At 41.2% G+C, this 57671-nt stretch carries 48 protein-coding genes and 1 pseudogene (2 of these 49 cut by a window edge); 26 read left to right on the top strand and 23 right to left on the bottom strand.

Annotated elements, in window-relative coordinates:
• Nucleotides 1-484, top strand: partial view of a hypothetical protein gene (locus tag U3A58_RS00470; RefSeq protein WP_323821408.1) — the 3' end only. It extends 761 nt beyond the left edge of the window; only the last 484 of its 1245 coding nucleotides appear in the window; its start codon lies off the left edge, out of view; the stop codon is at nucleotides 482-484.
• An 11-nt stretch (nucleotides 485-495) separates the two neighbouring features.
• Nucleotides 496-984, top strand: coding sequence for a HEAT repeat domain-containing protein (locus tag U3A58_RS00465; RefSeq protein ID WP_323821407.1), 489 nt, complete (start codon nucleotides 496-498; stop codon nucleotides 982-984).
• A 45-nt stretch (nucleotides 985-1029) separates the two neighbouring features.
• Here the strand turns inward: U3A58_RS00465 and U3A58_RS00460 are convergent, their stop codons facing one another.
• The gene (locus U3A58_RS00460; RefSeq protein ID WP_323821406.1) at nucleotides 1030-2433 is read right to left on the bottom strand and encodes a DUF4403 family protein; all 1404 of its coding nucleotides are present in this window, start codon (nucleotides 2431-2433) and stop codon (nucleotides 1030-1032) included.
• Nucleotides 2434-2504: 71 nt separating this feature from the next.
• Here U3A58_RS00460 and ytxJ point away from each other — a divergent pair, with 71 nt between their 5' ends.
• Nucleotides 2505-2840 carry a bacillithiol system redox-active protein YtxJ gene (ytxJ, locus tag U3A58_RS00455; RefSeq protein ID WP_323821405.1) on the top strand — a complete coding sequence of 112 codons (336 nt, stop codon included), beginning with the start codon at nucleotides 2505-2507 and terminating at the stop codon, nucleotides 2838-2840.
• Nucleotides 2841-2966: 126 nt separating this feature from the next.
• On the top strand, nucleotides 2967-5822 hold the full coding sequence (locus tag U3A58_RS00450; RefSeq protein ID WP_323821404.1) for a TonB-dependent receptor: 2856 nt from the start codon (nucleotides 2967-2969) through the stop codon (nucleotides 5820-5822).
• Nucleotides 5823-5989: 167 nt separating this feature from the next.
• On the opposite strand, the gene U3A58_RS00445 is transcribed toward U3A58_RS00450, so the two are convergent.
• On the bottom strand, nucleotides 5990-6556 hold the full coding sequence (locus tag U3A58_RS00445; RefSeq protein ID WP_323821403.1) for a fasciclin domain-containing protein: 567 nt from the start codon (nucleotides 6554-6556) through the stop codon (nucleotides 5990-5992).
• Between the two features lie 210 nt (nucleotides 6557-6766).
• Between U3A58_RS00445 and pheS the strand changes: the two genes are divergently transcribed.
• The gene (gene pheS, locus U3A58_RS00440; protein ID WP_323821402.1) at nucleotides 6767-7795 is read left to right on the top strand and encodes a phenylalanine--tRNA ligase subunit alpha; all 1029 of its coding nucleotides are present in this window, start codon (nucleotides 6767-6769) and stop codon (nucleotides 7793-7795) included.
• An 87-nt stretch (nucleotides 7796-7882) separates the two neighbouring features.
• Here pheS and U3A58_RS00435 read toward each other — a convergent pair whose 3' ends face one another.
• The 3 genes from U3A58_RS00435 to U3A58_RS00425 all read right to left on the bottom strand — a co-directional run bounded on the left by U3A58_RS00435 (nucleotide 7883) and on the right by U3A58_RS00425 (nucleotide 11130).
• A complete protein-coding gene (locus U3A58_RS00435) occupies nucleotides 7883-9235 on the bottom strand; it encodes an FAD-dependent oxidoreductase (protein WP_323821401.1) in 1353 nt (450 codons plus the stop codon).
• Nucleotides 9236-9260: 25 nt separating this feature from the next.
• Nucleotides 9261-10538: a kynureninase gene (gene kynU / locus U3A58_RS00430; protein ID WP_323821400.1), complete on the bottom strand. Its 1278-nt coding sequence runs from the start codon at nucleotides 10536-10538 to the stop codon at nucleotides 9261-9263.
• A 79-nt stretch (nucleotides 10539-10617) separates the two neighbouring features.
• The gene (locus U3A58_RS00425) at nucleotides 10618-11130 is read right to left on the bottom strand and encodes a 3-hydroxyanthranilate 3,4-dioxygenase (protein ID WP_323821399.1); all 513 of its coding nucleotides are present in this window, start codon (nucleotides 11128-11130) and stop codon (nucleotides 10618-10620) included.
• Between the two features lie 119 nt (nucleotides 11131-11249).
• Here U3A58_RS00425 and U3A58_RS00420 point away from each other — a divergent pair, with 119 nt between their 5' ends.
• Both U3A58_RS00420 and U3A58_RS00415 read left to right on the top strand, forming a co-directional pair.
• Nucleotides 11250-12239, top strand: coding sequence for a dipeptidase (locus U3A58_RS00420; RefSeq protein ID WP_323821398.1), 990 nt, complete (start codon nucleotides 11250-11252; stop codon nucleotides 12237-12239).
• Nucleotides 12239-12859 (top strand): thiamine pyrophosphokinase, encoded by a 621-nt coding sequence (locus U3A58_RS00415; protein WP_323821397.1) that lies wholly within the window; start codon nucleotides 12239-12241, stop codon nucleotides 12857-12859. The genes U3A58_RS00420 and U3A58_RS00415 overlap by 1 nt, the downstream gene beginning before the upstream one ends.
• A 20-nt stretch (nucleotides 12860-12879) precedes the next feature.
• Here the strand turns inward: U3A58_RS00415 and prmC are convergent, their stop codons facing one another.
• Nucleotides 12880-13713, bottom strand: a complete 834-nt coding sequence (gene prmC, locus U3A58_RS00410; RefSeq protein ID WP_323821396.1) for a peptide chain release factor N(5)-glutamine methyltransferase — start codon at nucleotides 13711-13713, stop codon at nucleotides 12880-12882.
• A 156-nt stretch (nucleotides 13714-13869) separates the two neighbouring features.
• On the opposite strand from prmC, the gene U3A58_RS00405 reads away from it, so the two are divergent.
• Both U3A58_RS00405 and guaB read left to right on the top strand, forming a co-directional pair.
• On the top strand, nucleotides 13870-15057 hold the full coding sequence (locus U3A58_RS00405) for an RsmB/NOP family class I SAM-dependent RNA methyltransferase (protein WP_323821395.1): 1188 nt from the start codon (nucleotides 13870-13872) through the stop codon (nucleotides 15055-15057).
• 301 nt (nucleotides 15058-15358) lie between these two features.
• Complete coding sequence (gene guaB / locus U3A58_RS00400; protein WP_323821394.1) at nucleotides 15359-16837, top strand: IMP dehydrogenase; 1479 nt, start codon at nucleotides 15359-15361, stop codon at nucleotides 16835-16837.
• A 148-nt stretch (nucleotides 16838-16985) separates the two neighbouring features.
• Here guaB and U3A58_RS00395 read toward each other — a convergent pair whose 3' ends face one another.
• The 3 genes from U3A58_RS00395 to U3A58_RS00385 form a co-directional block, all read right to left on the bottom strand.
• Entirely contained in the window at nucleotides 16986-17414 is a 429-nt protein-coding gene (locus U3A58_RS00395; RefSeq protein ID WP_323821393.1) for an RES family NAD+ phosphorylase, read from the bottom strand.
• A 33-nt stretch (nucleotides 17415-17447) separates the two neighbouring features.
• Nucleotides 17448-17915: an antitoxin Xre/MbcA/ParS toxin-binding domain-containing protein gene (locus U3A58_RS00390; RefSeq protein WP_323821392.1), complete on the bottom strand. Its 468-nt coding sequence runs from the start codon at nucleotides 17913-17915 to the stop codon at nucleotides 17448-17450.
• An 87-nt stretch (nucleotides 17916-18002) separates the two neighbouring features.
• Nucleotides 18003-18479 carry a GNAT family N-acetyltransferase gene (locus U3A58_RS00385; RefSeq protein WP_323821391.1) on the bottom strand — a complete coding sequence of 159 codons (477 nt, stop codon included), beginning with the start codon at nucleotides 18477-18479 and terminating at the stop codon, nucleotides 18003-18005.
• Nucleotides 18480-18554: 75 nt separating this feature from the next.
• Between U3A58_RS00385 and U3A58_RS00380 the strand changes: the two genes are divergently transcribed.
• Nucleotides 18555-19325: a type III pantothenate kinase gene (locus U3A58_RS00380; protein WP_323821390.1), complete on the top strand. Its 771-nt coding sequence runs from the start codon at nucleotides 18555-18557 to the stop codon at nucleotides 19323-19325.
• Here the strand turns inward: U3A58_RS00380 and U3A58_RS00375 are convergent.
• Nucleotides 19319-19990: a peptidoglycan DD-metalloendopeptidase family protein gene (locus U3A58_RS00375; RefSeq protein WP_323821389.1), complete on the bottom strand. Its 672-nt coding sequence runs from the start codon at nucleotides 19988-19990 to the stop codon at nucleotides 19319-19321. The two genes, U3A58_RS00380 and U3A58_RS00375, sit on opposite strands and share 7 nt — an antisense overlap.
• Nucleotides 19991-20058: 68 nt before the next feature.
• Between U3A58_RS00375 and U3A58_RS00370 the strand changes: the two genes are divergently transcribed.
• Nucleotides 20059-21009, top strand: coding sequence for a pyridoxal-phosphate dependent enzyme (locus tag U3A58_RS00370; RefSeq protein WP_323821388.1), 951 nt, complete (start codon nucleotides 20059-20061; stop codon nucleotides 21007-21009).
• 6 nt (nucleotides 21010-21015) lie between these two features.
• Here the strand turns inward: U3A58_RS00370 and U3A58_RS00365 are convergent, their stop codons facing one another.
• Nucleotides 21016-23976: a glycoside hydrolase family 3 N-terminal domain-containing protein gene (locus tag U3A58_RS00365; protein ID WP_323821387.1), complete on the bottom strand. Its 2961-nt coding sequence runs from the start codon at nucleotides 23974-23976 to the stop codon at nucleotides 21016-21018.
• A gap of 364 nt (nucleotides 23977-24340) precedes the next feature.
• Here U3A58_RS00365 and U3A58_RS00360 point away from each other — a divergent pair, with 364 nt between their 5' ends.
• Genes U3A58_RS00360 through U3A58_RS00345 form a run of 4 tightly spaced genes read left to right on the top strand, consistent with a single transcriptional unit; the run spans nucleotide 24341 to nucleotide 28328 of the window.
• Nucleotides 24341-24754: a hypothetical protein gene (locus U3A58_RS00360; protein ID WP_323821386.1), complete on the top strand. Its 414-nt coding sequence runs from the start codon at nucleotides 24341-24343 to the stop codon at nucleotides 24752-24754.
• Nucleotides 24747-26594, top strand: a complete 1848-nt coding sequence (mutL, locus tag U3A58_RS00355; protein WP_323821385.1) for a DNA mismatch repair endonuclease MutL — start codon at nucleotides 24747-24749, stop codon at nucleotides 26592-26594. Before U3A58_RS00360 ends, mutL begins: the two co-directional genes overlap by 8 nt.
• A gap of 1 nt (nucleotide 26595) precedes the next feature.
• On the top strand, nucleotides 26596-27387 hold the full coding sequence (locus U3A58_RS00350) for a rhomboid family intramembrane serine protease (protein ID WP_323821384.1): 792 nt from the start codon (nucleotides 26596-26598) through the stop codon (nucleotides 27385-27387).
• A gap of 2 nt (nucleotides 27388-27389) precedes the next feature.
• Entirely contained in the window at nucleotides 27390-28328 is a 939-nt protein-coding gene (locus U3A58_RS00345) for a rhomboid family intramembrane serine protease (RefSeq protein WP_323821383.1), read from the top strand.
• A 118-nt stretch (nucleotides 28329-28446) separates the two neighbouring features.
• Here the strand turns inward: U3A58_RS00345 and U3A58_RS00340 are convergent, their stop codons facing one another.
• Nucleotides 28447-28923 carry an outer membrane beta-barrel protein gene (locus U3A58_RS00340; RefSeq protein ID WP_323821382.1) on the bottom strand — a complete coding sequence of 159 codons (477 nt, stop codon included), beginning with the start codon at nucleotides 28921-28923 and terminating at the stop codon, nucleotides 28447-28449.
• Nucleotides 28924-28982: 59 nt separating this feature from the next.
• The gene (gene rlmN, locus U3A58_RS00335) at nucleotides 28983-30050 is read right to left on the bottom strand and encodes a dual-specificity RNA methyltransferase RlmN (protein WP_323821381.1); all 1068 of its coding nucleotides are present in this window, start codon (nucleotides 30048-30050) and stop codon (nucleotides 28983-28985) included.
• Nucleotides 30051-30186: 136 nt separating this feature from the next.
• Between rlmN and U3A58_RS00330 the strand changes: the two genes are divergently transcribed.
• From U3A58_RS00330 to U3A58_RS00315, 4 genes and pseudogenes are all read left to right on the top strand, one after another.
• Nucleotides 30187-30417, top strand: coding sequence for a hypothetical protein (locus tag U3A58_RS00330; protein ID WP_323821380.1), 231 nt, complete (start codon nucleotides 30187-30189; stop codon nucleotides 30415-30417).
• A 63-nt stretch (nucleotides 30418-30480) separates the two neighbouring features.
• Nucleotides 30481-31398, top strand: a pseudogene (locus tag U3A58_RS00325) (DUF4221 family protein).
• A 471-nt stretch (nucleotides 31399-31869) separates the two neighbouring features.
• Nucleotides 31870-32904 carry a Fic family protein gene (locus U3A58_RS00320; RefSeq protein ID WP_323821379.1) on the top strand — a complete coding sequence of 345 codons (1035 nt, stop codon included), beginning with the start codon at nucleotides 31870-31872 and terminating at the stop codon, nucleotides 32902-32904.
• A 76-nt stretch (nucleotides 32905-32980) separates the two neighbouring features.
• Nucleotides 32981-34888, top strand: a complete 1908-nt coding sequence (locus tag U3A58_RS00315) for an ABC-F family ATP-binding cassette domain-containing protein (RefSeq protein ID WP_323821378.1) — start codon at nucleotides 32981-32983, stop codon at nucleotides 34886-34888.
• Between the two features lie 269 nt (nucleotides 34889-35157).
• Here the strand turns inward: U3A58_RS00315 and U3A58_RS00310 are convergent, their stop codons facing one another.
• Nucleotides 35158-37398 carry a TonB-dependent receptor family protein gene (locus U3A58_RS00310; protein ID WP_323821377.1) on the bottom strand — a complete coding sequence of 747 codons (2241 nt, stop codon included), beginning with the start codon at nucleotides 37396-37398 and terminating at the stop codon, nucleotides 35158-35160.
• Between the two features lie 250 nt (nucleotides 37399-37648).
• On the opposite strand from U3A58_RS00310, the gene U3A58_RS00305 reads away from it, so the two are divergent.
• The 6 genes from U3A58_RS00305 (at nucleotide 37649) to U3A58_RS00280 (ending at nucleotide 45301) form a co-directional block, all read left to right on the top strand.
• Nucleotides 37649-39697 (top strand): alpha-L-fucosidase, encoded by a 2049-nt coding sequence (locus U3A58_RS00305; protein ID WP_323821376.1) that lies wholly within the window; start codon nucleotides 37649-37651, stop codon nucleotides 39695-39697.
• Between the two features lie 117 nt (nucleotides 39698-39814).
• Entirely contained in the window at nucleotides 39815-40387 is a 573-nt protein-coding gene (locus tag U3A58_RS00300) for a gluconate 2-dehydrogenase subunit 3 family protein (protein WP_323821375.1), read from the top strand.
• On the top strand, nucleotides 40380-42095 hold the full coding sequence (locus U3A58_RS00295; RefSeq protein WP_323821374.1) for a GMC family oxidoreductase: 1716 nt from the start codon (nucleotides 40380-40382) through the stop codon (nucleotides 42093-42095). The genes U3A58_RS00300 and U3A58_RS00295 overlap by 8 nt, the downstream gene beginning before the upstream one ends.
• A 318-nt stretch (nucleotides 42096-42413) precedes the next feature.
• Nucleotides 42414-43550: an N-acetyl-alpha-D-glucosaminyl L-malate synthase BshA gene (gene bshA / locus U3A58_RS00290; protein WP_323821373.1), complete on the top strand. Its 1137-nt coding sequence runs from the start codon at nucleotides 42414-42416 to the stop codon at nucleotides 43548-43550.
• Nucleotides 43551-43667: 117 nt separating this feature from the next.
• Nucleotides 43668-44294: a sterol desaturase family protein gene (locus U3A58_RS00285; RefSeq protein ID WP_323821372.1), complete on the top strand. Its 627-nt coding sequence runs from the start codon at nucleotides 43668-43670 to the stop codon at nucleotides 44292-44294.
• A 176-nt stretch (nucleotides 44295-44470) separates the two neighbouring features.
• Nucleotides 44471-45301, top strand: a complete 831-nt coding sequence (locus tag U3A58_RS00280) for a Rossmann-fold NAD(P)-binding domain-containing protein (protein ID WP_323821371.1) — start codon at nucleotides 44471-44473, stop codon at nucleotides 45299-45301.
• Here the strand turns inward: U3A58_RS00280 and U3A58_RS00275 are convergent.
• The gene (locus U3A58_RS00275; RefSeq protein ID WP_323821370.1) at nucleotides 45298-45636 is read right to left on the bottom strand and encodes a tRNA-binding protein; all 339 of its coding nucleotides are present in this window, start codon (nucleotides 45634-45636) and stop codon (nucleotides 45298-45300) included. The two genes, U3A58_RS00280 and U3A58_RS00275, sit on opposite strands and share 4 nt — an antisense overlap.
• A gap of 75 nt (nucleotides 45637-45711) precedes the next feature.
• On the opposite strand from U3A58_RS00275, the gene U3A58_RS00270 reads away from it, so the two are divergent.
• Entirely contained in the window at nucleotides 45712-46065 is a 354-nt protein-coding gene (locus tag U3A58_RS00270; RefSeq protein WP_323821369.1) for a hypothetical protein, read from the top strand.
• On the opposite strand, the gene U3A58_RS00265 is transcribed toward U3A58_RS00270, so the two are convergent.
• From U3A58_RS00265 to U3A58_RS00230, 8 genes are all read right to left on the bottom strand, one after another.
• On the bottom strand, nucleotides 46066-46800 hold the full coding sequence (locus U3A58_RS00265) for a 1-(5-phosphoribosyl)-5-[(5-phosphoribosylamino)methylideneamino]imidazole-4-carboxamide isomerase (RefSeq protein ID WP_323821368.1): 735 nt from the start codon (nucleotides 46798-46800) through the stop codon (nucleotides 46066-46068).
• 139 nt (nucleotides 46801-46939) lie between these two features.
• Entirely contained in the window at nucleotides 46940-47977 is a 1038-nt protein-coding gene (locus U3A58_RS00260; protein WP_323821367.1) for a WD40/YVTN/BNR-like repeat-containing protein, read from the bottom strand.
• Nucleotides 47978-47993: 16 nt separating this feature from the next.
• Entirely contained in the window at nucleotides 47994-48905 is a 912-nt protein-coding gene (locus U3A58_RS00255; RefSeq protein ID WP_323821366.1) for a hydroxypyruvate isomerase family protein, read from the bottom strand.
• Between the two features lie 2 nt (nucleotides 48906-48907).
• On the bottom strand, nucleotides 48908-50218 hold the full coding sequence (locus U3A58_RS00250) for a Gfo/Idh/MocA family protein (RefSeq protein ID WP_323821365.1): 1311 nt from the start codon (nucleotides 50216-50218) through the stop codon (nucleotides 48908-48910).
• An 18-nt stretch (nucleotides 50219-50236) separates the two neighbouring features.
• Nucleotides 50237-51196: a formylglycine-generating enzyme family protein gene (locus U3A58_RS00245; protein WP_416377268.1), complete on the bottom strand. Its 960-nt coding sequence runs from the start codon at nucleotides 51194-51196 to the stop codon at nucleotides 50237-50239.
• Between the two features lie 50 nt (nucleotides 51197-51246).
• Nucleotides 51247-54597, bottom strand: coding sequence for a VCBS repeat-containing protein (locus U3A58_RS00240; RefSeq protein WP_323821364.1), 3351 nt, complete (start codon nucleotides 54595-54597; stop codon nucleotides 51247-51249).
• A 65-nt stretch (nucleotides 54598-54662) separates the two neighbouring features.
• Complete coding sequence (locus tag U3A58_RS00235; protein WP_323821363.1) at nucleotides 54663-56522, bottom strand: RagB/SusD family nutrient uptake outer membrane protein; 1860 nt, start codon at nucleotides 56520-56522, stop codon at nucleotides 54663-54665.
• 13 nt (nucleotides 56523-56535) lie between these two features.
• Nucleotides 56536-57671, bottom strand: partial view of a SusC/RagA family TonB-linked outer membrane protein gene (locus U3A58_RS00230; protein WP_323821362.1) — the final stretch only. The gene runs 2017 nt beyond the window's last position; the window shows 1136 of its 3153 coding nt (coding positions 2018-3153); the start codon falls outside the window, past its right edge; it ends in the stop codon at nucleotides 56536-56538.

The raw sequence follows: 57671 nt of genomic DNA, 5'->3' as shown, positions 1-57671 counted from the left end.
CTTGGAAACTCCTACTTCCTTCTCCATCAATGAGCAGTTTGCGGCCATGCAGGAAGTATATGCTGTGGCTGGAGTGAGAGTTGACTGTGCATCTACCGAAAATCTTAATCTAGCAACTCTCAAAGATGTGGATGTAGGGGGATGTACTATGGGGTCTGTCTCATCTGAGCAAGTAAGTCTTTTTGACAACAGGAATTTTGTAGGAACAAATGATGTGGTGGTTTACTACGTCAGAAGTACAGTGCCGGGATACAATGGCTGTGCTGCGCACCCATCAGGAAGACCTGGTTGCGTGGTCGTCCGCTCAGCAAGTCGTTGGACTTTGGGACATGAATTTGGACACGTACTGGGCATTCATCATGTGAATGACAATAATCGTCTGATGACAGGCAACGGGACATTTAATATCACCAATCCCCCGCCAAACCTCACATCTGGTGAATCTACAACAATGCGAAATTCTAGTCTAACTACCCCACTTTAAACTGAAAAAACATGGCAAAGTCAAAAAGTAATACAGCCGCACAGGATTTTGATGCGCAAGAACTCCTTGCTTTTCTCAGACAAGATGAGTTGGACTATCCCGCTGGTGCAAAGAAATTTGGTAAAGGAGCTCTTCCTTTTCTCTCCGAACTGGTACAAGGTTCTGATGAGAACCTATCCATAAAAGCTGCCTATCTAGTCGGATACATCGATGATGAGGCAGGGAATGATATTCTGCAAATGGCTGCAGAAACGGGAAGCGCCCCAGTAAGAATTGCTGCTGCTTATGGTGCACAAAAGCGGAGTGCGAAAGCTGCTGAATCCATACTTTCTAGATCTTTAGATGATAATGACCCTTCTGTGGTAAAGTTTGCATTGAGATCAGCCTCGGCGATGAAACTGGAAAAAACATTTAAATCTAAAATTGATAAAATTTCCAAATCATTTCACCAAGATGAAATCAAATTGGATGCCTTGAATATTATGAAAAAAATGAAATAAATCTCAAAAAAGGCACTCTTCAAAGCCGTCATTTTGACGGCTTTTTTATTTCCATTTTACATCAACTTCACCACTAGCTTTCATTTGAATCACTAATTCTTTGGCCAAAGGATAAAATCCTGAAGGTTCGATTGAAAGGTTTGCGACTTTCAAATCCATAATCGGCGTACTTAATCCCAGACGATTTGTGATATTACTCAAGCTTTCATTCAGCATCTCTCCAATTGGAAAAACAGCTTTGCTCTCAATGCTGCGGATAATTTTACGCTTTTTTAGACCAACACCTGTCTGCGCTCCGAAGCTTCCACTCTCCATTTTGAAATTAACATCCTCAAAAATTATGCTTTGGGAGGGAGTAGTGTACGCTGGCTTACCAACCACGAAAAGTGTACCGTTCAACGTTTTGCCGTTCGTCTGCTCCGCAATAAAATCCATGTTTATTGCCAATAAATCTCCAAAAGCTTGAGTCTTAATATTGGATGGAATCATGGTGGTTTTTTTATCTACCCGAAATTCTTTTCCCTCCAAATTCTGTTTTAATAGCTCGTCTAGCGTAGCATAACTTATCGTCAAGGGAATAAGTATTTCTAATTCATTTGTAGGATTTTCATTCTGAATAAGCCCTGGAAGGGGGAATGCTCGTGAAGGTGCAGCATATACAGGATGAGAATTTACTTTTCCATCCATTCCCAGCCATAGATTATAATTCTGATCCGTATCGAAAAATTCTTTGAGTTTTACGTGCTGAGGCTGTATAGAAAAAGCGGTATTTCCACCTATCCATGCAATAGAAATAGGCTTGCCAACCTGTGCCCAAGCAAGGTTAACCAAAGTTTTTAAACTAGCTATTTCTTTTCCTCCTGTTAGATTTTCATTTCCCCATTTTCTTAATTCCTTGCTCAGTAAACCACTCAGATCCACTTTCATTCCCAATACCTCTACAGCTAAATTTCCTCCTAACGCTACCAGTTCGAAACTCTTAGCTCCAATACCCCAATTAGAATTGATCACTGGATCTATCACAAAAACAGGCGAAAAGTTTTCGTTTAAGGGTAATCTGGATTGAAATAAACTTCCTAATCCTTTAGATTTTAAGCCGACTTCCCCCATAACATTAATAGGAACAGTCAGCTGAATTCGTTGGCTATCCAGCGCAGTCCAAGAAATTTTGCCATTTCTCTTCAATTGCAGATCACCCGTTATTCCGCTTCCCATATCCAATCCTTTTTCCTGAAGTAAAACTGCAGGAACCTGACTATCCAGAAGTTTGCTTAACGTTTCTTTGGGGATTTTTAGAGGCATATTGACCCTAGCAGTCGCACTGGGCGGAGGAGTGGATGGCTCCGGATTGATACTAGGATTTATACTTTTGCAGGAAAATGAAATAAGGACTACTAATACGATAGCAATCGGAAAGTTTATAAATCGCCTATTGAACTGTAATTTCATAAATGAAGTTTGGTTTTCATTGGGTGATGTTCCTTCTACAACTATTGCCCCAAAAAAATTAAATCAAGAAAATGAATTGGAATAAACTCACAGAAGTTGGACAAATACATGAAATCAAAGTACTGAGCGCCAATAAGCCTGTATTGATTTTCAAGCATAGTACGCGTTGCTCAATAAGCAGCATGTCATTGAATCGGCTCCTAAGAAAATGGAATGAAACTGACTTTGAGAAAATAACTCCCTATTTTTTGGATCTTATTGCTTATCGCGAATTATCCGAATTTGTGGCAAAGGAATTTCAGGTACCACATGAATCACCCCAAGTTTTGTTAATAAAAAGTGGAGACGTGATTTATGATAATAGTCACTTTGGGATTTCCTATTCAGACCTAATGGGAAAAATTTAGTTATTCTGATTTTTAAATGGTTTTTATACCATTTATCCACTTCAAAACCCATTCTTATTTTTCCTCAGATACTGAGTAAACCTTGGGCATTACTATGCAGTCAAAGAAGTAGCAATTTGCATAATTATGAAAAAACACTACTCAGTTATTGTTCTGATTTTTAGCTTTTTAATAGGTCTCTCAGCGTATGGACAACGACCTACAGAGCAGGGCAGTCCCGAAAGAAAACTCACTGGGACTGTCATGGACGGAAGCACCAAAACTCCAATGGCTGGGGCAAATGTGCTAATCAAAACCGTGACCGACTCACTTTTGGTAGGCACAGTGACCGATGCGAAAGGACAATTTGAAATCGCGAGACCAAGGATTCCGTCGGTAAAAATTGAAATCAAGTTTATAGGTTATCACACGATCTCAAAAGTCCATTCAGGAAGAGAGCCTGTTGATCTGGGAATATTAACACTTGTAGAAGATGCTCAAGTACTTGGAGAGGTAGTGGTAGAAGGTCAAAACCAGTTAGGTGAAATGAGGGGAGATACTACCTCATTCAATGCCAATGCATTTAAAACCAAAGAAAATGGCATGGCTGAAGACCTTGTAAGGAAACTACCGGGAATAACAATTCAAAATGGCGAAGTTCAGGCACAGGGCGAAGCAGTACAAAAAATCTTGGTAGATGGCCGTGAATTTTTCGGTTCTGACCCAAATATCGCTTTGAGAAATCTTCCTGCTGACGCAATCGATAGAGTAGAAGTTTTGGATCAGCGGTCTGATCAAAGTCGATTGACGGGTTTTGATGATGGCACTTACACCAAGACGATCAATATCATATTGAGAGCCGACAGTAAAAATGGTCAGTTTGGTAGAGCTTACGCAGGCTATGGCACAGACGATAAATACAATGCCGGAGGTAGTTTAAACCTTTTCAACGGGGATAGACGAGTTTCTATTCTTGGTCTTTTCAACAATATTAACCAGCAAAACTTCTCCAGCGATGATCTGGCGGGTGTCAATGCAAATTCTTCCGGTGGTGGTGGTGGTAGAGGTCGGGGCGGCTTTGGTAGAGGAAATAGTAATTTCTATGGAGGAAATGATATTGGTACTATTACTACCAATGCAATGGGGTTAAACTACAGCGACAAATGGGGTTCTAAGGTCAATTTTACAGGAAGTTATTTTTTCAATAACACACAGAATACCCGAAGACAGATAACCAATCGTCAAACTGTAATTAATGAAAATACTACACAGAATTATCAGGAAAATCTGATCAATGCTGTGGAAAATTTCAATCATAGGGCAAATGCACGAATCGAAGCGGATCTCAACGAAAATAATTCATTGATTATTACGCCAAATATTTCCTTTCAGAGCAGTAATACATTCAGTGATAGAGATGCCTTGACTTTGGCAAATGATACAGATTCACTTTCTGCACTTCGCTCCATCACCAATGCTAAGAACAATTCTTATAACATTGGAAACAACTTGACATACCGATATAAGTTTGACAAGACAGGGAGGACATTTTCTACAGATATAAGTACTTCTTGGAATAACAGAGACCAAGATTCCGAGCTGTTGGGAGCAAGTATAGACTATAATAGAAATCAATTAGACACGACGTTGCAAGATACCTACCTTCTCTCCAACGGATTCAACTATAGAGTAAATGCAACTTTAACAGAACCTCTAAGCGAAAAATCAATTGCTACTATTGGATACCAGGTCAGCAATAATAAAACTGATTCAGATCAAAAGACCAGAGTGCTCAACGATGAAAATATTACCGTTTTGGATACTGCCTTGAGTAATGAGTTCAATAACAAATTTATTACGCAGAGAATTAGAACAGGCTATGCCTACAATAGTGAAGGCTGGAATTTGAATTTCAACCTTGATTATCAATATGCTAAAATGGACAATGAAGCTTTCTTCCCAACTGAAGGCGTATTTGTTCGTGATTTCAATAATATCCTACCAAGTGCTAGTGTCAGCTTTAGAAATAGAGAAACGGGCATGAACTTCCGGCTAAGGTATAGAACAGGCACAGACGAACCTTCGGTTAATCAGTTGCAAAACGTGGTAAATAATCAAAATCCGCTTAGTCTAAGCGTGGGTAACCCTACCTTGGCTCAGAGTTTTCAGAATAGCATTTTTGCCAACATCGGTAAATTTAATATGGAGAAAAACCGTAGCTTCTTCATGTTTGTTAATCTCTCTACCACCAGTAATTATATAGGGAGCAGTACATTCATTGCTTCCCAGGATACGCTAATCAATAATGAAATTTTACTCCGTCCCGGCGGACAAATTTCACAACCAGTTAACTTGGATGGGAATTTTAATAGCCGGGTTTTCTTCACTTATGGCGCACCAATCAAAGGGATCAAAACCAATATCAACTTAAATACAAGACTTGGATTTAACAGAACTCCCGGGATAATCAACGGTGAGAAAAACATCAATGACAATATAGATCTAGGCCAGGGAATAACCTTTACGTCTAACATCAGTAAGGATTTTGATTTCACCATTAGTACTACTGGGACATATACGATTGTTAACTCTAGTTTACAAGAGAGCTTAGAAAACAATTATTACATCCAAGAATCAAATCTTCGCTTGTATTATTCCCCTAATGGTGGGAAACTATTTGTGGGAAATACGATCAATAATAGCTTGTATCGTGGACTTTCGGAAGGGTTTGATCAGTCAGTATGGCTATGGAATATCGAAGCAGGGTACAGGTTTGCAAAAAACAATAAGGCCGAGATGAAAGTAGTTATTTTCGATTTGCTCAATCAGAATAACAGCATCACACGTACCATCTCAGATGTGTCCGTGTCAGATGTATATACCAATGTCTTAACACGCTATGGCTTACTAACCTTCACTTATATTTTAGGCAATTTCAAACAGCCAGAGCAAACTGAGCAACCGTGGAGAGGCGGACCGCCAAGAGGTGGAAGGACTTGGTAAATTAGACGTAAGAGTTTTGAACTACTATTTACGAGATTCAACAAGTATAATCCGACTGAAATATCTCAGTCGGTTTTTTTATATTCAGACAACTGTTTGATCTTCCACAAAAACAAAAAAGCCGGCTCCAAACGGAACCGGCTTAGCAATTGGGCAACAAGCAACGATTACATTTTAGGAAGAACCACAGTATCTACTGAGTGGATCACACCATTTGATTGCCATACATCCGCAATTGTTACTTTTGATTCTCCACCATTTTCGTCAGTGATATAAAGGTCTTTACCTTTCATCCAAGCGGTCAACTTTCCACCCTGCACTGTAGTAAGAACAGCTTTACCGTCTCCTTTCTTTATTGCGGCAGCGATTTCTTTTGATCCCATTTTACCAGCTATAACGTGGTAAGTAAGAACAGCCTGAAGTGTAGTTTTGTTTTCTGGCTTCAAAAGTGTCTCTACCGTACCAGAAGGAAGCTTGTCGAAAGCCATATTATCTGGTGCAAAAACTGTAAATGGGCCTTTACCCTGTAGTGTCTCCACCAAGTCTGCTGCTTTTACAGCCGCTACTAATGTGGTATGATCTGCAGAATTCACTGCATTTTCCACAATGTTTTTAGAAGGATACATTTCTGCGCCACCTACCATTTTTGTTTTTTCCATTTGAGCAAAAGCTAGGTTTGCAGAAAGAAAAATAAAGGCTGCGAAAGCCACTTTGAAGAAATTTTGAATTTTCATGATCTTGTTAGTTTGATGATTTTTTTGGTTTCTTTATTTGGGATGAGATACGAGCACTTCTGTTTGGGTGGATTTAGTACCCTTCATAAAAGATTTCTATTCTTGGTCATTAAGCCAGCTTTTCACTGAGTACTTTATTGTAATCGCTTGATTTTTTTATCCAAAAAACCTCAAAACCATTAGCTTTGTGGCTTGATTAACCAGTAAGTAATGTACCAGGAGAAAATCGAAGCTATTAAAGCCGCTATTTCAGCCGCCGATGCAACTAATCCAGAGGAGCTGGAAAACTACAGAATGGAGTATATCTCCAAAAAATCTGTGGTGGGTGAGCTCTTTGCAGGAATGGGAAAAATCCCCAATGAGGAGAAGAAATCCTACGGACAGCTGGTAAACGGAGTAAAGCAGCTTGCTGAGGAGAAGTTTCAGGAACTGATCGAAAAAGTAAATCAAGCGAATAAGAAGTCTAAATCGGCCGGTATAGATCTGACACTTCCACCATCTAATCAAAGGCTAGGTGGAATTCATCCCTTGACTGCTACCCGTCAGCGTATTATAGAGATTTTCGAACGTATCGGATTCAACCTTTCTGAAGGTCCCGAGATAGAGGACGACTGGCATAACTTCACTGCACTGAATTTTCCAGAAAATCACCCAGCCCGTGAGATGCAGGACACATTTTTTATTGAGAAGAATCCTGATATTGCTCTGAGAACGCATACTTCTTCTGTACAGGTACGTGTGATGGAAAATCAGAAACCTCCGATTCGTACACTATCTCCGGGGAGAGTTTATAGGAATGAAGCGATCTCAGCGCGGGCGCATTGTATTTTCCACCAAGTAGAAGGACTTTATGTGGACGAAAATGTAGGCTTTGCTGATTTGAAAAACACACTTTATCACTTTGCCAAAGAGATGTTTGGCAAGGAAACCAAAGTCCGGTTTAGACCATCTTATTTTCCCTTTACCGAGCCAAGCGCAGAGATTGATATCACTTGTTTGATTTGTGGTGGCAAAGGTTGTAATGTCTGCAAAGGCAGTGGTTGGGTAGAAATAGGAGGATCAGGAATGGTTGACCCAAATGTGTTGGAAAACAGTGGGATTGATTCTAAAAAATATACCGGGTTTGCCTTCGGAATGGGAATAGAGAGAATAGCCATGCTAAAATACCAGATCAAAGATCTTCGTCTATTCACTGAGAATGATGTGAGATTCTTGAGGCAGTTTAGGCCACTTTTATAAAAACCAAAGGGGTTGATTTCTCAACGCCTTTTTTATGAGAGTTTTTTACCGCAGAGGTCACAGAGTTTTTCGCGGTTAAAAATAGCTTTAGACCGCTTTTGCTGTTTCCATTTTATAGATGATATCCTCGTAGTTGAGTTTATTCCAGTTCTCCGTGATCAGCGGATCTGCCATCACGCGATCCATTATTGCTTCCTGCAATTTTCCTTGGGTATAAGCTTCCGAATACCTCATATCCGTAAAAGTCACCATGGAATACAATGGAATCCAATCGTTCGGATAGAGTTCATAGAGCTTGCTTTCTATTCTCTTACGAAGGACAAATTTAGGGTCGGACACAGAATCTCTCATTTCTTCAAAATTCTCCATCGCCAATTGACAGATGGCATCGGTATCTACTTTGCGTTTTTTCTGGAATTTCTCAAAAACCAAATCCCAAGAATTAGTCCCGAACTTATCAATTAAGCCATTTAAAATAGAGCAATCTTCAAAACCACAGTTCATACCTTGCCCATAGAAGGGGACCATTGCATGGCTGGCATCACCCAAAAGCAAACTTGTGCCTTGCACCCATGGAAAACACTCCACATTGATCAACGCTGAAGTTGGGTTTGCGAAAAACTCTGTTTTGAGATTAGGCATCAAGTGATACGCATCATCAAAATAATTAGAGAATAAGATCTCTAAATCATTTTCGTCATTGATTTTGTCGAAGCATATTTTGGAACCGCTGTGAGGCAAAAACAAGGTACAGGTGAATGTTTTGTCAGGGTTTGGAAGTGCAATCAGCATAAACTTGCCTCTAGGCCAAATATGCAGTGCATTCGGATCCATGGCAAATTCGCCATCAGCGGTAGCAGGAATAGTCAGCTCCTTGTATTCATGCGTGATGTATTCTTGTTTGTAATTGAATCGGATTTGCTTTTGCATCGCAAGTCTAAGCGAAGAATACGCCCCATCCGACCCAACTAATACAGGGGCTAAAACTTTTTTTTCACCCTGAGGTGTCTTGAAATTAATTTCCTGATTGCGAAAATCTACATCAGTGCATTTGTGCTCAAAGTTGAAATGTACGCCCAATCGCTCCCCTTCTTCTACAAGCAGCTGATTGAATTTTCCTCTTGAGAGTGAGTATATCGCCTGATTTTCTTTTCCGTAGGAAATAAAAGTAGTACCGCCATGTTCATCATGGATTTTGCGGCCGTACATTGGAATCGCCAAAGGCATTACTTTTTCCTTCAATCCTACCTCTTCCAAGCTTTTCCATCCGCGATGACTAAGTGCCATATTGATGGATCTTTTGCCTTCATCAAAAGTAGATTTGCGCTTGTCAGGTCTCTTATCATAGACTTCCACTTCCAGCCCCTGCTGCTTAAGATATATAGCCATCAAAGAACCGATCAATCCGGCTCCTAATACGGTAACTTGATTTTTTTCCATTTGGATTTTTTTGTCCCCGCTTCCTTTAAGCGAATTTCTTCAGAGATTGTTCCAAAATCTGTGCAAATCGGAACAGGTCTAGGAAGCTGTTATAGAGCGGTGTAGGAGCCAGACGGATCACATTTGGATTGCGCCAGTCGCCTACGACTCCTTGTTTATACCATTCATCGAAGACTGCCTTGCCACCTCGATGAATGTGCAAAGATAACTGACAACCCCTTTCCGCTGGATTTTTAGGAGTAATAATTTCCAAAACACCCGATTTTCCACTGATTTCCTCAATTAAATAGGCTAAATAGGCTGTCAGAAGTTCTGACTTCTTTCTTAGATTCGCCATGCCTGCTTCCTGAAAAATATCCAAAGAAGCCTGATGAACTGCCAGACCAATTATATCAGAATTGGAAAGCTGCCAGCCATCCGCACCGTGCATAGGCACAAATCCCTTTTCCATTTTGAAGCGCTGCTCCTGATCATGACCCCACCAGCCTGCAAAACGGTTCATGTCCGGCCGCTCAGCAAACCGCTCGTGAACAAATACTCCAGACACATTTCCAGGACCTGAATTCATGTATTTATAGCTGCACCAAGTCGCAAAATCCACATCCCAATCATGCAAATTCAGGGGAACATTGCCTGCTGCATGTGCCAAATCAAAGCCAGCATATGCACCCACCTCATGGGCTGCAGCGGTTATGGCTTTCATATCGAAAACCTGACCAGTATAATATTGCAAACCAGCCATATTAACCATGACCAGTGAATTTCCTTGCATTCTTATTTCTGCCAAAATATCCTCCGTACGAAGTGCGTGCTCACCTTTTCTCGGCTTAAGTTCTACGATGGCATCTTCTGGGGCTAATCCATGAACCTTTACTTGCGTTTCCAGCATGTATTGGTCAGAGGGAAAAGCCCCGGCTTCCACGATTATTTTATATCTGTCATTGGTAGGTCGATAAAATGATACCATCAGCAGATGGAGATTCACCGATAAATTATTCATGGCCACCACTTCATGCTCATGAGCTCCTACGATCTCCGCTAATGCCGACTTCGATTTTTGCTTAGCAAAAAACCACGCATCCTCACCATGAAAATGCCCATCCACCCCCATTTCAGCCCAATTCGACAATTCTTTTGCTATGTAATTTTTTGCGGTTTTAGGCTGTAATCCCAGAGAATTTCCACACAGATAAATTACGTTTTCCCCATGAACTTTTGGGAAAAGAAAACGATCCCGAAAGTCGGAAAGAGGATCATTCTCATCCATCTCCCGTGCGAATTGGGCTGAATATTGGTACGTCATTCTTTTAGTATAATTGAATTAATCGTTGTGGATCAGCGCCTTAAAAGGAGGCAGCGTAATGCTTCATCTTCTTACAATTCTATTTTCCCATCACTGTTCCGCAATTGCTACAAGTAGTATGTTCAGGATTATTCCAAAATCTCTCCTGAACTGGTGGCAATTGCTTGACAATGTCTGTAACCTCGAAATATTCCTCGTAGAGTTTTTCTCCGCAATTTTCACAATGCCAGATAAATCCATCTAGCTCCCCTTCTCTTCTGTAGCGCTCGATCACCAGCCCGATCGTATTGGCAGGGCGGCGAGGGGAATGAGGAACATTTGATGGAAGAAGGAATATCTCTCCTTCTCTGATAGGAATATCCTTTGGCTTGCCGTCTTCTATCACCTTTAGGATGATATCACCTTCCAATTGATAGAAAAACTCTTCTCCTTCATTAGAGTGATAATCTTTTCGGGAATTAGGACCGCCGACCACCATCACAATGAAGTCATCATTTCCTTTATAAACCTGCTGGTTTCCAATTGGTGGCTTGAGCAGATGTCTATTTTCATCTATCCATTTTTTGAAGTTGAAAGGTTGTCCTAAGGCCATATCTTTATTTATCCAGTGAAATTGAAAATCTATTTTAGTATTACTTAACCGTAATCCTGCCTAAAAGTATTAAAAAACGTATGCTTTTTTGGTTTACTTTGTCCTAACCCCAAAAAACGATGACATTCCCTATTTCTGATCTGCATTGTGATTTGTTGTCCTATCTTGCTAAGATCCCCGGTGCAGATCCCTATTCGAAAGGTGACATTGCCTGTGCTGTTCCGTGGATGATAGCAGGGGGGGTGCGTATGCAAATTTTGGCTATTTATACAGATGTAAAGTCGGAAAGCATGGATTTGGCTGCGAGGCAAGCAGTGATTTTTGAGGAGCTACATCAAAAAAACAGGAATGACTTAGCATTAATTGATTCAGATTTTTTACAAAACTGGGGAAAGCAAAATTGCATAGGGATAAAAGCTTCAGTAGAAAATGCGGCTGGATTTGGGAATGAAACTACGAGTTGGGAAGAGATCTACAGCCAGTTTGATTTTATCTTGGAAAAAGTAAAATCGCTCGCTTACATCAGCTTGACACATCATACTGAGAATCGATTTGGTGGAGGAAATTATACCAAGGGAATTGGGCTGAAGGATGATGGCAAAAAACTTCTGGATTATATCGCCGGCAAGCAAATTCCAATTGACTTATCACATACTTCAGATTTGCTCGCAGAAGGGATCCTAAACCATATTGATAGCAATAATCTGGATATAGCGGTGCTTGCAAGTCATTCCAACTTCAGAGCAATCTGGAATCACCCTCGAAATCTTACGGATGAGTTTGCCAAAGAAATCATCCAACGAGGGGGGCTTATTGGTGTAAATTTCCTTAGAGAATTCCTAGATCCAGAAGTACCGGAGCGCCTATTTGAGCATTTCCTTCATGGTTTTCAGCTTGGGGGAGAAAAGGCCATCTGCTTCGGTGCAGATTATTTTTACACCAAAGATTTTGGAGATTCATCCCGCATCCCTTTCTATTTTCCTCTAGCCGAAAATGCGGGAAAATATCCCTCATTGATCGAAAGTTTGGAAGACAAGTTAACTCCGTCGGATCTGGAGGGCTTAGCCTATAGAAATTCACTTGAATTTTACCGTAAACTACAGGGTTGATGTCATCGCATCATTTTGTCATAGAACAACAAGAGCCAGCTGTCTTTCTTTTAGATGCAGACAAGATTCGTTTTGATCAGGTTTCTCCACTTCTAGAATGGGTTCCTACCGTACTTGTCAGTGAAAGAGCACTGGATCAGGTATTGAGTTGGGGAATAAAAATTGATGTGATTTTAGCTTCAGAGGCTTTTCAAGCAGAAAATCAACAAGTACTGGAAGAGCAATATCCCGTTACATTTGTTACAGTTTTCCAAGAAGCCGATTTGCATACTGGACTGGAATATCTTTTATCTACTGACCACAAAGCGGTGCACCTAGTAGGAATTTCACATCTGAAAGCACTTGATCTTCAAGATAAACTTGAGCTGATGAATCTTACCATCTTGGATGGCGATTGGAAATACTACCCAGTGAAATCCGGCAAATTCAAAAAATGGTTTGCAGAAAGCAATATCCACATTCATGGCAAAGAAGGGATGCCTGTGCAAATTCAAAATATAAATGGAGAATTGATCTTGCCCATTACCTATGCTACGATGCTGGAAGTGCCAGAGGGAATTACAGAGATCAAAGCGCCTGGGACTTTTTGGATTGGGGAAATGGTGACTCAGCTAGACTAATTCCGACTAGATACTTAAATCTAGTGTCGAGCTACTGTGATTCTATCCTTCCCATTAATGTCCTTTAAAAGCTGAACGTCCAAATAACCCATGGCCTGCATCAAAGCAGCCACCTCTTTCCCGTACTTTTCATTGATCTCAAAGTACAGCTTCCCTCCTGTCTTTAGCAGTTGCTTTCCTTTTTGAGCGATCGCGCGGTAAAAAATCAGGGGATCATCATTACTCACAAACAAGGCTAACTCCGGCTCAAAATCCAGTACATTTCTATGCATTTCAATTTTCTCTTGCTCAGGAATGTAGGGAGGATTACATACCAAAATATCCAGTTCTCCAACTTCAGGAGTCTGAATTAGTATATCACATTTAGTGAAAGTTACTTTAGCTCCCAGCACATCAGCATTTTGACGAGCGATCACTAATGCATCCTCCGAAATATCCATTGCAAATATCTCAGGACTATTCATCTCCAAAGCCAAAGAAATCGGAATACAACCTGTTCCAGTGCCAATGTCTAGAATCTTCAACCCTGCTTTTGGATTTTGTTTAATGATCAAGTGCACCAATTCCTCTGTTTCATTTCTAGGAATCAACGTGGCAGGGCTTACCAAAAATTCTCTCCCATAAAATGGACCCTTCCCCAGAATATATTGTATAGGCTCCCCAGTTTTCAATCGCTCTAGGTCTTCAAAAAGCTTTGGAGGAAAGGAGCTTTCGTCAGCTTTATTCAAGTTCTCAGTTCTCTTCCATCCCAAATGATGCTCAAAAAGCCAGCTAACTAACGATTCAGATTCTTGCATATCATAATCGGAAAGTTTTACGGCCCAAGAAGACAAAAGCTCTTGAAAGGTTGGCATGGGTTGATCGATTTTAGAATGTAAAGGTATAGAAAGCAAAATTTCTATTATGGGATACACGGCTCATAATCGAAAAAGGCATTTTTTAGACCCTTTTAAAAACTCACTCTGAGAGACTCAGAAAGAAAAACTACCTTTGTGGAGAATTTATTTCCCATGAAGCTACACAACAATACCATCCGCGGAGTTCATACCGCACTTACAGCAATTTTTGAAGAAGGCCAATATGCTGATAAAGTAATCGAGCGGACATTAAAGTCAAACCCAAAATGGGGTGCGCGTGATCGATCTTTTATTGCAGAGACTACTTATGAGATGGTTCGTTGGTGGCGACTGATCAATTATTTGAGCCCAAGCAAGGAGCCGTATGATCTTTTTGGAACCTACTGGCTGATGCAGGGGAATACCCTTCCACCATGGGAAGAGTTCGCAAAAATCAACCCCGAAAAAATCCAAGAAAAGTATGAAAAGCTGGATGACCCCGCCAAGTTGGAGTCAGTACCGGATTGGCTTTTTGACCTTGGTAAAAAGGAGCTGGGAGATAAATGGGAAGCAGAGCTCCACAGTTTGAATCAGGAGGCACAAGTAGTCTTACGTGTCAATACGCTCAAAATCACTCGCGAGCAACTGAAAAACAGATTGGCAGAAGATAACATTCACACACATATAATAAAAGGGTATCCTGATGCGCTGATCTTGGATGAACGTACGAATGTGTTTCGAAATGCTGCTTTTAAAGAAGGGATGTTTGAAGTGCAAGATGCTTCCTCGCAATTAGTCGCTGCAGCCCTCGCGGTAGAGCCGGGAATGCGAGTGATTGACGCTTGCGCAGGTGCTGGAGGTAAGTCACTTCATCTCGCAGCTCTGATGCAAAACAAAGGCAAGGTCCTTTCTTTGGATGTGGAAGAATGGAAACTACAGCAAACCAAGCTTAGAGCCCGTCGAGATGGGGTTTCTATTATAGAGCGTAAGGTGATCGAAGGATCCAAGACAATTAAGCGAATGAAAGAAACGGCTGACAGATTACTCTTAGACGTTCCTTGTTCAGGTTTGGGAGTTCTTCGCAGAAATCCTGATACCAAGTGGAAGCTCAGTGAGGAATCCATCGCTAAAGTACGGCAGACCCAGCAGGAAATTCTTCAAAGCTATTCATCAATGGTGAAGCCGGGTGGGCAAATGGTCTATGCTACTTGCAGTATTTTGCCATCCGAAAACCAGGATCAAATCGCCAAATTCCTGGCAAGTGAGGCTGGAAGGGAGTTCGAATTAATCGAAGATCAGAAAGTTTTGGCACAGGAAAGTGGCTTCGACGGGTTCTATATTGCCAGGCTACAGAAGAAGTAGATGTATTTCTTCTCAAACACGGCATTATTGAATTGATTTAATCTACCGAATTCAATTTCAGGATTTCTTCATTATTCATGTGTTTATAATTGAGTTTTATTGGTCACATGGAATCACGCAAAGTTGATAATCATCCCAGTGTGTGTCGCCTGCGTCATGCTCGATTTCATCAAATTACAATTTTGGTTTTGGTAGGAAATGTAGCTCTATTCCAAATTTATTTTGGAAGGGATTGGTTTGGCATTGAATTTTGTGTGTAACTTTGACGGGCAAATAGGGTTACCTCACACCAATATTTGCCATGAATAGAAATTCCGATAAGTTTCTCTACGAAGCACTCACCTACGACGACGTGCTTCTAGTCCCAGGTTATTCAGAAGTCCTTCCACGCGACACGAATACCTCTACACAACTCACCAAGAAAATCAGGCTAAACATTCCATTGGTTTCCGCTGCTATGGACACGGTCACTGAGGCTGAATTGGCTATAGCAATTGCTCTTGAAGGGGGACTTGGATTTGTTCACAAAAACATGTCCATTGATCAGCAAGCTGCACAAGTACGCAAAGTAAAGCGCTCGCAGGCAGGAATGATCCTTGATCCTATCACACTTCACATAGATGCAAAAGTTCGTGATGCTGAGCAAATCATGCGCGAATTTAACATTGGCGGAATCCCTGTAGTTGACGAAAACAAAGTCTTGAAAGGCATTATCACCAACCGTGACCTTCGCTTTATCAAGGATCAGAATCGTCCTATCCGTGAGATTATGACAATTGACAACCTGATTACAGCAAAATCGGGAGTTTCGCTGGAGCAGGCAGAGGAAATTCTACAGGAATATAAAATCGAAAAGCTTCCCATAGTAGATGATGAGTACAGACTAAGTGGACTGATTACCTATAAGGATATTCTCAAAAGAAAAGATAAGCCAAATGCGTGCAAGGATGAATACGGACGACTTCGGGTTGGAGCAGCAGTAGGTGTGACAGCAGATATTGTAGAGCGAGTAGAGGCATTGAAAAATGCAGGTGTGGACGTAGTTTCTATAGATACTGCTCATGGACATTCCAAGGGAGTAATCGAAGCCTGTAGAAAAATCAAAGCTGCTTTCCCAGATTTGGAGGTAATCGTAGGAAATATTGCTACTCCAGAAGCAGCTATAGCACTTGCTGATGCAGGAGCAGATGCAGTCAAAGTCGGAGTAGGACCAGGATCGATCTGCACTACTAGAATCATTGCCGGCGTAGGTGTCCCTCAATTGTCTGCTGTATTTGAATGCTCGGAAGCATTGAAGGGTCGTGGTGTACCTGTTATCGCAGATGGCGGGATACGCTACTCTGGTGATTTGGTGAAAGCTATCGCTGCTGGCGGAAGTTCTATTATGATCGGATCATTACTTGCGGGAACTGAAGAAGCACCGGGTGAAATGATTATTTTCCAAGGAAGAAAATTCAAATCCTATAGAGGTATGGGTTCACTGGAAGCAATGGAATCTGGTTCCAAAGACCGTTACTTCCAAGACGCAGAAGACAATATCAAAAAATTGGTTCCAGAAGGAATCGTAGGCCGGGTTCCTTTCAAAGGCTTGGTTTCCGAAGTTCTATATCAGCTTGTCGGTGGGCTACAAGCAGGAATGGGCTACTGTGGTACGCAGACTATCCAGGATCTTCAGAACAACGGCAAATTCGTAAAAATCACTGCTGCCGGTGTGAAAGAATCTCATCCACACGATGTAAGTGTAACCAGAGAAGCTCCAAACTATAGCCTCAAATCATAAATTAACTTGGATTTTATTAACCTACTGAGTAATACCCAAAAAGACCGGAAACTCCGGTCTTTTTGGGTAAATATGTTTTTCTACAAAAGAATTAAAAACAAGATCGGCTTTGGTAAAATATAGAGATGAGGCTACTTCGGTCTTCCTCCTAAGAGTTTACCTCGAAACTCACATCCCATTCTTCCACTAGTTTAACATAATTTTGAAATTCAGAGTGAAGCGGATTGATCAACAGATTATGTTCACTTGGATAGCTTTTAAGAGGAATTCGACAGGAAGGAATCTTTAAAACCGGAGAAATCATTCCTTTAGCCCAAGCCGTACCAAACTCCTGCGTCGATCGGGGGTGAGGTCTATTTTTCCAGTCAGAAGGCAAAAGCGTAGCGTCTAACTCTGGTATTGGTTCATTAATCTCAAGTACAACCAACATCCACTTGCTTTGTGTTACTACACTTCCTTTGATACTCAGAAGCTCCAGAAAATTTAGGGAGGCAACGCTACATCCGTAGATTATCGGAGTTCCATATTGATTCCATCTGCCAGCTCCCAGACCAAAGCCTAGTGAACTCCTACCCACAAGATTTTCAATTAGTCGAAAATACCTCACCATCTACAGAATAGATCCCCAAGTCATCGCTTCCATCGCTTCATCCACACGATCTATTCCATAGGGATTCTTCATCAATACAGATGGCTTTTGATCACCCAGGGATGTATTCTCAGTGTGAAGCCACTGTGAAAGCAACTCCTCCGTACCGAATATCCTGATGCCCTTTGCGATCACCTGATCCATCTCCAAAATATTTTTCGTAAGTACCTTGGTAAGCTTCCTGTCTTCCTTGCGCCACCGGGACAATGTACTAGGATCTACTTCTAGCATCTCTGACACATCCTGCTGGGTAAAGTCTAAAAAATCAAAAAGCTCACCTGTATCATGAAACGACACAGCCACCTCATAGGTCTCCATCGGCTCGCTAACCATTGAAAAAGTCTCGTGGAAAAAATAATAAGAATCATTGCCTGTGTGAATGGACTCAGTTCCCGCCTCACCAAATGATATTTTCCAAGTGTGTGTCATAGTTATTCATTTAACGCTCACTAATTTACAAAAAAATATTGCAAATACAATATTATATAATTGTATTTGCAATATTTTTATTTATGCTTAATCAAGCAGCTGTTTTATCTCATAATCTTGTAAGTGTGCGTTTAGCCAGCCTGCTTCTAGTGTAGCTCCATATTTTCTATAGAAATTGATCGCTGGCTCATTCCAATCGAGAACCTGCCACATCATTCCAGTGCAATTTTCCTCTAGGCCTTTCTTCATGATACGATCAAAAAGCAATTTTCCTGCACCATTTCCTCGTTCAGATTGAGTGACTACCAAATCTTCCAAGTAAATACGTCTGCCTTTCCACGTACTGTAGCGATAATAGTAAATAGCAATGCCGACAATTTCAGAAGTCTCATCCTTAACACAGACAAACATTCCGAATACAGGATTATTTCCAAATCCATCGGCTTCCATCATTGCAAGCGTATTTGTCACTTGCTCAGGAGCTTTCTCATAAAGAGCCAACTCATTTATCAATTCCAATACTTGAGGTAGGTCCTCAACTTGGCCTTCTCTTAATGTGTACATTTCAAATTTTATTAGGAGGTTATAATTTGGATTTTCATTTTAGGAAAGACTAAATTTAATCAAATCCGAGAAACAATGTTTTTAGCAATAGATGCGGGAAATTCTAATGTAGTTTTTGCGCTGTACGATGAAGTGAATGAAAGCTGGAAGAATCACTTTCGAGTCGAAACACAATCTTCCAAATTCGCCGGTCAACTTCACAAAAAAGTCCCCATGTATTTTTTGGAGCATGGTATCAGCCCCAGAGATATAAGGCAAATAGGTTTTAGCTCTGTAGTTCCTGAGGTAAATGATCAGATTCTGCAATTTTGCGAAAATTACATGGGGACAGAGCCTTATCTTATTTCCCCAGCTAGTTTTCAAAAACTTCCTGTAAAAAGTCTCCAACCAAATGAAATTGGAACCGACCTGATGTGTAACGTGATGGCAAGCTATGTGAAGTATGACAAAGCCCTGATCGTAGTTGATTTTGGTACCGCACTTACATTTACCGTCGTGGATTCCGATGGTGAAATCATAGGTGTAAATATCGTCCCGGGCCTCAAAACTGCTATCAAATCGCTATTTACCAACACATCCAAACTCCCTGATGTAGAACTCAAACTCCCAAAATCAGCTATTGGAAAAGACACTATCCATGCAATACAAGCTGGAGTACTTTACGGGTACTCAAGTTTGGTCAAAGGAATAATAGAAACGATCTCACTGGAAACAAAAATTGAATTTACTGTGATTGCTACAGGTGGTTTAGCAGAGATTTTGACACCTCTTGAAAAAGTCTTCGATGAAATCGATAGAAATCTGACACTTGAAGGTTTGAGATTAATTACACTAGCCAATCAATAAATGACCTCGCTACGCAAAAGCGAGTTTGGATCTGGACAGTTAGCCTTATATACACCAACTTCCCGCTTAGAACAGACGCCCGGAAAGTCACCTACATTCCCCATTAAATCCCACATCAACTGAAAATGTAAGTGGGGTGGCCAATCACCATTTTCAGGAAATGGCCCTACATGAGCAAGTAAATCACCGGCTTTTACTTCTTGACCTACTTCAAGGTTCTCTAGATCGGATAGAAAAAGATGACCGTAAAGCGAATAGAGCGTAGTTCCTAAGAGTTTATGTTCCAAAATAATAGTCGCACCATAATTCCCAAATCCTGCATTGTCCTGAAAGCTATGAATTCGCCCGAGGAAAGGGGAATAGACTTGCACCCCTGCCCCCGTCCAGATATCTATTCCTAGATGAATATTTCGAAAATCGGCCTCTGCGGTCGCAAATACAGCACTTCTACGGTAAATTGCCCTGTGTTCCAAATAACCACCGATGCCATATTTACTTCCTGAGTTTCGTAACTGCTGAGTCACATATGCATCAAATGAAGCAGTATTCCCCAAATCCAAGGCGTCCAGGTCTGAATTCTCCGCGCTGAAATCCAGCTTGACCGTATTTTCAAAATTCAGGTTCTCGCCCATGACAGGGAAAAAATCAATTTCATTCCAATTCATGCGGGGAAGATAGAAATATCATCTATTATTCTTAAGCTCCCAAACCCAAATTTAGCTAATTTCAGCCCATGAAAATTGACTTCCCTGCCCTAGTTGACATCCAAGCTGCACACGAACGTATCCAGCCTTTTATTCACCGAACTCCTATTATGACCTCATCAGCAATTAATGAAAATGCAGGGTGTGAAATATTTTTTAAGTGCGAAAACTTCCAAAAAGTGGGAGCATTTAAAGCACGGGGAGCGGCAAATGCTGTAATGAAACTTAGCGATACCCAACAAGCGAAAGGAGTAGCAACGCACAGTAGCGGAAATCATGCGGCAGCATTGGCTAGAGCGGCTACTCTGGCAGGAATCCCTTCCTACATCGTCATGCCCTCCAATGCTCCTGAAATCAAAAAGAAGGCCGTGAAAGGTTATGGCGGGATTATTATAGAATGTGAACCAACCCTAAAAGCCAGAGAAACTGCCCTGGAAGAAACCGTGAAAAAAACGGGAGCTACGTTTATCCCTCCATATGACAATATGGATGTAATAGAGGGACAAGCTACGTGTGCATTGGAGCTGATCGAGGATCAAGAAGATTTAGAGGTCATTCTGGCTCCTGTGGGTGGAGGTGGTTTACTTGGCGGGACTTCTTTGGCGGCACATTACTTAAACCCTAGTATTGTGGTCATCGGTACAGAACCACAAGGTGCTGATGATGCTTTTCAATCCTTCCATGCAAACAAATTAATTCCCCAAACTACTCCAAATACCATAGCTGATGGATTACGCACCTCACTGGGCGAATGGAATTTTAAATTGATCCAAACCTACGTATCTGACATCCTGTTAGCTTCAGATTCACAAATCATAGAAGCCATGCGCTTGATTTACGAGCGGATGAAAATAGTAATAGAACCCTCATGTGCTGTTCCTTTGGCTGCTTTACTGGCAAATCAAGATAAATTTAGAGGCAAAAAAGTCGGGATTATTCTTTCCGGTGGTAATGTGGATTTGGGGAAATTGCCTTTTTAGTAAAAGCTACTTCTTTCCCATAGCCTGATAGATAATATCATGGATATCTGTACGAATCCCTTCTCTTAGCAGCTTCGTATTAGTCGCGTCTGGATATACCCTATTGGAAAGGAACACATAAATCAAATTATTATCCGGGTCAGCCCATACACACGTGCCCGTGAACCCAGTGTGTCCAAAAGTAGATTTAGGAGCCAAATCTCCTGCAGATCCTCCACTCCCTACGTCAGTATTTGGCTTATCCCAGCCCCAGCCACGGCGGCTTTGACGAGATTGGTTTTTGGTGAATTTCATCACAGTCTCTGGCCGAATCAAATTTACACCACCATAGCTGCCTTCATTCAGCATCATTTGCATCATCACAGCTAGGTCATTTGCCTTGCCAAAAAGTCCCGCATGACCCGCTACTCCACCAAACATGGCTGCTCCGGGATCATGAACGTATCCCTGAACTAATCTTTTTCGAAATGTTATGTCATTTTCAGTTGGAGCTATGTTGTCAAGGGGCATTTTAAAAGCAGGATTGAACGTCATTGTATTCAGCCCTAGTGGATCATAGAAGTTTTGATCTAAAAATGTTTCCAATGGTTGATTCACTATTCTTTCTACCACTGCCTGCATCAAGTACATAGTGAGATCAGAGTACACGTATTTATGTTTACTGGCTCCTCGTGGAATAGGGGTAATCTTTGACTCTACTGTCCAATGCCAGATACTATCTCGGAGTGCGTCCATTCCAAACATGTCATTGGAAACTGCTCTGGAAAACCCTGGAGAAGCTGCAGGCTTATAATAATCTCCCCGCCATTGACCTGCTTCTACTGTCCGAGCATAATAGGGAATAAAGGCAATCAGACCTGCTTCATGGGCCATCACCTCACTAAGTACCATTTTCCCTTTATTTGTCCCTTTGAGTTCTGGTAGATAATCTTGCAGGGAATTTTTCATGTCCAACTCACCCCGGCTTTCCAGAAACATCACCGCTTGAGTAGTAGCCAAAACTTTGGTAATTGAGGCTAAATCATACACGGTTTCAGAATTCACCGCTGGGCTGGACTTATATTCTAGCTTACCATAAGATCTTTCAAAAACCACTTTTCCATCTTTCACTACCAGCACATTGGCACCTGGTGTAGCCTGTATCCTGATCGCCTTTTCGGCCACAGCATCAATTTTATCCAAGATCTTTCCGTCCAGACCAACGCTCTCTGGTGTACCATAAGATAGGCGATTAATAGGAGCCAGATAGCCACCTACACCTTGTGAGAATTGCTCATTTACGGTCACAGGCAGAATGCCATTTGCCGCTCTAGCACCAAATAGAATCTGAGGGGCAAGTTCCTGAGTTACTTTAGTATTCTCGTAGGCAAACACCACATTTCCTAGTCCCAGTAGTTGCTCGGAGGCGTATGCATTGCCGAAAAGCACCGTCACCACTTTCTGTCGTTTTGCTAAATCTTTGATCAACTGCATATCTGCAGGAGCCACGCCAAACTTTCGTCTTGGACTATTCGTCACGCCCATCAGCCCCACCACGACCACATCGTAGTCTTCCAGCTTTTTGAGGGTATTGTTATGGGTAGTTTCATTTGCAGCCTTGTCAATGCTAAAATGATCAAATTTGGTGTATTTGCTCAGATACTTCTGAAATTCCTTCCCCTCATCACCAATGCTTAAACTCGCGAAGTTTTTCAAATCTAGGTTCTTGAAAGGAAGTAAGTCATCCTTATTAGTCGCTACCGTAAATGCGTCTGCGTAAAGGCTCTCGATGATCGCATTGGTCTCAGGTGTATCTAGTCGCTCTACCAATCCGAATGTATTAATGGGCTTATAGGTATTCAATCCAGCCCAGTACTTCGCCATTAATATTTTTTTTACTCTTCGATCTATTTCTTGCTCCGAAATTATCCCATCAGCCACAGCCGCTTTGATGAGCCTTTTGGCTTTTGATACATCCTGAGAATACAACAACACATCATTTCCTGCCAATAAAGCCTTCAAATCCACTTCCCCCGGAGCATTTGCAATGGCAACGCCCTTCATATTGAGCGCGTCCGTAAAGATCAACCCCTGAAAATTCATCCGGTTTTGCAGCAAATCCGTTACGACTTTTTTGGAAAGGCTGGTAGCCATATTTCCAGCATCGTCTAGACTGGGCACATTTAAATGCGCTACCATCACAGACATTAAGTTTTCCTTGAAAAGCTCCTGATAAGGATATAAATCCACATCCCAAATCCGCTGCTCAGGATTCTTGATGACTGGCAAAGAATAGTGGCTATCTGCCTCAGTGTCGCCATGACCAGGAAAATGCTTGGCGTTAGCGATCACTCCATTCTCCTGAAGTCCTTTCATATACGAAACAGCACGCCTGGTCACCACATCTCTATCTCCCCCAAAGGCTCTATAGCCAATCACCGGGTTTTCAGGATTGGAATTCACATCTACCACAGGTGCGAAATTGATATGCATGCCTAGCTCCTTAAACTGTCGCGCAATTTCTTTCCCCATAGCATACACCAAATCTGGGTTTTGTACCGCTCCCAAAGTCATTGCCTTAGGAAAATCCGGAACAGAATCTAAGCGCATACTTATGCCCCATTCAGCATCCATGGCGATAAAAAGTGGCGTTTTGGATTGAGCTTGGTAGTAATTCGTCAAGCGAGCCTGTCGATCAGGTCCTCCCTGAAAAAAAATCAGACCTCCAAGATTCTCTGTATTTATAAGATTGCTGATTTCATCTACATGAGATTGATTTTTATTCGAGTAAGCGGCCACCATAAAAAGCTGCCCCAAACGCTCATCAAAAGTCATACTGTTAAAGACTGAATCCACCCAATTGATCTGCACCATCGGGTCAGCGGTAGACAGAGGATCCGCTACCATTAATGATTCATCAAGTTTCCCGGAGGAAAAAGTAAGCGCTATAATACCAACTGCGAAAACTCTCCAAAGCTTACTGCTCATATGTGAGTAAATTTTTAATCCTTAACTTTCTAAATAAATTTGTATCCGACCGATGCGATCCTCTTTAGCTTTTGCAAACCTACCAAGTTCCGGGGATACTCCTAAGTACGGAATTTGGAACTTATAAATTGAAGTTACTCAAAGATAAGGTAACATATTGCCCTAAATCAGGTTAAAAAGGTCATAAATTTGATATCAGGTCAATCTGCCGGAACTTATTCTCCCAGTATGCTTTTACTTAACGTGAAAGTTATATTTTAAATTACAACGTCATGAAATCGAGCATGTCTAAAGCGACACACAGAGAGATGATTATTCCCCATGCGAGATTCTATGTGCCCATTAAAAATAAAATTATAAACACATGAAATTCCCATCCGTCTTTCGTACAGCCGCCCCAATGAGATTTGATATCAAGCCTAGATATTACGATCCTGTGCGGGAGGAGATCGAACAAAGAACCTCCCAAATCAAAAAGGAATTGGAAGCTCAGGGACTTTTGGACAAAAGTGATGGGACTTCACGTGACATTGGCTCATATGGCGCTGGTATTCGGGGTTCTTTTGCTCAGCATAAGGGGATAAAAGAGCGAGGTGGTGTTAACATGTTTGCCTCCACAGCCATGATCCGAACACTCATTTTTCTATTACTCCTTGGGTCAATCTTCGGCTATGTGTATATGGGGCCAGTGATATTTGAATACATGGCGTATATGATTGCACTTGGAGCTGCGATCTATTTTTTCTTCAGGCTAAAACCCAAGAAGAAATATGAGTGATGTCATCCAACTCCTTCCCGATGCGATAGCTAATCAAATCGCAGCAGGAGAAGTAGTTCAAAGACCAGCATCCGCACTTAAGGAACTACTTGAAAATGCGGTGGACGCTGGCGCTACCCAAGTACAGGTGGTGGTAAAAGAATCCGGAAAGCAACTTATCCAAGTAATAGACAACGGAAAAGGCATGTCCGCTACTGATGCCCGCATGAGTTTTGAGCGGCATGCCACATCCAAAATCAGAAGTTCAGCAGATCTTTTTTCCATCAGAACATTCGGATTTCGTGGGGAAGCTCTGGCTTCCATTGCTGCGGTGGCTCAGGTAGAACTGAAAACCCGGCAAGCCGAAGCTGAACTCGGAACGCTGATACAAATCGAAGGCTCCGATGTGAAAAAACAGGAACCATTCGCAGGGAATGTGGGAACATCGGTTTCCATGAAAAATCTGTTTTACAATGTTCCTGCCCGAAGAAATTTTTTAAAGTCAAATCCTGTAGAAATGCGCCACATCGTGGATGAATTTCAGCGGGTAGCACTTTCGTATTCTGAAATTGGGTTTTCTCTATTTCAGCAAGATCTGGAAGTTTACAGCCTTACGCCAGGAAAGCTCAGCCAAAGAATTGTGGGCATTTTTGGTAAAAACTACCAAGCGCAACTCGTACCCTGTGAGGAGCTGACGCCGCATGTGAATGTGAAAGGCTATATTGGTAAGCCTGAAAACGCCAAGAAAACCCGCGGCGAACAGTTTTTTTTCGTAAACAATCGCTTCATCAGAAGCAGCTATCTTAATCACGCAGTAAGCTCAGCTTTCGAAGGGTTGCTTCAGCCGGATCAGCATCCATTCTATGTGCTTTTTTTGGAAATCGACCCTACTCATATTGATATCAATGTCCATCCTACAAAAACCGAAATCAAGTTTGACGATGAACGCACGATCTATGCGGTCCTTCGATCTGCAGTTAAACAGGCTTTGGGAGCGCATCACGTAGTTCCTTCTCTTGACTTCAGCTTGGATGTGAATTTCAACGAAAAGTGGGATAAGGACCCAGAGAAAAAAGCTCAGGTGGATCGAGAATACAGCTACAAATCATTCAATACCCCAGAATTCAAGCAAGCAAGTACTTCTGGCTGGGAAAAATTATTTGAAGGAAACCAACCATCAACCAGAGATATCAATCGGTTCACTCAAACCGATGAAACAGAAGTTTTAACTTTTGAAAGTAGAGCAAAGCCAGACGAAAACACTGAGTTTATCCCTGGACCAGCTGAGACCGAAGCCACGGGAGCTACTTTTCAAGTAGAGCTAAGCTATGTAGTCGCTCAGCTGTCCACTGGATTTCTGATCATCGATCAGCAGACAGCTCATGAGCGGATATTATATGAACGCTATTTGCGCCAGCTGAAACTCGCTCAAGGCACTTCTCAGCAATGCCTTTTCCCTCCTACCGTCAATCTCGGTCCTTCTGATTATGCCTTGGTGATGGATATTATGCCAGAACTTCACAGTTTGGGCTTTATGGTTTCTGAGTTTGGCAAAGACACAGTGCTTATTCAAGGAGTCCCGGCAGATATCCCCGTTAAAAATGAAAAGGAGCTTTTCGAAGGGCTTCTTGAGCAATACAAACATTTCAAAAGTGAGCTTTCGCTCGATACTAGAGAAAATCTAGCGCGATCTTTGGCGCGAAAATCGTCTTTGAAAAAAGGACAAAAACTGAATTCACAAGAAATGGAAACTTTGGTTGGGCAGCTCTTTGCCTGTCAAAATCCAAATTATGGATTAGGAGGAAACAAAACCTTCGTGAAATTAGATTTAACCAGTATTCATTCCTTCTTCGGCAAATAGCATGTTTAGAAATATTACACCGGTAGTTAAAAATCTACTTATTATCAATGTGGCATTACTTATCGTGTCTCAGTTTATCTTTCCTCAGCTGAATCAGTGGTTTGCACTTTACTACATTCATAGCCCTTATTTCAAGCCGTTTCAGTTTCTGACCTACATGTTTATGCATGCAGATTTCTGGCATTTGTTCGGCAACATGTTCGGTTTGCTGATTTTCGGACCTTTGCTAGAGCAGTTTTTGGGGCCAAAAAAACTACTAATCCTTTGGATGGTGTGTGGTATAGGATCAGGGGTTCTTTACTCAGGATATACTGCCTACAAAATGAATAATCTGGAGGAAAAAGTGGCCATGTTCCAAAACAATCCTGATCCAGACTCCTTCAATAAATTGGTGTTGGAAAACCGTGGGTTTTTCAAGCGGACGGTATTCGATTTTGTGGATGATTATAGCCGCAACCCAGATGACCCAAATAAAATCAGCCAGGCTAATCAAACTTTAGACGCAATTTTGGAGGTTCAGGGAAACGTTCCAATGGTGGGAGCTTCAGGGGCTCTTTTCGGGGTTTTGATCGCATTTGCGATGCTTTTCCCCAACACGCAATTATTTTTACTCTTCCCGCCGATTCCTATCAAAGCAAAATATATGGTGCTTTTCTACAGCCTTTACACCATATATAACGTATTTGTGAATAATCCGCTGGATAACGTTGCGCACTTTGCCCATCTCAGCGGACTGGTGATTGGTGGTGTTTTAGTTTACTTCTGGAAAAAAGACAGAAACAGTTTTTATTAATTATGCACGGTAACTTTTGGGATAATCTTCGAAACGCTTTTAAGCACAGCAACAACAGTCTTTATAAGCTGATTGCCATTAACATTTTGGTGTTTTTTGTAGTGCTTATTTTTCGGGTATTTATGACCATCGGAGGATTGGGAGACTTGTATTCTATCGCTCTGTCCTATCTAATGATGCCAGCGTCTCTACCTAAGCTAGCTTTCCAGCCATGGAGCATCTTCACCTACATGTTTTTGCATGAGGGAATATTCCACATTCTCTTCAACATGCTTTTCTTATTTTGGTTTGGTCAGCTGATTCATCAGTTTCTTGGAAGCCGAAAACTTGCCAATCTTTACATTCTTGGGGGATTAGCAGGAGCACTATTTTATGTATTGATTTATAATTTGGCTCCATATTTCAGCCAGTCTGTTGATGGTTCTCTGATGCTTGGTGCGAGTGCAGGAGTCTTTGCGATTGTAGTCGGTGCAGCTACGCTGAGCCCAAATACTACTTTTTTCTTGATTTTACTCGGTCCTGTGAAGATCAAATACATAGCAATATTCTATGTGATCCTTTCCTTTGCCAATTCCGCAGGAGCAAATGCAGGTGGCGAACTAGCGCACCTAGGTGGAGCATTGCTGGGCTATCTATACATCGTTCAGCTTCGCAAAGGAAACGATTGGGGACTGCCTGTGCAGAGAGTCGGAATCTTCTTTGAGGATCTCTTCTCCGGGAGAAAAAGTAATGTAAAAGTCTCCTACCGTAAAGCAAAAACCACTAGTGGTGGCGGATTCTCTTCTTTCAAAAAAGCATCAAAATCTACTTCTACGCAGGTTGGTTCAGACGAAGCAACTCAGGAGGAAATTGATAAGATCTTGGACAAAATCGCTGATCGGGGCTACGAAGCGCTGAATAAGGATGAGAAGCGGAAATTGTTTGAGTTTTCGAAAAAGTAGAAAAGACCGAAGACGGAAGTACGTAACCGTTCGTTGACTTCTAAATCTTCTCCAATTCTTGATTCTTATATCTAGGCTCTAGATTCTAAAATCTAATGTCTTGATACTTGCTACTCACTTATAATGGAATCGCCAATCCTACCCTAAATCCAACTTCTCTAGGATGTGGGCTTTGGAAACGGAATTCTGTACTTAAGCCAATAAATTCTGTCAAGTGTATATACGCTCCCACCCCAATATTTGCACCCTTCTGATTTCTTTTCGTGCCTGCCCCATCTGGTTGGGTATCTACCCAAGTCTGGCTATAGCCCGCCATGAAATACATCTGAGAAGGCCCATCGGATACATAATAGCGCAAATCGGCACTGAAATTACTTTCCTTACCTACTTCGGGAAAAACAAATGTATAACTCGGCATCAGCGCGAATTTGTCCGCAAAGAAATATTCGATTCCTGCTCCTGCTCCAAAGTTGTGGTATCGTAATCCATAAGTCCCATAGCCATGAAGCCGCATATTTCCCTGCTCCTGTGACTGCGCAGCTGAGGCAAATGAGATCATACAAACTGCACAAAAAATCAATAAAGCCTTTCGCATATTTTGAGAATGTTAAAATTAGAAAAGAATTTAGTTGACTTTAGCGTAGAAAGCAAATTCTATAGAGTGTTCAGTTCAGCCACCTCATTCTTATTCGCCAACTGTCCACAGGCAGCATCGATGTCCTGACCTCGGGATTTTCTGACTTTGGCAATAATTCCCTGAGATTCTAATATTCGCACATACATATCTACGGCTTCTTGCTTAGCCTGACGGAATTCTCCTTCGTCGATTGGGTTGTACTGGATCAGATTGACTTTGGAAGGGATGATTTTACAGAATTTTGCCAAAGCCCGGGCATGCCTTTCGTCGTCATTGATCCCATCCCAGATCACATATTCGTAGGTGACTTTGCGCTTGGTTTTTTCATACCAATACTTCAATGATTCTCCCAATTCCTCTACAGGATTGGTATCATTGATAGGCATCAGCATAGATCTGGTTTCGTTGATTGCAGAATGAAGCGAAACTGCTAAGTTGAAGCGAACTTCATCATCAGCGAGCTTACGGATCATTTTGGTCACACCCACAGTAGAAACAGTAATTCTTCGAGGAGCCATTCCCAGTCCTTCTGGAGAGGTGATTTTATCTATCGCTTCCAGCACATTCGCATAGTTTAGCAGCGGCTCACCCATTCCCATAAAAACAATATTGGTCAGGGGACGCTGGAAATATTCTTCCGCCTCATCTTTGATAGCCACCACCTGATCATAGATCTCATCAGGATTCAGGTTTCGCATGCGCTTCAATTTTCCCGTTGCACAAAAGTTACAGCTCAAACTGCATCCAACCTGAGAAGAAACACAGGCCGTAATTCGCTTAGTCGTAGGAATCAAAACTGACTCCACAATCATAGTATCGTAGAGTTTTACTGCATTTTTGATAGTTCCATCATTCGAATGCTGCATCAGATCAACCTGAATATGGTTGATTTCAAAATGCGTTTTGAGCATTTCCCGCGTACTCAGCGAGATATTGCTCATATCATCAAAGTTCTTCAGAGACTTATTCCACAGCCATTCATACACCTGCTTGGCGCGGAATTTCTTTTCCCCGTGAGCCAAAAAGAATTCTTCCAACTGGGTCAGAGATAGCTTACGGATGTCTTTTTTCTGAATTGCTTCCATAGCGCAAAGGTAAGACTTTTCAGAGTAGCAAGTAGCTGGATGAAGGTATCAAGATAAGAGAACCAAGATTTTAGAATCAAGAACTTTCAATTCCCATTTGAGGGAAAGACTTGACGGAAATTTAAATTATAAACACATGAAAAAAGTAAATTTAGGGATTGGGTTATTTGCTTTAAGCCTTGCCTTTTTTATTCCGCAAAATGCAATGACCGAAGAAGAAATAAGAGAATGTTTCGAAGCCTACTACCCTGCCACTTTTTGTCCAACTCAAGGATTTGACAATTGTGTGAATCAGATTTGTCCTCCACCCGAGCCAGTTCCATGTGAAGATGGTGAAATTTGCCCCCCGAGTAATAAAGTGAGGTAAGTACTTGGCTAGCTATCATAGCAGCCAATTTTCTATTCTATGTGCGAACTTTGTAAATAATCAATGACATTATCCAAAAAATCTATAGTATTGTTTTATACCATAACTTCAATAGTTTGTTCTTGTCAAGGAATATCTAAGAAGTCAAATGCTTTAGTGCTGCACCCCTCCGAGGAAGTTTTAATTCTACCCATTGATCAGAACACACCAAATATCAGCATGGGCCTGGTATATAAAGACGGGAATCTGATAAATGTAAATTGGAAAACAAATTCCTTGCACTTTTTTGATTTGACATCTAATACAAAAGATAAAGAAATCCTCTTTGATCAAGAAGGGCCAAATGGTGTTGGAAGTATTTTTGGGATTTATGTACATACTTTAGACAGCATATTTCTCTTTACTCAAATGACATCAGTAATCGTATTAGCAGACACTACTTGTAAAATTTAAAACAGAATTAAATATAATGCTCCAGATCGTTATTCTAATTCCTTTGCTCACAATTCCTATTTACTTAGTCCTCCAATATTTAGAAACGACGAGTTGACAGTAAAAACGCATATTTCGGGAAATTATAGACCAATGACTGAAGAGGCTCTTTCGAAGTCATCCATGGCCTATTCTGTTAATTTAAATTCTGGAAATGTCAAGGTGGAGGATTTAGAATATCCTGAGAATTATCTTTCTAATGGGCTAAAACTTTTTGAACCAAGCATAGTTTTTCATTCTAATTACACCGTGTTTTCGATTTTTGGGGATCATAGAATATTCAAAAAAAGTAATTCAGGGATGCTGGAGTCATTTGAAGGAAAGAGTCAATTTCTAGACGAATATTTACCAAAATTTCCAATAGATGGTGCACGACTGGAAACGCACCAATATCTTCTTGGTTCTTCTAGATATGAATCCTTGTTGAATGACAAATTCCGCAAAGTCTACTACAGAATTGCTTATCCTACAATCCAAATCACAAAGTAGGAAGAGCTTATAAAGCTACGACAAAGCCCCGGCCCATTCGTTGTCCAAGTTTTTAATGAATCCTTAGGGCTTATCACAGAACGCTATTTTGAGGATGAAATATATTTGCTAAATAATGTATTCATCACAGAAAAAAGGCTTATACATTTCAATAAATAACCCTTATAATCCTACAGTAGTAGAAGATCCCTTTAGGTTTAGGTTGTTTGAACTTATGAATGTTGATAACTGATTTTATATGGCTCACTGGTTACTATAAGGCGAGAAAAATTTCAACCTTGGATAGTTTGGTTGGCAGCAATTGATAGGTAATAAAAGTAAAATTGACCTTACCTTAAAAATTATACTATTTGCTCTTTAAAAATGGCTCGGAGCAATCGGCTCAAAAAAACATAAAAATCCTAAAATACGGCTCAATTACTAATAATATTGAGCCGTATTTTTGTATATTTTGAGCCGAACCTATTATCAATGAAAAAGAATCATCAAATCGTTTTGGATTTCATTCATGAAAGCAAACAGGTTTCACGGGCTCAAATCATGAGCAATTCTGGTTTAAATGTAAGTGAATCCACTCTCAAACGGCTTGTTGCTGATTTAGTCAAAGAAGATTGGATTATTCCAGTTGGAAAGGGCAAAGCTACTACTTACACTTCCTCTCCAAAATTGGAAATCATTTTCCCTATAGAGATGGATTCCTACTTTCTTAATGAACAGGATGAAAGAAGGATAAAAGGAAGGTTTGACTTTGGTGTTTTTGACAACTTAAACCGAACAACACTCTTCACTGATGAAGAGCAAATCCACCTTTCTAATCTTCATTCCAAATTCCAGAATAAGACACTGGAACTGACTTCATTGGAAATTCAAAAAGAGATGGAAAGACTGGCTATCGACCTAAGCTGGAAATCTTCGCAAATAGAAGGGAATACGTACTCACTTTTAGAAACGGAACAGCTGCTGAAAGAAAAAAAGACTGCTGCTGGAAAATCAAAAGAAGAAGCGGTCATGCTACTCAATCATAAAGAAGCAATCGATTTCCTCGTGGAACAGCCTCAATATGGGGCAACTTTATCACTAAAACTTATTGAAGAAGTGCATAGCCTATTGGTCAAGGAATTGGACATCAATAGGAATATCCGAAGAAGGAGAGTTGGGATCACAGGCACTAATTATAATCCTCTTGATAATGAATTTGAAATAAGAGAAGCATTGGATAAAACTTGTGATCTTGTAAATTCCAAAAAATCAATTTATGAAAAGGCTTTTTTAAGCTTAATTCTAATCTCCTATATTCAGCCTTTCGCTGATGGAAATAAGAGAACTTCTCGAATCCTATCCAATGGGGTTTTGATTGGAGCAAATTATTGTCCCCTTTCTTTTCGGACTGTAGATCCACTAGACTATAAAAAAGCAATGCTGGTTTTCTATGAACAAACCAATATTACAGCAATGAAAAGTCTATTTATTGAACAAGCTGAGTTCGCAGTAAACACTTATTTTTAATCTTCTAAAGTAAAGCCTCCGATTAACTTGTAAGAGATTAAACAAATCTTGCCTGCCTTTTCCTTACTTTTGCGGCATGAATTACCTTTCGGTCGAAAATCTCAGTAAAGCGTTCGGTGAGCGCAAGCTTTTTTCCAATATATCTTTTGGCATTTCCCAGGGTCAAAAAATCGCCCTTGTAGGCATCAATGGTGCCGGTAAGTCCACCCTGATGAAAATCATTATGGGTTTGGAGATACCTGACACAGGTGAAGTTGGCACCAATCAGCAGATAAAAGTGGCTTATGTACACCAAAACCCGGTTTTTGAGGGCACAATGAGCATTTACCAGACCATCTTTGACCAAAGTAATTCTGAAGTGCTCAACGTGATTGAAAATTATCACAAGGCAATGCTAGAGGCTGAACGCGGCATTGATAATTCTGATAAAATGTCAGTATTATTTGAGAAAATGGATGCCTTTCAAGCTTGGGATTTTGAATATCAAGTAAAGGAAGTACTGGGAAAATTAGGCCTTCATGATACCGATCTTCCAGTGGGAACTCTTTCTGGAGGGCAGCGTAAACGAGTAGCTTTGGCGAAAGCCATTTTGGAAAAACCGGATTTGTTGCTTCTCGATGAGCCTACTAACCACCTTGATCTAGAAACTATCGAATGGCTGGAAGACTATTTGGCAAAAGCCAATCTTGCCCTGTTTATGGTGACTCACGATCGATATTTCTTGGAAAAAGTAACCAATGAAATCCTTGAACTCGATCAGGGAAAAATACATCGCTACCAAGGAAACTATGGCTACTTCTTGGACAAGAAAGAAGCGCGCATGGAGATCGAGGATATAGAGCTTGAAAAAGCCAAAAGCCTCTACAAAAAGGAATTAGACTGGATACGCCGTCAGCCTAAAGCAAGAAGTACCAAGGCTAAATACCGTGTGGATGCTTTCGAAGACACCAAAGAAAAAGCCTCTCAGAAACGTGAAGAGCGTGATATTCAATTGACTGTAACTACTCAGCGGCTTGGAAATAAAATCATTGAAATCGAAAAAATAAACAAGGCTTTTGACGACAAAACCATTGTAAAAGATTTCTCTTATACATTCAAAAAGAAAGACAGAATTGGGATAGTGGGGCCAAATGGTGCCGGAAAGACCACTTTCCTGAATATGATCACAGGACAGATGTCGCCTGATTCAGGAAAGGTTGCCATCGGGCAGACCACCGCTTTTGGCTATTACCGACAGGAAGAAAGTAGTTTTGATGAGGAAAAGCGGCTGTTGGATATTGTAAAAGAAGTAGCCGAAGTGGTGACTATTGCAGGTGGTGCTACCATCACTATTTCTCAGTTTTTGACACAGTTTGGATTTCCTCCAAAGCAACAACATACGCCAGTCGCAAAACTCAGTGGTGGAGAGCGAAGAAGACTTCAGCTACTGATGGTTTTGATCAAGAATCCTAATTTCCTGATTCTGGATGAGCCTACCAATGATCTGGATCTGATGACGTTGAACACGCTGGAAGAGTTTTTGGATACCTTTCCAGGTTGTTTGATCATCGTTTCTCACGACAGGTATTTCATGGATAGATTGGTGGAGCACTTGTTTGTCTTTGAAGGAGAGGGCGAGATCTCTGATTTCCCTGGTAATTATTCTGAGTTCCGTGAGACAGAAAAGGAGAATGGTGGCAAAGAGATTAGAGAAAAGGGAAAAGAGATTAAAGAGGAGAAGCAAGAAGTAGCTACCAAAAATCAAGTTGACGCTCCAACTAAGGCAAAAGCCAGTTTTAAGCAAAAGAATGAGTTCAAGGAAGTGAATGCTGCCATGGCTAAATTGGAAAAGGAAAAATCTACCATTACCGAAAAAATCTCGGCTGGCATCGATGATCATGAGGAATTGATCAAGCAATCCAATCGAATGGGGGAAATCGATGCTGAGCTGGAAGAATTAGAATTGACTTGGCTGGAATTAAGTGAGCTAGACGGGATAGAGTAATTGTGAATTTAGCATCATTGCGAACGACGCAGGAGTGAAGCAATCACATAATAACAAACAGATTGCTTCTTCGCTCGAACCTCGCGACTCACGATGACGTCAAAATCTAATATCTTGTGTCTTGCTACTTACTACTTTTCAATAAATCCCCTCAGCCCTCTTTAACAAGTTTCTCGTTTCCAAAACAAGGGGAGTAGCCCAAGGGGGAATTGCCAAATTCTTGAGTCTTGCCTCTATAATCTTATGTCTTGATACCTAGCTACTTGCTACTAATACAAAAATGCCACTTTCACCCCACCATACCAATTCCTAGTCGGTGCTGGCTGGTAATATCTTCCGCCAAAAGGATTGAGGTCGTTACCAAGCGAATAGCTTTCATTCAGCAAATTATCCACACCGGCAAAAGCTTCCAATTCCCACTTTCCCGCAAAACTTCTAGCCCAACCGAATCTTGCATTGACCAAACTGTATGCATTCTGATAAATTGTATTCGCATCATTGAGCGGGATTTCTTCCACGTATTGGTGGGTTAAATTCACATAGAATCCTGGTGAAGTCCGAAGATCAATACGGGTAACTACCGTGTTTGGAGAAACTCCTGTCAGGTCATTTCCAGAGAAATCATTTTCTCCTTTCTGGTAATCATTAAATTTAAAGTAATGCCCCGTGAATGCTGTTCCGATTTTTAAATCATTTATAAAGCCCATTTCATTTCGGATCAACGCATAATCAATCGCAGCTTCTATTCCTTTTTGATCAGTAGATCCTGCATTTCTGAATAATACTACACCTTGAGAATTGGTATAAGTTGTTATCGTCTGATCTAGTTTGAAATAAAATGCAGTCAAATCCAGATTCAATTTTCCTTTCCCCATTCTATAGCCTACTTCATAATTTATCCCTTTTTCAGCTTCTAGGGTAAGATTTAAGCTTCCTTCATTGGTGCGGACTTCATCGATGGTCGGAGGAGAAAAACCACTGCTGATACTGCCGAAAACTCCAGAATAGTCACTGAACTGATAATTCAGCGCAAAACGCGGAACTACAATTGGATCGAATTTTCTTTCTTGAAGTCCAGTTGATCCTCCTGAAGCATCGATTTGTCTGTCTATTTCCAAGCTGCTGAAATTCTCACTGAGTGCGAAAGTCACGATAAGGTCCTCTGTCAAATTCCATTCTGCTTGTTGAAACAAAAATCCTTGTCTGGCTCGAAGTTTATCTGCAAACCGCACTGTATCAGCTACACCATTGACATTTCCAAAATTCTGTGCATCCGTCAAGCTGGTCTGGTATTCGCCCCCAGCTATAATTCTCAGGTCTTTCCCTACCAATTTTCCATCAAAAGTGAATTTTGTCCTTCCTCCAAATCCAAAGCCCAATTCCTTTTTGTAATCCAGAATAAATGGATTTTCAAAGTCATTGGTATTCAGGTATAGGGTGGTAGAGTTCTTGAGCTTCGCTGAAAAGCTATACAATTGGCCGATCGAAGCGAAGACAGACTGCTGGGAAATAGAACTGTTTTGGTTCACTGATCCAGGTCTAGCTTGAGTAGGATCTTCCGCCAACTGAGCGGCATTTAAGGCACCGGGAATCTGATAATCCAGATCAGAGATCAATAGTTGGGTTCGTATTTCCTGCTTGTCTGAAACAGAGAAAAATCCCCCCAACTGAAAAACTTGTCTATCCATCGCCGAATGCTCCCGATACCCATCTGCTTTTTGGCTAACATAAGACGCCTCAAATCCGCCATTTCCCACTTGCTGAGAAACTCCCAATCTATAACGGGTCAAACCATAATCCCCCACCATAAAATCAGCTGATACTCTTCCTCCCATTGGATTTGCAGGACTATAGAGATTCACTACGCCACCATTACCTGCTCCATAGATACTTCCCGAAGGGCCTTTAATTACTTCGGCATTACGGATATTGGCGAGATCTAGGAGGTTCAGCGCAGTCGTGCCATCTGGGGAAGTGAAAGGAACTTCATTCCAATATACCTTCACATTTCGAACACCAAATGGTGCCCGGAGGGAGCTGCCTCGAATGGAAATTCTGTAGCTAGCTGGAGCACGTTCTTCAATACGAATCCCTGGCTTAGTATTGAATGAGTTGACAATGGAAGTTTCATTGAACCGATTGAAGTCTTGCTCGGACACCACCGCTATGGCGGCAGATTGCTCCAAAAGTGGTCGCTCTGATTCGAATGCTGTAACAGTGACTTCGGATAGGATAAGTGATTTTTCGATTAATTGTACTACATGCTCCCCTACTCCAAATGTTGCAGAGAAAGCTTCATACCCCGATTTGAAGAATGTAAAAATCTGATTTTCCGAACCAGGAAAAGCTAGAATTCCTGATGAATTAGTGATTTGGGATTTGCCAGTTCTGGGTCGAATTCGCACATTCTCCAAGGGATTTTGTGTTTTCGCATCCACTACTTTGATCTGGATCTGAGCCTGACATAATGTGGAAATCAGTAGAAATATCAATGTAAAAGTTTTATTCATACTGGCAAGTTAATGGCTTTTGGGCTGAGTTGGAAAAATGAATACACCAAAGGTCATTCTCAAGCCCCCAAAATCACTTTCAGCTTTCGATTCCCATACAAAATTGGTAGTATTCGGGCTTAAACCTTCCTTATGAAATCGAGCATGTCGCTGGCGTCACACACTAGGATGATTAGTATGTATGCGAGATTCCATCCCGTTTCCTTCGTCTCGGGACAGGTTATGACTTTTGAAAAACAATTATTATCACATGAAAAAAATACTTTGGCCAGCACTTTTGCTGATACTTACTTTTTGTCAAGAAAAAGTGGCCCCACCAAGCCCGGTCCTCCCAATTCCAGATGCAAAACAAATCGCATGGCAAGAACTCGAATATTACGGATTTGTGCATTTTAATATGAATACATTCTCGGATAGAGAGTGGGGTTTTGGAGATGAGAAACCTGAAATGTTCAACCCAACTGACCTTCAGCCTAGGCAATGGGCACAAGTAGCCGCTGAAGCTGGTATGAAAGGATTGATCATCACAGCAAAGCATCACGACGGCTTTGTTATTTGGCCTTCAGCTTACACGGAGCATTCTATCAAAAACAGTCCTTGGAAAGATGGAAAAGGCGATCTGATTAAGGAATTGGCTGAAGCATGCAAGGAATACGGTTTAAAATTCGGTATATATTATTCGCCTTGGGATAGAAACCATCCTGACTATGGTAAACCGGAATACATCACTTATATGAGAAACCAGCTTACAGAATTACTTTCCAATTATGGGGATATTTTTGAAGTCTGGTTCGATGGCGCCAATGGAGGAGATGGTTATTATGGAGGTGCGAATGAGGTTCGGAAAGTTGATAAATTAACGTATTACGACTGGCCAAATACTTACAAACTTGTGCGTGAATTGCAACCTGGCGCGATGATGTTTAGTGATGGTGGGCCTGATGTGCGATGGGTAGGAAATGAACATGGCTTTGCCTACGAGACTACTTGGTCCAATTTGATGCGAGACTCAGTCTATGCAGGCATGCCAGAATATCCGGAAAAATATGCAACTGGACAAGAGAACGGCACACATTGGGTACCAGCGGAAGCTGATGTTTCTATTCGTCCAGGGTGGTATTATCATAAATATGAGGATCACAAGGTCAAAACGCTTCCTGAATTATTGGAAATCTATTATAAGAGTATTGGGCGAAATAGCTCATTGTTGATCAACTTCCCTGTGGACACCCGTGGTTTGATTCATGAAAATGATGTGGAGGCGATTTTGAAGTTTGGCGAAAAGATTAAAGAAGACTTTGCAGTAAATCTCGTGGCAAAAGCAAGCGTAAGTGCTGATGTGGAGCGTGGAAGTGGATATGAAGCCAAAAACGTACAAGACGAGGATTACGAAACGTACTGGACAACTCCAGATGGTGGAAAAACAGGAGAGATCACTATTGATTTTGGATCAAAAACCACATTCAACAGACTATTGATTCAAGAATACACGCCTCTTGGTCAGCGGGTGAAGGCTTTTGTGCTAGAGAAAGAGTCAGATGGCAACTGGGAGAAAATCACGGAAGGAACCACAGTTGGGCATAAAAGAATACTTCCATTTCCTGATGTCTCAGCTTCGAAAATCCGGGTAAGATTCACTGACGGAAAGGACATTCCAGTGATCTCAAAAATCGGAATTTACAATGCACCGAAGCTTTTGCTTGCTCCGAGTTATTCTAGGGCTATCACTGGAGAAGTAACATTGAACTCTCCAGATGAAGGGTTGGAAGTTTATTATACGCTGGACGGATCAGAGCCGAGTACGGAAAGCCAAAAATATGTAGCGCCTTTCCAAGTTGATAAGGCGAGTACATTGCAGGTTATTTCTGTAGATCCTATGTTAAAAGAGGAAAGTGAGTCTCTCCGAATTGACGTTGATCTTTCCAAAGCGAAATGGGTTGGCTCTATCCAGCAATCCGTGAAAGCAATTGACGAAAATGCAGGATCTTATTTTACTAGTGAGAACAATAACCTGACCGTTGATTTGGGAGGGACGGTATCTCTCACAGGCTTTACGTATTTGCCAATGCAAGGAAGATATCCGAGTGGGTTTATTACCAATTATGTATTTGAAGTAAGTACTGATGGTAAATCTTGGACAATTGTTTCCTCTGGAGAATTCTCGAATATAGTCAATAGTCCTATCGAGCAAACCATCCGCTTTGATAAAGTAAAAGCAAAGTTTATTCGCTTGAAAGCCACAAAAACTGCTGATGACAATCCAGCCACATTTGCGGAGATCGGAGTTATTACAAGGTAGGAAAAGAGTGCGAATGTAAAAGATCACTTACCAGCCACATTAATTAGATGGCAAATAAATATCATTTTGGTTACATTACCGCCCCCCTGATTCACTTCACCCAAAATCTAAAAAATCATGAATAGAAGAATAGCCCTAAGGCATCTTGCATTGATTTCTGGAGGAATGGCACTCATTCCTTCCTGCGATTTCAGTTCAGATGACATCCTGGCCGCATATGACAATCTCAAGGTTACTGCTACGCAAAAGCAACTCTTGGGAGCAATATCCGATACAATTATTCCATCTGGAGAATTAAAAGGAGCACTGGAAGTGGAAGTCCCTGATTTTATTCTGGTGATGGTGAATGATTGTATGAAAAAAGAAGATCAACTTCAATTTACAAATGGCCTTGCGGCGTTTCCTGCTTATGCAAAAAACATAACTGGGAAAAAATTTGATAAGCTGAGCACCATCGAGAAAGAAGGCCTGATCCAAACCGGAATAGATCTTCAGCCAGCGGAGGCCGCTGCAGGAGAAATGGATAAAGCTGTCTCGTATTTTTTAAATACGACTAAGCGACTCACGATGCAAGGCTACATGGCCTCAGAGTACATTCAGACCGAAATTATTCCTTATTCACTGATCCCTGGCCCTTACAATGGTGCAGCACTAATCTCAGAAATTCAAAAACCTAGAATCAATGGCTAATCTGAATATCCGTAATAAACAAGAAAGAACATATCAAGCAATTATAGTAGGCTCAGGAGCCAGCGGAGGATGGGCGGCAAAAGAATTCGGTGACTTAGGAGTGAAAACTCTCCTACTCGAAAGGGGAAGAAATGTAGAGCATATCAAGGATTATCCCACCACCAATATGCTCCCCTATGAATTCAAGCATAGAGGCAGACTTCCGCAGAAAGTTCTTGATGAAAACCCAATCGTATCCAAATGTTACGCGTTTGGAGAGGATTCTGAGCATTTTTTTGCCAAAGATGCCGAGCAGCCTTATATCCAAGAAAAACCATTTGACTGGATCAGAGGGTATCAGGTAGGCGGAAAATCTCTGCTCTGGGCGCGGCAGGTTCAGCGCTGGTCTGACTATGATTTCGAAGGTCCAGCTAGGGATGGATTTGCTGTGGATTGGCCGATTCGCTACAGAGACATAGCTCCTTGGTACAGTCATGTAGAAAAATTTGCAGGTGTATCAGGAAATAGAGATGGGCTTGATACCTTGCCAGACGGAGAGTTTTTGCCAGCATACGATTTGAATATTGTTGAGAAACATTTCGCTCAAAAGCTGAAGGAGACTTATGGGGGTGACCGTCACATGATCTCTTCGCGCTGCGCCCACATTCATGAGCCAAGACCGGAATTTACTGCCCAAGGGCGCGCATCCTGCCAGAATAGAAACCTCTGCCAGCGCGGATGTCCTTTTGGAGGATATTTCAGTAGTAATTCTTCTACTATTCCATGGGCTTTGAAAAGCGGAAATGTGACTTTGAGACCAGATTCGGTAGTTCACTCGGTGATTTATGATGATGAAAAAGGTAAAGCGACCGGCGTCAGAGTGATAGATGCGCACACCAAAGAAGTGGAAGAATTTTATGCTGATGTGATCTTCATAAACGCTGCTGCAATCAATTCCAATGCTATTTTGATGAATTCTACTTCTGCTAGATTCCCGAATGGTTTGGGCAATGACAGTGGAGTGCTGGGTAAATATTTTGCTTTCCACAATTATAGAGCTGGTGTAAGCGCATCCTACGAAGGCTTTATGGAACATACCACCACGGGTGGCCGCCCTACCAGTGGCTATATCCCTAGATTCAGAAACGTGAAAAATCAGGAGACTGGCTTCCTTCGTGGCTATGCTGGAGGGTTTAGTGCTTATCGTGGTGGGGGCTATGTCGCTGACGCTAGAGTAGGGATGGATTTAAAAAATAATATGCTGAATCGAATTCCACCCGATGGGCCTTGGAGGGTGGGTTCGCACATGATGGGGGAGACAATTCCCAAAGAATCCAATTTTATTGCATTGGATAGGGAGAAACTGGATCCTTATGGCCTTCCAACGTTGAAATTCAATGTGGACTATGATGATAATGATGAGAAAATGATCATTGATTATCAGGAGCAAATTTCAGAAATGTTTGACAAGGCGGGTTTCACGGACATCTCTGTTCGTGATGATCACAGAGTTCCCGGCTTGGATATTCACGAAATGGGCGGAGTGAGAATGGGTAAGGATCCAAAAACCTCCATGCTTAATGCAAACCATCAGCTTCATGCCGTGCCAAATGTGTACGTTACAGACGGAGCCTCAATGACATCTACTTCTACGCAGAATCCTACGCTGACCTATATGGCATTTGCTGCCAGAGCAGCACATCATGCTGTCAATGAAAGTAAAAATTAACCACAAAAAGTGAATTGGAGATGAAAAAACCCTTGAGAATCATGATTTTCAAGGGTTTTTTCTTTGATGCTCTGCTCAACAAGGACAGCCTAATACTACTGTGCTACAGTGATTTCCAATATAAAATCTCTAATAATCAGATATTTATTCTCCAAAGTGAACAATTTTGGAGTTAATGCGTGTTAAAAAACAGGTTAATAAACCAGCCCAAAACATTATGAAGTCGGCACACGGAGTGATGATTATCCGTAATGCGAGATTCTCCCGAATCGAGTTCGGGACAGGCTATGTGACCTTAAAAAAACAAATTATAAACACATGAAAATAGGCATTGTTTGCTACCCGACCTTCGGAGGTAGTGGAGTAGTAGCGACAGAACTTGGTAAAGGTCTAGCAAAAATCGGTCATGAAGTTCATTTCATCACGTATAAGCAACCTAGCCGATTAGATTTTTTTAGCGAAAATTTATACTATCACGAAGTAGATATTAAAAGCTATCCACTTTTCGAACATGCCCCTTATGAACTGGCTCTAGCCAGCAAAATGGTGAGCGTAGTAAAATACGAAAAACTTGATCTTCTTCACGTTCATTACGCCATTCCGCATGCATCTGCTGCTTATATGGCAAAACAGATATTAAAAACACAGGGGATTCAAATTCCTGTAGTGACCACACTTCATGGAACCGATATTACGTTGGTAGGGAAAGATCCGAGCTATGAGCCGGTGGTAACATTTAGCATTAACCAATCAGATGGGGTCACGGCAGTTTCGAAAGATCTGAGAAAGGAGACCTATGCTTTTTTTGATATCCATCGGGAAATCGAAGTGATTCCAAACTTTATTGATTTGGAAAGATTTAAACGCCAGAAGAAGGAGCATTTTAAATTAGCAATCTGTCCTAATGGCGAAAAACTATTAGTTCATACTTCAAATTTCAGAAAAGTAAAGCGTGTAGAGGATGTAATTCGGGTATTTTATGAAGTCCGAAAAGAAATCCCCGCAAAATTACTATTGGTAGGTGATGGTCCAGAGCGTGATAAGATGGAGCGACTTTGTAGGGAATTGGGCACTTGTGATGATGTCCGTTTTCTTGGAAAACTCGATGCGGTAGAAGAAGTACTCTCTGTTGCTGATCTATTTTTGATGCCGTCCGAAAAGGAAAGTTTCGGACTTGCTGCGCTGGAAGCTATGGCATGTGAAGTGCCTATTCTCACTTCCAATGCAGGAGGTATCCCAGAGCTAAATATAGATGGAGTCACTGGCTTTGTCTCAAAAATTGGGGATATTCACTACATGAAAGAAAAAGCCCTTTTCATATTGGACGATGCTAATCTTCCGACCTTCAAGAAAAATGCACTTGAAAGAGCGAAGGAATTTGATATTTCTAATATTCTACCACATTATATTTCCTATTATCAAAAGACCATTGAATCAACAATGGCACAGATTTGATTAAAAAATGATTATTGTCATGAATTTCACAGTGACAAAAGGGCGTTTTAAATTATCTTTGTATGTAGATTTTTAATTGGGCCTCAGAAATTTTAGTAAAATTAGAACCAGTAGCGTATGAAAAAGATAGGAAGATTGGATAAGCCGGATAATTTTGGTACAGCCCAGATTTTCTCAAACCCAATTCTGGAAAAAATTTCGAGAACAAACATATTAGTGCCCATTACCATGTTCATCATTCTAGGGGGAATTTCTATTTACTTTGGAATTCAGAAAACATCTGTTGGCGTAGGCACAGCTATTCTTTTATTTGTAGTTGGATATATTGGATTTACACTGGTGGAATACATGATGCACAAGCATTTTTTCCATATGGAGCCAAACACTCCTATTAAAGACAAATTGCAGTATACTGTTCATGGAATTCACCATGACTACCCTAAGGATAAAGATAGATTGGCAATGCCTCCATTTGTGAGCGCTGCTTATGCTGCTATTTTATACCTAATATTCAAATTAATTATGGGAGATTTGGCATTCTATTTTTTGCCGGGTTTTTTGCTAGGTTATGCGCTCTATTTGGGGATACACTATTTGGTACATGCCGTACAGCCACCAAAAAACTTCTTTAAAGTACTTTGGGTACACCATGCGATTCATCATTACAAAGATCCCGATGTGGCTTTTGGAGTAAGTACGCCGTTGTGGGATTATATACTGGGCACGATTCCCAGAAAGGACTAAATATTATCAACCTCCTAATTGTTCTGGGAAAGTTTTTTCTAAAAGGCTATTATAGTCACTGTGGGCACGGACGTTTTCACTGAGTAGCACAGTTTAGAGATAATGGTCTCACTTAGAGTCTGCCTGTTCGTTTGGCAGGAAGTTCTAATTCATGAGTGTTTTTTTCTTTAAGTACAATGACTAAAATTTCGATAATAGGCCTAGGCTGGATTGGTTTGCCCTTAGCCCAGCTTCTTCAAGTAAAAGGACACACGGTAGTTGGAAGCACCACTTCGGCTGAAAAGCAGGCTAAGATTTTAGGTCTCGGTGTGCAGGCTATTCAGTTTTCACTTGTTCCTTTCCCTCAGGGTAATGGCTTTCAAAAGTTATTTACTAGTGAAGTATTAGTAATCAATATTCCTCCTAGATCCCGCTCAACTGACGGGAAGTTTTATTTGGAGCAAATCAAGTTTTTGCGCAGCATGGTAGATCAGTCTGCAGTTAAGAAAATCATATTCGTATCAAGTACAGGCGTATATCCGAAAGAAAACCGTAAAGATGCCTATACAGAAACAGAAAATCTTGATAAATTCCTCCCTGGAAATGAAACGATTTATCATGGTGAATTACTGTTTTCAAAGGATAGAAATTATGAGCTGACTATAGTAAGATTTGGTGGCTTGCTAGGGGATGATAGGATCCCAGGAAAATATATAGCAGGTAGAGAGAATGTCGTAGGTCACACTCGGGTGAACTATATCTACAGAAATGATGCTGCCAGAATGCTAGCATGGATCATTGGAAATGATCTTTGGAATGAAATCTATAATGGCGTAGCACCTATACATTCGCTGCGGAAGAAAGTGTATGAACAGAATGTTATTGACCTAGGGTTTGAACCGCCTAAAAGCTATCAAAATGCTTTCGAGGGCGATGATCGCTTGGTGTCTGGTTCAAAAATTCTCAGTACAGGCTTTGAGTTTGAATTCCCAAACCCGCTAGACTTTCCTTATTCCAAAGAAAACTAGTGTAATCGAGTCCCATTTGGAACTGGTCTATCCACGGAAGCCAGTATTATACTCCCTTCTTCGTCGCTGAATCCTGTGATCAAAATTTCAGACATAAAATCAGCAATCTGCCTAGGTGCAAAATTGCATACGCACAGCACTTGCCGACCGATCAAATCTTCGGGCTTATAGTGTTCAGTTACTTGGGCTGAGGATTTTTTTAAACCTAGTGCCGTGCCCAAGTCAACCCAAATTTTATAGGCTGGTTTATGAGCTTTATCGAATGGTTCAACATCTATAATAGTGCCTGCACGCAATTCTATTTTGTCGAAATCTTTGTAGTCAACCGTTTGCATAGTGGATTTTTTTCTTAATTTTAAGGATCTTTTATAAAACCCTAAATAAAAGACTAACGTTTACATATTCCAACTATGATCATAAAAACTGATTTTTCTTTCAGAAAGCTTGCCATTTTCTGCATCGCTTTATTTGGGGTGTGCTTTTGGGCGGGGGATTCAATGGCTCAGGGCGAGCATGAAAAGTCAGAAATGGAACATGAAAAACCTCTTGAAAAGCCTTTGGTAGAAAATCAATCTGATCAAATTGATATTCAAACCCGTGACAGTGTAACGCCGGCAGCTGTAGGAAATGTGACAAACATCAAATCTACCGTCCCGAAAAAGGAAACTCAATTAAGCGGAGAAGGTAAAAAAGCTGAATTTACTCCATCTACCTTGTCTTTTAATATTTTTCTCTACATAGTAGATAAATTCAAAGCAGATTAATCAGCTCTCTGATAAGAATTTTTCTAAATCTTGGAGACTTATCATTCCTTCGTAGTATGCTCTTCCAAAAACTGTGGCAGACACGCCCATGTCTCTTAGTCTCTTAAAATCGTCAACTCCTCTTACCCCGCCACTAGCGGCTAGACTGATATCAGGAAATTTATCTCTGACACTCTGGAAAAGAGCAAAGTTAGGCCCTTCCATTACTCCATCTCTGGTGACATCGGAACATTTTAAATACTTCAACCCTCTTTCATAGAAAAAATTAATATGATCAAAAAGATCAATTTCAGTTTTCTTTAGCCAACCTCTGATTTTAATCTTATTATCTACTGGGTTGACATCAGCTGCCATATTGATTTTTTCTCTACCATAGGAAAGGATGAATTGAGCAAATCGCTCTGGATACTTAGCCGCCACTGAACTCACGGTAATGGTATTGGCCCCAAATTCAAAGCATTTGATCACATCACCATCGGTAGAGATTCCGCCTGTAAAATCAACTTTTAACTCTGTATATCCCGCAATAGCTTCTAGGATATGGTAATTTTTAGGCTCTCCTCTACGCGCACCATCCAAATCTACCAAATGGACTCTTTTAAGCCCTATAGCTTCAAAAGCTTGAGCGATCTCCAGGGGGTTAGTAGATATCACCTCTTCAGTGGAAAAGTCTCCTCTCTTTAGACGGACACATTTTCCATTTATAAGCCATATGGAAGGAACAATTTCAAACATTTTATATAAAATCAGTTTTTTAGCTAGTGTGATTCAGTCTAAAGATAGTACTCCTTAGCGCTATAACTCTTAGCCAAGATGCAAATCTTTTAATACAATGACTATTTTGAATAATTAGGGTTGAATCAGTTCTACTTTTTCAATACCTCAATTTAGCTATTTTCCCTTTAGCTCCAGATGCCCAAACTGAACCATCCGCATGTCCCAGCTTTACAGCATGAAAACCTTCCTCTGAAATCTGGTGCCAAGTAACACCGGCATCTTTTGAATAATCAGAGCCACTTGGCCCAACTGCGATCAACCATGTCAGTCTTGGATAATACACAACACCAGATCGGTAACCGCGAGGGCCTAGCTGAGGTTTAATCCATTCCTTTTTGCCGGGAACAAAAATAGCAGCATTGCCATCTTGCATAGCTTCATTCAAATAATCTCCACCTACTGCTACGATTTCTCCGCTACCCATGGTGGTGATGGCAAAAATACCCTGAGATGATTCTCCCTGAATAAAAGGAGTATTATACTTTTCCCAACTTACCCCAAGATCCTTCGAAAAATGAAGATTTGATTCTTTTCCTCCTGTTCCGATCCATAGGTGATTTCCCTCAGCCAAAAGGGAGGATGCACTGGCAGCGAAGGCAGCTTCTCCTTCCGTTGCACTCGGGAGTGAATCTACAGGATACCAAGTGTCTCCTTGATTAGCGGTTTGTAAGATTGTCCATTTGCCTTGGCTAGGATCTCCAATGACAAAGCCGCGACTTTCTGAGGAAAAGCTAATACCGTCCAAGAAAGCAGATTCATTCTCCTGGTGCCTGAGTTTCCAGGATTCTCCTCCATCAAGCGTTTTATATATAACTGCAGGTTGCCCAGCTGAGACTGCGACAGCAGTGAGCGCATTGAAGGCATGAATAGATCTAAAATCCACAGTATCCAGCCCAGCTATCACACCATGATCCCATGTCTTCCCTCCATCAATTGTTCTCAGCCAGGTGCCTTGACTTCCGCTTGCCCAGGCAATTTCATCCGTGAGTGGAGAAAGGCCTCTTAGTGATGACTCTACAGGCGTCTCAAGCACATCCCAACCAGTGGGGCTTTCACTTACATTTGAATCCTCAGATTTTTGGCAGGAAAAAAGCGCTACCAAAAATGATAGCGCTAATAAGCTTCTTTTAATCATATAATTTATTAATGGACTACATTACATCAACTTTTCTATAGGCCTGGATTAATGCTTTTTCCCCTTCTACTCCAGGAGATGCATTCCCATGCTCCATACCCATTACACCCTTAAATCCTTTTTCATGGATGTATTTGAATACATTGCTATAATTGATTTCTCCGGTTCCTGGTTCCTTTCTGCCAGGATTATCTCCAATTTGTATATAGGCGATCTCATCCCAGGTCTTTTCCATAGTAGCGATAAGGTTGCCCTCATTACGCTGCATATGGTAGATATCATAAAGGATTTTACACGCAGGGCTGTCCACTGCTTTGCAAATCATATATGACTGATCAGCATGGCGAAGGAAAAGGTCTGGATTATCACTCAATGGTTCCATTACCATCACCAAACCCTCTTTTTCCAATACTTCAGCTCCACGTTTGTAGGCTTCAATGACATTGCCTGTCTGCACTCCCATGGGAAGATTTCTTTCGAAGTACCCTGGAACTACGGTCATCCATTTTGCACCCACACGCTTTGCTACTTCCACAGATTTCTTACAAGTATCTACAAATAAATCCTCATGCTCTTTTTTACCTGTGGTCAGCGCAGTCTTCCAGTTTTCACCTCCTTCTATGACAAATACACCCATTCTCATCCCTAGCGATTCAAGTGTTTTTCCAATAAGTGCCTGTTCTTCTACAGATCGGCCCAGCATTCCATTATCTTCTAAAGATCGAAAACCCTGATCCGCCATAAACTTCAATTCATCAACAATCCCGCCAGGGGCGGAATTTCTGAACATTCCGAAGTGTGGAGCAAAATCCATATTGAAAGTAGGCTCAGCTTTGCCTGCGGCAAATGAAGGCATACTCATCGCTCCAGAAACACCCAAAAGGGTGCTTCCTAAGCCAACTTTCTTAATAAAGCCTCTTCTTTCCATGATTAGATTACTTTAGTTTTACCAGGAATAGCATGAGGATAATACATATCTGCACCAGGCAATACTTTAGGCATTGCGTCCCAAGCTAGTGTCTCTGGCATCAAGTCAACTTGTCCATTCAAGGCTTCTTCGAACGTCAACGGTTTTCCGGAATAAGTAGCATATCTACCCATAATGGCAGTCATCGTACTATGTGCAGCATTTTGTGCATCTGCAAATTTATAATCGCCATTGAACAAGGTCGCCCAAAGCTGATCATGCTCTACTTGATATGGATTTGGTTGGTTTTTACGATCATGATCATAAAGCACATTGCCTTTCCAATCTTTCAGTGTACCGTAATTCCCTGCACTTAGGTAGGCAGTTCCTTTGGTTCCTTGGAAGCTTTCATCGACACGGTTTTGAGCTCCTGGGAAGTGTCGGCATTCACTGTGAATCACAGATCCATCAGCATAAGTATAAGTCAGGACGTGGTGATCAAAGATTTCTCCGTTTTCCTTACCCGTACGGATAAGTCTTCCGCCTGTACCTTCAGCTTTCACTGGTGGCCCTTGCTTCACCCAGTTTGCCACGTCAATATTGTGCACATGTTGCTCATTGATATGATCACCACACAGCCAATTGAAATAGTACCAGTTTCTCATTTGGTATTCCATCTCAGTCTGACCTGGCTGACGCTCTCTTACCCATACACCACCGTCATTCCAATAGACTTGACCATTGATGATATCTCCGATGTCGCCATTGTGAATGCGCTTGATAGTCTCGATATAATTGGCCTGATAATGTCTTTGGAGACCTACCACTACATTTAGTTTTTTAGCTTTGGCTTCTTCAGCAGCTTTCAATACTTTTCTGATACCTGCAGCATCTACTGCGACTGGCTTTTCCATAAAGATTTGCTTGCCTTGCTTTACAGCCTCCTCAAAATGCATAGGACGAAAGCCTGGAGGTGTAGCAAGAATAACTACATCTGCTTGTGCAATTGCATGCTTATAAGCATCAAAACCTACAAATTTCATTTCCTCAGAAACAGCAAGTTTATCTCCGTATTTCTCACTCAATGCCTTATGTGCATTATCTAAACGGTCTCTAAAGGCATCCGCCATAGCGACTATTTTGATATTATGCCCCGTTGCTAAAGCTTGGAAAGCAGCTCCAGTTCCACGGCCACCGCAGCCAATTAATGCAAGTTTCAATTCATTGACAGGAGCAGCATAGGCGCCCGGCAGTACAAAAGGTGATGTCATCAATCCGCCAGTAACCAGAGCGGATGTTTTGATGAAATCCCTACGGGTGTTTTCTATTTTCATGAGTATAGGTATTAAGGGTTAGTAATCGGTAATTGGTGCGGCTTGGTAATAAGCCATAATTTCTTCTGGGCTCGGAGGGATTTGAGGCCTCACAAGGCGAAGTCCTAAGAAAGGTGCTTCTGGAAACCACCATTGGCTTTTAGGAATCTGCGGATCGATTCGCTTCCAATGTGCAGAACTTACAAAGCGCTTGGTAGCACTTAATTCAGAAGCTTCTGTATCATAACTTCCACCACGCACTACTCTTGGATATAGTTCAGTGGATGGATTCGTGGGATTGTCAGATGGTGATGAAGTGTAGAATGCTGGGTCATATTGATCTGAAGTCCATTCTAATACATTGCCATAAATATCATAAAGACCCCAAGGGTTTGGCTTTTTTTCTCCTATTGGGTGAGTTTTCTCCTCGGAATTCTCTCTCGTCCAGGCATATTCTCCAAGCTTGGAAGGATCATCGCCGTAGAAGAATCTTGTTTTGGACCCAGCTTTAGCCGCATATTCCCATTCTGCCTCTGTAGGAAGTCTGTAGAAAATGCCAGTTTTCAGATAAAGCCAATGGCAAAACTGGATTGCTCCATATTGCGTCATGCCAATGGCTGGCTTTCCTTCCTTGCCCATCCCAAAAGTCATGTCCAAATATGGCATACTTGGTCTGGTCAATCCATCTACCACCTCGCCAATTGGCCCTACGGATATTGCTAGCTCGTAATTTTTATCTAAGAAAAGCTCGAAGGCATCCCAAGTTACTTCATGGATTCCCATCCAGAAAGGAGCAATTCTCACTTCATGGATTGGCTTTTCATCTTCAGTACTTTCTGAGCCCATCATGAATGTCCCTTCGGGAATTGGAGTCATTTGGAAAGTCACTTCAGTACCCGGAATCTTTTGTGTATAAGATTCAAAGTTGGTTTGATTGACATCAAAGCTCATCAGCATCATGGCGCCAATCACTAGGTATTTTGTGTTCGTTTTAAACATGTTCAAAGAAAAATCTTTAGCATTAAATATAGTAGTATTGGGGTTGTAATTTAGTCCGTTTTTGATGGAAGGAGTGAATAAATGTTCACCCTAGATTCATCCAAATATAGGAGTAACATGTCTTTGCCTGTTATAATTTTTCGAACAGTTCCATTGAGATTCAATCCGCTTTCAGCCTTGGTAGCATTGGTAAATCGCCCTTTGCCATCCCCAAGTAAAACAACTCCTTGGCTTGCATCATATTTACCGAAGTATAATTTACCATAGCCAATATTTCCTCCAAGTACCATATCCAAGTTTCCATCTCCATTCACATCTACAGCTTCTGAAGCATATACAGGAGAAAACTGTGCTTGAATAGGAAGTACTTTTGCTTCAAATTTTCCAGCAGAATTCCTTCCAAAATATGTCGTCTCAAGTCGATTAACGTAAATTGTGCCAGTACCCTCTCTCTCCAGTGGGGTAAATAGCTCATCCATCTTCACGGTAGCAAAAGATTTAAAGTCCAGATATCTCTTTTTGAGAAAAAGCACCTGACCCAAAATTTCATCTCTACTGGACGCAGGGTATTTTTCACCTTGAATGTAATATCCCAAAAATGCATCAATAGAACCATTACCATCAAAATCCTTGTATAAAATCTCTGCAGGCTCAGTGGTACTTGCTTGGATTTGTGAATTGGTACCCAAGTTTCCTGCCAATATCTCCAGATTCCCATCTGCGTCCCAATCTGCCAATGTTAAATCATTCCAAAAACCAAATTCATGCTTCTCGAAGTAATTAAGTGTACTTTCTTGCCAAGTGCCATTTTGAAATGAAAAAACCTGAATAGGCATCGCTTCACCAAGCACGATCAATTCCGGTTTACCATCCTGATCCAGATCAGCCAGACCAGAGTCAGTCAACATACCCAAATTGACAAATGTCGGCGCAAGTTGCTTCGTCTGATCAGTGAAATTCCCTTTGCCATCATTAATCCAAATTCTACCTCCAAGTGAAGTTGGGAATTGGCCAGGATTGATTCTGGCACCCACAAATAAGTCGGGACTACCATCAAAATTAAGATCAGCTACCTGTACTGTACCTGTTGGAAATGCTTCATTTGGAAGAGCGTCAGTAGTTAGCGTGAAATTGCCTTTTCCATCATTTAAATAGAGCCGATCCAGTAATGCCTCATCGCCAACATTGAAATCATATACACCACCACTTGCAACATAGAGATCCAAAAACCCATCACCGTTTGCATCTAAGGCTAGGGCATCTGTATCCTCGGATCTTGCAGCCGATGCGAAAACGCTGGCATTCTGCTTAACAAATGATCCAATAGAACTTTGTGTATAAAATAAAGCGCTCGCATTAGAACCAGCTCCGACAAACAAATCTTCACGGCCATCACCGGTAAAATCTTCGAAAACCATTGCTTTGCCATTTCCAGAAACAGGGTTGATCAGCAAGGGCTGTCTTTTGTAATCATTGAATTCTCTGCCTTGTTCTGTACTTAATTCTGATTTTTTACTTAGGAATGTGTCGAAATTCTGTGGTCTTTTAACAGGTGTTTTTGTTCCGTTACTTTCGCTAAGTTCTAATGTTTGATTTGTAGCAATAGTATATTCCTTACTTGTAGTACCTCCTGGCCAAGTGACTATCAGGGAGTCAATTTCTTTAAAATCGCCTAATCCAAAATGCAGGGTAGTTGACACTGAAGACTGGTATCCGCGATACGGATTTTGCTCCAAGACCTGCATGGTCTCTCCAGCATATACTTCTATTTTAGCACCTAAAGCTGAAGAATTCGATCCAGATCCTGAAAGCTTCAGATTTAAATAATTTCCACCTTGCTGTTGCACTGATTGATTCTGGTAGATAGAAGCCGGGGAATTAATGTTATTGATGATAAGATCAAGATCCCCATCATTGTCAAGATCACTATATGCGGCACCACTGCTATTTGCTACTTGGTTGATTCCCCAGAAGCTGGTTTGATTCTGGAAAGTAAGGTCGCCGTTATTTTGAAAAATATAATTGGTCAAATTCGAAGAGGGCATATTTTTCACCATATTCAATAAGTCCTCACGCTTAAGCTTCCCACCAGAAGTACGAACATAATTGTCCATGTATTTCAAAAAGTCCTGATTGTTGTAATCTCTAAGATATCCGTTGGTGACAAATAGATCTTTCAAGCCGTCATTATTAAAATCAGCAAAAAGAGAAGCCCAGCTCCAATCAGTGTTTGACAAGCCGGACATCTGTCCGATTTCTTGAAAAGTACCATCACCGGAATTCAGATGTAGCATATTTCGCATGTATTGGTGATGGAAGCCCTTGCTCACATTCAGTTCAAAAAGCTCGAAATTATCTGGGGCAAGAAGTAGCTTTTGTCGTTCATTTCCTTCGGGAAGCATGTCCAGCGTGAAAATATCCAGAAAGCCATCATTATTGAAATCGGCAATATCATTTCCCATAGAGAAATGAGAAGTATGCCCCAGGCGCGCTAGGATTTCATCTTTGAAGGTGCCGTCTTTCTGATTGATATATAGGTAATCTGGCATAGAATAATCATTGCCGATGTAAATGTCCGGCCAGCCGTCTTGATTAATATCAGCCACAGCTACACCTAGCCCATAAGATAGACTGGAGCTTGAGATACCTGCGTCCAGTGTAACCTCTACGAATTTTCCATTTCTATTTTCAAAAAGCTGAGAGCCTGCCTCATGCTTTTCTTTCAGTAATACTTTGGTCAAATTCACATCCTGATTTTGAATAGATTTGGTATTATGATTTAGGATAAAAAGATCCAAGTCTCCGTCTAGATCGTAGTCAAAAAAGCTCGCCGATGTACTTGGGGCATTCGAAGCGATTCCGTATTCCTCAGCCATTTCCTTAAAAAGCGGAACGCCATTTTCATCATTTCCTTGATTGACAAAAAGTTCGTTGGTCCGTTTCTCAGTTGGTAAATTACCTGAGTAACACTGATAAATGTCTAATTTTTTGTCGCCGTTGATATCGACGAAAACTACTCCGGTCTTCCAAGGACCAGGTCTTCCGGTAGCTCCGGAAGTTTGAGCTGTTTCTTTGAATTTGAGCTCACCCTGATTAAGGTAAAGCTGATTGCCACTTACATTGGCAGAAAAATATATATCATCTAACCCATCACCATTTAGATCCCCCACTGCCACGCCCCCACCATTGTAGAGATATTCGTACATGAGCACGTTGAGGTTAAGCGTCTCTTCTATTTTATTGGAAAAAGTGATTCCCGATTGTTCAGGCGTCAATAGAGTAAAGAGCGGCGGGGAGGTAGATGTAGCTGGATTGTCTGCTTGACGTGACGTGTCTGTTTCTGAGCAAGACATCATCAATACACTGAGTCCCAATATTGATATGAGATTTCTTTTAGTCATACGTTAAAATAATCTAAGCCACCCCAAATGGAATGGCTTAGATCAAATTTATAAGAATACTTGCTTTATTCTATTCCAGGATTTTGAACTAGTGCTGCATTCCTGTTTATCTCATCCCTATGGATTGGAACGAAATACATTTTATCCAACCAAGTTCTGTTTTCCTTTCCTGGATCAATAGGCTGAACTTTATAGACATAATTATAGATCTCAGGATCATATCGATAAGTAGAAAGCGTTTTGCCTGATTTAAGTGTACCAGTAATATTTATGATATTCGCTTTACGACCTAACGTCTCCTCTGCTATCATCCATCTACGGGTATCATGATACCTTTGCTCCTCATAGGACATTTCGATGCGTCGCTCATTTCTATAGCGAGCCACCAATTCATCACCACTTTCAGTAATAGCTGGCTGGCCTACGCGGAATCTAATTTTATTTAGCCAGGTTCTGGCTTCATCTTCCTGACCAAGTTCAAGAGATGCTTCCACGTAGTTTAATACTGCTTCAGTGTATCTTAAGATAGGCCATGGCACTTCTTGCCAGGTATTTTGATCTACAATCGCAGGGTCAGCGTCAACGAATTTTCGCGTATAATATCCAGTATAGCTACCATTCCAGTCTTCAATAGAACTATTTCTAGTATCTAATCCGAAGTGAGTCACCTTAGTACCTGAGGCATCAGTTACTTCATAAGTACCTGATTGGATTTGTCCCAAAGGATCCTTTGGTTGATTTGCTGAGGATCTTGGTTTCCATTGTGCTCCATCATAAAGAATTGATGCGTAGAATCGGGCATCTCTGTCTTCATAAGGGGCAGAAGCATGGGCTGGGTTTGTCCAGTCAAACCTAGAACCATCCATCATCTCATAGTCATCTACCAGTAACTGCACAGGACTATTTCCAGCCCAGTTGTTATAGCCATTTGGTCCATTGAAAAGACCCTGACGTCCACCATTTTCTCGCTTTGCGCTGATAAAATATCTTCCCAGAATGATTTCCTTTTCGCCGCCATTTCTAGCCATGGAATTGTTTATATAATTTTGGATACCAACTTCATGAGCAACAGGCTCAGTTAAATCTAAATTATTTCCACTCGCCATATTCAATACTACCTTAGCAGCATCTTGTGCTTTCTGCCATCTTTCAGTTCTATTACCACTAGCGTAAGCTATTAAATCAAGGTTAGGATAAGAAGACAAAAGGGAGGAATTAGCACTGGCTGTTGGGCCATCATGCAAATCACTCGCTGCGTATAGCAGTACTCTAGATTTCAAAGCCAAAGCGGCAAGCTGACTTGCTCTACCATTTACTTTAGACTTACCTTCCAGCAAAGCTGCTGCGTCTGTAAGGTCTTTTACAATGAAATTAATGGTCTCTTCCCATGTTGCTCTAGCTATATCATAACTTTCTTCGCCCAGTTCATAGGGACTATCTACGATAGGAACTCCACCGTAGTATCTAGCTAACTGTTGGTAATAGTAAGCTCTCATGAACTTAGCCTCACCTAACAATTTGTCTACTATACCACCATCATTTGAGAATTGCGGATCTGATAGGTTTTCGATTGCAATATTTGTTCTACGAATGTACCTGTACATATTGCCCCAACTATACGTATTATTTACCCATCCTTGATCGGCAGAGTTTACTCTTGCCTCCGTTATGTTGGTAATGCCACGGCCTGGGTGCGTAAATATTGCCTCATCTGTTAAGGAAGCAAGCCTTTGCTCGTCAAATCCCCCATTACCAAATCCTTGGTAGGTACCTATTACAAACGCTTCTGCTAAAGCAGGGTCACTCCATACTGCCGATTGGGATATCTCACCAAGCGGCTCAGTATTTAGGAAATCATTGTTACAGCTTGCAATTGTTAAGCTTGCTGCAACTAATATTACTAATTGTTTTATATTTCTTTTCATTATTTCGTATTAGTTAAAATGAAACAGAAAGACCGGTGTTGAGTACCCTAGCTTGAGGATAATACTGTCCAGTAGAAGCATCAGACTCAGGATCATATACTTTCGACTTACTCCATGTGATCAAGTTCAATCCATTCACGTAAAAACGTGCATTCTTAATTCCGATTTTCTCGGTAAGATGAGGAGGAATATTGTATCCTATTTCCACGTTTTTCAATCTTAAGTAATCAGAACTTCTAAACCAGTATGTATTTCCTCCAGAGTAATACTGATCATTTCTATTTGCAATTCTTGGATCAGTGCTGCTAGGGTTGTCTATAGTCCATCTATTGTCATAGATGTCAGATAGGTAGTTACCAATATTTCCAGACTCTCCTGCACTTATATATTGTCTTGCTCCCAGTGCTCCTTGAAGCAATACTGACACATCGAATCCTTTCCAGTTTGCTGTCAAATTAATACCACCTTGGAATAACGGGATGGTATTATTGTCCAGACGAACTCTATCATCAGGAGTGATTTTACCATCACCATCGTAATCTTTGTACTTCATATCACCAGGACGTAGTGAGTTGGTAATGGATGAGTAGTCAATAGTTTCAGCATCGATTGATTGCTGATCTGGGAATACCCCATCATACTGATAAACCAATCCTGTTCCCATTGGTCTGCCAGTTGACATCTGCCACTCAGGAGCTCCTGGGGATTCATCCCAGAACAAAATGCTGTTTTTAGCATAGCCTCCGTTTACACTGGCAGAATACTGGAATTCTCCTTTGCCACCCCTAACACCAAGATTCAAGTCAAATCCTTTGTTTTCCACTTCTCCGATGTTTTCGGCAGGAAGTGAAAGTCCCGTTGTCTGAGGGACTGAAGCATTTCTTTGCCAAAGGATATTTGTACGCTTGTTATAAAACAAATCAAACTCGAAGAATACTTTTCCTTGAAGAAACTGACCCTCAAAACCTAAGTTAGAGTTATTGGCAACTTCCCAAGTAATAGCTCTATTAGGAACTCTAGTTTCAAAAAGCGTTTTGGTTTCAGCACCACCAACGATATAAGAGCTAAAGCCATAGGTAGATAAGAACTGGTATTCACCAATCTGATCGTTACCTAATTGACCCCAAGATCCTCTGATCTTAAAGAAGT

This window comes from Algoriphagus persicinus (genome assembly GCF_035156415.1).
In the GTDB taxonomy this organism is placed as follows: Bacteria; Bacteroidota; Bacteroidia; order Cytophagales; family Cyclobacteriaceae; genus Algoriphagus; species Algoriphagus persicinus.
Note: the sequence above shows the minus strand (reverse complement) of the source record. Positions and strands in the feature narration are given on the sequence as shown.

What these genes read in the sequence shown, in the direction of transcription:
- U3A58_RS00420 (WP_323821398.1), top strand. Translation starts at nt 11,250, where the DNA reads ATGACATTCCCTATTTCTGATCTGCATTGTGATTTGTTGTCCTATCTT.
- rlmN (WP_323821381.1), bottom strand. Translation starts at nt 30,050, where the DNA reads ATGGAAGCAATTCAGAAAAAAGACATCCGTAAGCTATCTCTGACCCAG.
- U3A58_RS00350 (WP_323821384.1), top strand. Translation starts at nt 26,596, where the DNA reads ATGTTTAGAAATATTACACCGGTAGTTAAAAATCTACTTATTATCAAT.
- U3A58_RS00450 (WP_323821404.1), top strand. Translation starts at nt 2,967, where the DNA reads ATGAAAAAACACTACTCAGTTATTGTTCTGATTTTTAGCTTTTTAATA.
- U3A58_RS00345 (WP_323821383.1), top strand. Translation starts at nt 27,390, where the DNA reads ATGCACGGTAACTTTTGGGATAATCTTCGAAACGCTTTTAAGCACAGC.
- U3A58_RS00265 (WP_323821368.1), bottom strand. Translation starts at nt 46,800, where the DNA reads ATGTTTGAAATTGTTCCTTCCATATGGCTTATAAATGGAAAATGTGTC.
- U3A58_RS00365 (WP_323821387.1), bottom strand. Translation starts at nt 23,976, where the DNA reads ATGAGCAGTAAGCTTTGGAGAGTTTTCGCAGTTGGTATTATAGCGCTT.
- U3A58_RS00380 (WP_323821390.1), top strand. Translation starts at nt 18,555, where the DNA reads ATGTTTTTAGCAATAGATGCGGGAAATTCTAATGTAGTTTTTGCGCTG.
- U3A58_RS00240 (WP_323821364.1), bottom strand. Translation starts at nt 54,597, where the DNA reads ATGACTAAAAGAAATCTCATATCAATATTGGGACTCAGTGTATTGATG.
- U3A58_RS00285 (WP_323821372.1), top strand. Translation starts at nt 43,668, where the DNA reads ATGAAAAAGATAGGAAGATTGGATAAGCCGGATAATTTTGGTACAGCC.
- U3A58_RS00425 (WP_323821399.1), bottom strand. Translation starts at nt 11,130, where the DNA reads ATGGCCTTAGGACAACCTTTCAACTTCAAAAAATGGATAGATGAAAAT.
- U3A58_RS00295 (WP_323821374.1), top strand. Translation starts at nt 40,380, where the DNA reads ATGGCTAATCTGAATATCCGTAATAAACAAGAAAGAACATATCAAGCA.
- pheS (WP_323821402.1), top strand. Translation starts at nt 6,767, where the DNA reads ATGTACCAGGAGAAAATCGAAGCTATTAAAGCCGCTATTTCAGCCGCC.
- U3A58_RS00280 (WP_323821371.1), top strand. Translation starts at nt 44,471, where the DNA reads ATGACTAAAATTTCGATAATAGGCCTAGGCTGGATTGGTTTGCCCTTA.
- bshA (WP_323821373.1), top strand. Translation starts at nt 42,414, where the DNA reads ATGAAAATAGGCATTGTTTGCTACCCGACCTTCGGAGGTAGTGGAGTA.
- U3A58_RS00405 (WP_323821395.1), top strand. Translation starts at nt 13,870, where the DNA reads ATGAAGCTACACAACAATACCATCCGCGGAGTTCATACCGCACTTACA.
- mutL (WP_323821385.1), top strand. Translation starts at nt 24,747, where the DNA reads ATGAGTGATGTCATCCAACTCCTTCCCGATGCGATAGCTAATCAAATC.
- U3A58_RS00300 (WP_323821375.1), top strand. Translation starts at nt 39,815, where the DNA reads ATGAATAGAAGAATAGCCCTAAGGCATCTTGCATTGATTTCTGGAGGA.
- ytxJ (WP_323821405.1), top strand. Translation starts at nt 2,505, where the DNA reads ATGAATTGGAATAAACTCACAGAAGTTGGACAAATACATGAAATCAAA.
- U3A58_RS00250 (WP_323821365.1), bottom strand. Translation starts at nt 50,218, where the DNA reads ATGAAAATAGAAAACACCCGTAGGGATTTCATCAAAACATCCGCTCTG.
- U3A58_RS00275 (WP_323821370.1), bottom strand. Translation starts at nt 45,636, where the DNA reads ATGCAAACGGTTGACTACAAAGATTTCGACAAAATAGAATTGCGTGCA.
- U3A58_RS00340 (WP_323821382.1), bottom strand. Translation starts at nt 28,923, where the DNA reads ATGCGAAAGGCTTTATTGATTTTTTGTGCAGTTTGTATGATCTCATTT.
- U3A58_RS00320 (WP_323821379.1), top strand. Translation starts at nt 31,870, where the DNA reads ATGAAAAAGAATCATCAAATCGTTTTGGATTTCATTCATGAAAGCAAA.
- U3A58_RS00390 (WP_323821392.1), bottom strand. Translation starts at nt 17,915, where the DNA reads ATGACACACACTTGGAAAATATCATTTGGTGAGGCGGGAACTGAGTCC.
- U3A58_RS00305 (WP_323821376.1), top strand. Translation starts at nt 37,649, where the DNA reads ATGAAAAAAATACTTTGGCCAGCACTTTTGCTGATACTTACTTTTTGT.
- U3A58_RS00415 (WP_323821397.1), top strand. Translation starts at nt 12,239, where the DNA reads ATGTCATCGCATCATTTTGTCATAGAACAACAAGAGCCAGCTGTCTTT.
- U3A58_RS00370 (WP_323821388.1), top strand. Translation starts at nt 20,059, where the DNA reads ATGAAAATTGACTTCCCTGCCCTAGTTGACATCCAAGCTGCACACGAA.
- prmC (WP_323821396.1), bottom strand. Translation starts at nt 13,713, where the DNA reads ATGCCAACCTTTCAAGAGCTTTTGTCTTCTTGGGCCGTAAAACTTTCC.
- U3A58_RS00260 (WP_323821367.1), bottom strand. Translation starts at nt 47,977, where the DNA reads ATGATTAAAAGAAGCTTATTAGCGCTATCATTTTTGGTAGCGCTTTTT.
- guaB (WP_323821394.1), top strand. Translation starts at nt 15,359, where the DNA reads ATGAATAGAAATTCCGATAAGTTTCTCTACGAAGCACTCACCTACGAC.
- U3A58_RS00310 (WP_323821377.1), bottom strand. Translation starts at nt 37,398, where the DNA reads ATGAATAAAACTTTTACATTGATATTTCTACTGATTTCCACATTATGT.
- U3A58_RS00330 (WP_323821380.1), top strand. Translation starts at nt 30,187, where the DNA reads ATGAAAAAAGTAAATTTAGGGATTGGGTTATTTGCTTTAAGCCTTGCC.
- U3A58_RS00435 (WP_323821401.1), bottom strand. Translation starts at nt 9,235, where the DNA reads ATGGAAAAAAATCAAGTTACCGTATTAGGAGCCGGATTGATCGGTTCT.
- U3A58_RS00270 (WP_323821369.1), top strand. Translation starts at nt 45,712, where the DNA reads ATGATCATAAAAACTGATTTTTCTTTCAGAAAGCTTGCCATTTTCTGC.
- U3A58_RS00385 (WP_323821391.1), bottom strand. Translation starts at nt 18,479, where the DNA reads ATGTACACATTAAGAGAAGGCCAAGTTGAGGACCTACCTCAAGTATTG.
- U3A58_RS00255 (WP_323821366.1), bottom strand. Translation starts at nt 48,905, where the DNA reads ATGGAAAGAAGAGGCTTTATTAAGAAAGTTGGCTTAGGAAGCACCCTT.
- U3A58_RS00375 (WP_323821389.1), bottom strand. Translation starts at nt 19,990, where the DNA reads ATGAATTGGAATGAAATTGATTTTTTCCCTGTCATGGGCGAGAACCTG.
- U3A58_RS00465 (WP_323821407.1), top strand. Translation starts at nt 496, where the DNA reads ATGGCAAAGTCAAAAAGTAATACAGCCGCACAGGATTTTGATGCGCAA.
- U3A58_RS00245 (WP_416377268.1), bottom strand. Translation starts at nt 51,196, where the DNA reads ATGTTTAAAACGAACACAAAATACCTAGTGATTGGCGCCATGATGCTG.
- U3A58_RS00360 (WP_323821386.1), top strand. Translation starts at nt 24,341, where the DNA reads ATGAAATTCCCATCCGTCTTTCGTACAGCCGCCCCAATGAGATTTGAT.
- U3A58_RS00445 (WP_323821403.1), bottom strand. Translation starts at nt 6,556, where the DNA reads ATGAAAATTCAAAATTTCTTCAAAGTGGCTTTCGCAGCCTTTATTTTT.
- kynU (WP_323821400.1), bottom strand. Translation starts at nt 10,538, where the DNA reads ATGACGTACCAATATTCAGCCCAATTCGCACGGGAGATGGATGAGAAT.
- U3A58_RS00315 (WP_323821378.1), top strand. Translation starts at nt 32,981, where the DNA reads ATGAATTACCTTTCGGTCGAAAATCTCAGTAAAGCGTTCGGTGAGCGC.
- U3A58_RS00460 (WP_323821406.1), bottom strand. Translation starts at nt 2,433, where the DNA reads ATGAAATTACAGTTCAATAGGCGATTTATAAACTTTCCGATTGCTATC.
- U3A58_RS00235 (WP_323821363.1), bottom strand. Translation starts at nt 56,522, where the DNA reads ATGAAAAGAAATATAAAACAATTAGTAATATTAGTTGCAGCAAGCTTA.